We start from the raw sequence: 49,194 nt of genomic DNA, 5'->3' as shown, positions 1-49,194 counted from the left end.
GGGGCATCGCGATCCATCCCGGTTCATGTCAGCCGACGCCATTCTGACGACATCAAGCACCAACTGCCCGAGTTGATCTTGCTGAGATCACCTCATTGACCATCTGGTCCGGCTCGCGGAAAGTGTGAAAACGACGGTCCTTCTTCACGGTCACCCGGCGACCCGGCAGGAGATCCTAAACGCACCGACCGAACCCAGCCCCGCCGAGGACCTGAAGGACGTCAATAACCTGGTCAGACGACTACAGGAGTAGCTATTGCGCGAGCTCCGGATCACTGAGCACACTGAGACGATTGTCATGAAGTGGAAGGCCGGAGCTACGCCAGAGGACCGGCAGCGCGTCGAAAAGCTCCTCGCAGCAATCGCAGATCTTTCTGCAATGAAAGGAAAATTCCATTGGGAAAAAGATTCCACTGACCCGACCATCACCGTCTTCAAGCCTCGTGAGGGACTTTTGGTATTGGTCCGAATGTGGACTGATGATCCGGCCAACAATCCGGATCAATTTGATGTCGTCACGATCGTGGATGCCGGTGATCTCAGCGGCACCTGAGATCTACCCCCGAGCCCTCAGCAGCCGCACAAGCCGCCCGCGAGAAACTCGGCGCCGACGCTCCCTGCGACAAAGTAATGATCCTCGCCCGCGACGGCCTGCCCTGAGACGCACGCTCTATCCGTGACCTGCTCGCCCGCGTCGTCGCCCGCCTCAAGATGCCGCTAACGCCGCGTGGAACTCGCGGACTTTCGGCTGGGTCGGCCAGTGGCGATCCAGCAGGTCCCGCAACGGCCCCAGCTCAGCGACGACATGCTTGGACCCAGATCGACGAGCCTCGCTGAGGCTGGCGATCCCGGCGATCGCAGCGGCGTCCGGGGTTCGGCCAGCGGCGTGCGCAACACCAAGACGAGCCAGATGCGCCGCCCGATCCCGGTGATGGGTGACGGGCAAGCCGGTCAGTTGCGCCTGCAAAATAGTGACGGCCAAACCGGGCTGTCCGGCAGCCACGTAGCAGGTGGCGCGCTGAAGCTCGCCGAACTTCGAGCCGTAGAACCTCAAGTAGGCGGGGCCGTCTGGGCTCGGCGCAGTCGCCAAGAGCTCATCGGCGGTGTCCAAGGAGGTAGCGTCGATCGTCCCTGTTCCGGCGTGGCCTCGCGCCTGGTAGAGGTGGGCGACGGCCTGCAGAACCGGCGGCGTCTGCCACGCGGTGCGCTGAGCGGCTTGGGCGAACTCGATGGCGCGGGGGAAGTCAGCATGATCGAGGGCGAGCGACGCGGTGCGCAGCATCATGTACGTCGCCATGGAGGTATCACCCGCCTCCAACGCCCATGAGGTGGCTTTATCGGCCCAGTGGCGGCAGCCGTTGATGTCTGCGATCTCTCGATGAAGCCACGACAGGTGCTCGGCGATCTCGGCTTGCAGGCCGCGCAAGTCACGCCGCAGTTGCATGCCTGCCTCGTCGCGGCTGGCGGCGATATCACGCAGCGTGTCAGTGAGGGAGTCGATGTGCGCGGAGGGGGTAAGGAGATGATGGCCGGCCTGGTGGGCGGTCAGGACCCGCCGGAAGGAGTCGGCGGGGAGGCCTGTTTCGGCGACCGCTGGGGTGAGGTCCGGCAGTAGCGCCGTCAAGCCGCCTGCGGCAAGCAGCGCGTTGAAGCTGCGACGCGACATGGTCACGATGATGATCCCTTCGCCGATGGGAGTTCGCAGAGCGACGACCGCATCGTTGTCGCAATGTCCGGGGTAGCTTGCCTCGTGCGGGTTCCGTAAGGCCGCGAGGACATCGGTGATCACCTCGTAGGGGACGGTGACCGCCGATGGGATGGAAAGGCGATCCGGCCCGTACAGCAGGTCATCGACCAAGCACCCGTACAGGGCCGATAGTCGGCCAAGGTCCTCCAGGGAAGGGGCGCGGGCGGAGGCCGATCCGGCCGTCCCGGGACCGCGCCACCGCTCCCAATAAGAGATCTGCTTGTAGGTTTTCGGGGCGGCTCCTGGCCAGCGCTGGTTGTACCGGTCGGCGACCTGCGCCTGGCTGAGACCCAGCGCGTACCGGTAGGCGACACGAGGGTTCAGGTGCCACTGCTCCATGAGCGTGATCGCGATCTGGGACGTTGCGGAACTGTCGCGGCGCATCCGCGCGGACAGATCCTTGATCCGTCTGCGCGCCTCGGCGTCCATCCCGCGCACCTCCTAGCCGTGAGCACAGCTCATCCGACTGTAGCCGCCTTAGTAAGGCTTGCCCTCCCCTCGCGCAGGGGAGAGCCGCACCCTGGAGTTCTCCCCGCGATCAGGGGTCGCCCGGCTGTGCCGCCTACCTGTTTATTCAAGACGGCCACACCGATCACGGGAAGGGGTCAGCATCGCGGTGGCGGCATCCGCCGTCCCTTACCGAACCGCGCGGGTCGGCGCTCGACGCGCAGCTTCGAAGAGGGAAGGAGCCTTTCTGTGATGAATCCGCAGGCCAGCACACTCGTTTTCGCGTCCGACGCCGGTGAGGATCCCGGCGCAGACGCCCCAGTGGGGGACCAGCCGGGGCAGGCGCCGCAGGCTGGCGGCGTTGCTTCGGAGCGGGCGGTGGATCTGCTGCTGCACCCGTGGCGGCTACGCGTCACCGGTGACGCGGACCTGGTGGCGGGGGTGGCCGCGGTGATGGTGCCGCCGTGCACGGTGAGCGACGCCGGCCCGGCCGCGGACTGGACGATCCGCGTCGAGTACGACGACCACGACCAGGTGCCCGGCGACGTTGACGCGCTGCTCGCCGACCGGCCCGCCCTGGTGTCGCCGCACGGCGGCCCCCGCCTGGCGGTGGCCGGTACGGGAGGCGGCCTGCTGCGGCTGCTGGGCGTGTACCGGCCTGGGAGCGCCGCGGCTCTGCTGGAAGTCGACCGGGCGCGGCGCCTCACCCGCGTCGCCGTCCCCAGCACGGGGCCGGGCCTGCGCTGGCCCGACTGGCTGGCCCGGTTGTTCTTCTCCTCGCGGATGCTGGACGGCGGGTGGCGGATGCTGCACGCCTCCGCGGTGACCGTGAACGGGGCGGTGGTGTTGTTCGTGGCCGGTTCGCGGGGCGGGAAGTCCACGCTCGCGCACCGCGCCTGCGACGAGCTGGGCGCCCGGTTCATGGCTGATGACCTGGTGATGGTCAGGGAGGGTGGGGTTGTCGCCGGGTGGCCGACCCGGGTCGGTGTGCCCGCGGAGCTGGCCGTCCCCGCCGGCGGGCAGGAGCAGCGGCGTGTGGTGGCCGGGATGTTGCGGCGGCGCACGCTGTTCACACCCGGCGAGCACCGCGCGGTCGTCGACTGGGCGCCGCCGGCCCGGCTGGGCGCGGTGGTGCACGTGGTCGCCGACCCCGAGCCCGCGCAGGACCGGCCGATGCACGCCATCGGGTTGGAGCCGTCCGAAGCGGAGGCAGTACTGGCAGGGGCGGCCGGAATCGCGGGGCAGCGGCTGTACTCCACCGACCTGCTCGGGGTGGTCGGCGGCCCGCAGCCAGGCGGGAACGGCTGGCCCGCGCCTGGCTGGGGTGCGGTGCTGGCCGGGGTACCCGCCGCCCGCCTGATGGTGCCTCACCTGCGGGAGTTGCCGCACGCCCCGGTGTGGGAGTCGCTGGCCGAGCTGCTGAAGGTGACAGCGTAATGGGCTCCGGAACCGTTGCCCGCCGCCTGGTGGTGGTGCCCAGCAGTGGCCGCACCCTGGCCGTTGTCGCCGGCGAGGACGTCATCGCGGCGTGGCCGCACATCGCGCCGCATGTGCCCGGCGCCTCCGCTGAGCTGCTGCCTCCCGGCGACGAGCTGGCGGCCCGAGGGGTGGCTGTGCCGGACGCCCCGCCCGACGCCCGCCGGGTGATCAACGCGCATTTGCATGTGGTGCACCTGGCCGCTGGAACCGTGTGCGTGCACGCGGTGGCGATGTACCGGCCCGGCGGGAAGGCGGTGCTGCTGCTCGGCGATCACGGCGCGGGGAAGACGTTGGCTGGTTTGGCGCTCGCGGCGCGCGGCTGGCAGTGGCTGGCCAGAGACGTCACCCTGGTCGACGTCGCCGCCGACGGCGGCCCCTTCGTGCGGGGAGGCACCACCGCCATCCTCGGCCGGCGCGGCGCGGTGCGCCGCTGGTTTCCCGAACTGGACCTGCCCAAGGCGGGGCCGGCCATCGTCGACCTGCGTCGGCGTAACCCGGTGACGGCTGGGCGGGTGCGGGTGCCGGTGGCGGCGGCGATGCTCGTCTCCCTCGACACGGCCCCTCCCGCAGCAGGCGGTGTTGTCGAAAGCGTGGACCGGCATACGGGGGCCACGGCGTGGCTGCGCGGCAGCGGGCACCTGCTGGATCGGCTCCTGGATGACGGGGAGCAGCCGCTGCGGCTGCTGGAGGACGAGCACGTCCAGCGACAGCGGCTCCGGTACGTGCACGCCCTGACCGGGGCAGTCGGCTTCTACGCGGTGCGCGGCACCCCGTACGACATCGCCACCCACGCCGAACGCCTGTCCGGGGATCGGTGAGCGGTGTGAAGGAGACGAAGCAGGCGGTGCCTGTGTCTGCGGTGGCGGTGGACTTCGGCGGCACCCTCGCCCGGCCGGGGCCCAGCCCGGATGCCGCGACCGTGGCCCGCATCCTGTCGGAGCTGGGCGGCCCGGTGATTCCCGGAGGGTTCGCCGCCGCCCTTGAAGGGGTGGTGTGCCGGACGCGCGCCGTCGACAGGCCACGCCACGAGCAGACGCCGTTCGCGGAACTGCTGCGCCTGGCCGCAGCGGAAAGCGGGGCCGTGCTGGGCGACCCGCAGGCCCTGGCGCGGGCGGTGTTCACCGCCGTCCCCGACGCCGAGGTCGACCCGGTGGCCGCACACGCGCTGCGGAACCTGCACGAGGCGGGCCTGGTGTGCGTGCTGGCGTGCGACACCCAGCGGCCCGAAAGTGTGCGCCGCGCCACGCTGCGGCGGGCCCGCCTCGGCGACTGCTTCGACGCACTGGTGCTGTCGAGCACGCTCGGGGTTCGTAAACCGCATCCGCGGTTCTACGCCGCCGTGATCGAAGCGGCGGGCTGCCCGCCGGAGCAGATCGTGTTCGTCGGCGACACCCCGAGCAAAGACGCCGTTGGCCCGCTCGCCCACGGGATGCGCGCGGCCCTGATCAACCCGGCCGGCCGGCCGCCCGGCCTGGATCCGCGCATCGGTGTGATCGCCCACCTGAGTGAGTTACCCGCCTACCTGGGGAGCCTGCATGCCCACTGATCGCCCCCGCCCCGCCCGGATCCGGTACGCGGGCACGCGGATCCGCCTCGCCGAAGGCCGTGCTCATCTGCTTCCCGCCGCCGCCGTCGCGGACGGGATGACGCCGGCCCGGTTCAGCGTGCTCAGCCCCGGCACCGAACGCCGCCACCTGCGCGCCACCTACGGGCCCGCCGGTTCCCGCGACGCCGGCTACATGACGTTCAGCGGCGACATGGTGGCCGGGTGGAAGCTGGCGGCGGCACCGCACGGCGCCGCATTCGACGCCTCCGCTGAAGGCGTGCTCGCCGCGCCGCCCGGCACCCGGGCGCAAGCCGCCGCGGTAGCCCGCTTCCAGCAGCTGGCGGTGCTCGGCCTGGACCGGCTGCCCGGCCGGGCCGATTTGGGCGAGGTCGTGCTGGTCGGCTCCGGGCCGGTCGCGCTGGGCTGCGCCCTGGAGCTGTATCGGCGCGGCGCCACCCGGGTACGGGTGCTGACCTCCCGGCCGGACCCGTTGATCGGCCGCGTGCCCGGGGTGGAGTGCGTCGCCGCCGTCGCCCAAGGCAGCGCCGGCGTGGTCGTGGACGCGGCCGGCACACCGCGCCGCGCCGCCGACCTGCTCGCCAAAGGCGGCGTCCTGGGCCTGCTGGGCACCCCGGACCCGGTATCGCAGCTGCCGGCGCTTGACCTGCACCGGGCCGGGTGGACGGTCGTCGGCATGCACGAACTCGTCGCAGGCCCCGCCTGCTACCAGGACGCCTACACCACGGCGGCGGCCTGGCTCACCTGGCACCTGGACCCCAGCCTGGTCGACGGCTGGTGCCGGACCGTGCCCGGCGAGGCAGCGCCCGCCGTGTACGGCGCCCTTGATGGCCCCGGCCGCCCCGCCGAACCCGTTGTGATCTTCTCGTGGGAGGTGTCGTGAACACCACCCCGGTCGGGCTGTACAGCATTTCGGTGCGCGGCCTGAACGTCCCCGACCTGCTGGCCTGGGCCGCCTCCCACACCATCCCGTTCGTGCATCTGCGCGGCGGCCCCCGCGGCGTCGACCTGGCCTTCCAGCCGGCGTCGACGGTGTGGCGGTGGCGGAAGGCCGCGGCGGAGACGGTGCCGATCACCGGGGTCACCGCCGACATCGACGTGGCCGACCTGCTCACCGGCGACGCCCGCACCCGCAGGCGGGCGGCCCGCGACGTGGCGGAGGTCGCCGAAACGGCGGCGATGCTCGGCGCCGGATGGGTGCGGTTGCTGGCCCGCACCCCGCTGACCGCATCCGACCTGCACCAGGGGGCCGGTTTGCCCGTTCTGGCCGACAGTCCGATACCGGTTCTGATCGAACCCCACCACCCCGGCTGGGTTGCCCCGGACACGCTGCGGCCCTTCCTTGATCTGGTGGGCGCCTGCCCGCAGCCGGGGTTGCTGGCCGACACCGCGCAGCTCGCCGCCGCCCTTCCCCCCGGCTCGGAGGGCGCCTCCTGGTTGGGGCCGGTCCTTGACCACGCCCGTGTGCTGCACCTGTCGGATCCGGGAACCGGGTTGGATGCGGCCGGGCATGCTGTCGTCGCTGCTGCGGCCGCCGATCGGATCCGGGCCGGGCAACGGCTGGAGATCGCCGTGGAATGGACCGGCGCCGACCGCAGCCCCGACGAATGCCTGACCCGCTACCAGGAGGCGACCGCCTGGTGGGGCCGACTCGCCACCGCGTACCGGCAATGAACCCGCCGCCGCTGGCAGGAGGGTGGGTGGTGGTCACCGACTACCCGGCGTGGCCGAGCCCGTACTTCGCCGAACTGCACCGCCACGCCCCGCCCGGCCTGCCGCTCGGCTTCACCTCCAGCCTCGACGCCCTGCCCGAACAGCCCACCCAGCCAGGGGTGATCAACGTGCATCGGCTCAAACGCCTGTACCGGGGGGAGGGCGGCCAGCGCACCCTGCCTGCGGCCAGAGCGCTGCGCGGCGGCGGGTGGCGCATCGTGTGGACGGTGCACAACCTGCTGCCCATCGACGGCGGCCCGCCCCGGGACGCCGACTGGTATGCCGCGCTCGGCGTGCTCGGCCTCGCCGACGCGGTGCTCACCCACACCTGCTCCGATGCGCTGTACCTGGCCCGGTTGACCAAAGCGCCCGTTGTTGTCGCCGGGTGGGGTGGGCTGAGCGTTCCCCACCGGGTTGCCCCGGCGCCGGAGCCGGTGCGCGCCCTGGTGCGGCGGCTGCGCGCCGCCCCCTGCTCGGTGCTGGCTGTGGGAAACCTCACTCCGTACAAGGGGCTGCCCGCCGTCGTGGAGGCGTTCACCGCGCACACCCGGCGGGCGCAGCTGCTCATCGCCGGGCCGTGCCGCGACGACGCGGTGGCCGCCGACCTCGCCGCGGCCGCGCAACGCAGCGGCGGCCGCGTCCACGTGCACACCGAACGGGTACCGCCCGAGCATGTGTACCGCCTGTACCGGGCGGCTGACGCCGCACTGTGCCCCTAACGGGTCGACGGGCAGTGGGGGGTTTTCACCGGGGTGCTGTATCCCGGCTCGGTGAGTACCGCGCTGGAGTTCGGCACCCCCGTCATCGCCCCGGACCTGCCCCCCATCGCGGAGATGACGGTCGGCTTCCCGGCGTGGCTCTACCCGCCGGGTGAAGGGCCCGGTCCGGCGTTGGCCGCCGCCGAAGCCGCCGCCCGCCTCCCCGTCCGACCTCGCCGCCGGTTCGAGCGGGCGGGCAGCGCGAGATGGCGGGCCGTCACCGCGACCTACCGGCAGGTCTTCGAACGGTTGACCGGCGCGAACAGTGCGCCGGGCGGGCCGGGGCGGGGTAGCGTGACGGCTTTTCCGGGCCGGCCCCCGGCGTTTCGCGCCTGCCTGACTCCACGCCTCCAGAACCACAAGCAGAGAGGGTTTTCATGCCTGACTTCGCCGCCGCTTCTTCGCCGCCTGAGCAGGTCGGCCGCCTCGCCGCCGCCCTGGTCGCCTCCTACGGGTTGACGGTGCACGCCTTGGCGCGGCTGCCCATCGGGCAGGGCACCGTGAACTACCGCGCCGACTGCGCCGACCGGCAGGTGTTCGTGAAGAACTACCCACCCGGCACCGACCTGTCCGCGGAACGGGAAGCGATCGCCCTGTCGACCCAAGCGTTGAAAGCGGGCATTCCCGGCGCGCGGGTGCTGGTCAACCAGGCAGGTGACGTCATCGACACCAGCGGCCCGCTGCCTGTGTCGGTGTGGGAGTGGATGCCCGGCCAGGTCGTCACCCGCCTGTCGCCCGCCCAGCTCGCCGCCGCCGGCGCCGCCCTGGGCCGCATCCACGCCCTGTTCGCCAACCACCCCGCTCACGCGGCCGCCGCGCCTACGGTGGAGCGGTGGTTCGGCATCGACGTCGATGGCCTCACCGCGACGATCGACCAGCTGCTCGGCATCATCGCCGACCGGAGTCGTACCGGCGCTGCTGACGCGTTCGACGCCGACGCGCAGCGCACGCTCTTGGAGCGCCGCAGCATGCTCGCTCATGTTCCGGGGCTGCTCGCCGACCTGCCCGCGGACCTGACCGTGCAGGTCGTGCACGGCGACTACTCCCCGGTCAACCTCCTGTTCACCGGGGAGAGACTGTCGGCGGTGCTGGACTTTCGGCCACCGGACCCGTTCCTGCTCGCCTACGACCTGGGCCGCATGGCGTTCTACCCCAACACCGTCACCGGCGGAGGCTGGTTGGACGCCGCCGCGACCTTCATCGGCGCCTACCGGAAAGCCCACCCCGAAGTGGCCAGCGTGGACGTGCGCGCCTGCGGCCGGGTCGCGCTGCTGCAGCTGCTGAAAAGCCTGTACGGGGTCAAACAGCATTACCTCAAGCCCGGCCTGGTCCAGGCCGACCTGGACGCCTTCTGGCTGACCCGCCACCAGGCGGCGACCATCCTGTTGTCCGAGCTGCCCGCCACCGACACGCTGCTGACGGAACTGGCCGACTGACCTGCCGCGCGTCGCGTTGACGACGTGCGTTTGAAAAATTTTCCCCCGACACCCCAAGGGAGATCCCGTGACCATGGACACCGTTCACGCGTCCGCTACCAGCGCGACCTGGGACGTCCTCCGTGGGCCTATCCCGCCCGACGCCCTGCCCGCCGGAGCGGCCGAGGTCGCCGAACGTCATAGCCTGCGCGTCCACCAGTCCGGCCCGGACAGCCTGCTCCTGGCCGACACCGACGACGCCCCCCGCGTCGCCGTGCGCTGGCACCCCTGCACCCTGGACCGGCCCGACACGCTCAGCCACGTCCTGCCCGACCAGCAGCCCGTCGAGATCCTCCTCGACGTCCACCCGGGCGGGCAGGAAGCCGCCGAAGACCTGCGGGCGTGGCTGCGGGGCCGGCTGCGCTGCTACGACCCGGCCGAGCTGGGCCAGCTCGCCGCGAGCATGCCGCTGCTCGTCCGCTTCGCCACCCGCGACGCGCACCTCGACGGCTGGGCGGTGATCTTCCGTGATCATTACGTGGAGAACACTCTGGCCTTCCTGCTGGCACTGCAGCGGTCCGGCATGCCCGCCGAATGGATCTACGCGTTGGCCAAGGGCGACCGCACCCATAACCGTGACCGTGTCCACGCCACGCTTCTGGCCCGCGGGTGCGGCAGCGGCCTGCTCGACAACACCGCGATCAACGCCCCGGCCGGCCACGCCGCCGACCTCGCCCACGCCCTTACCGGGGTGGACGCGTTCATCGACGCCGCCCACGCCGCCGGCCGGAAGGTGCTGGTCATCGACGACGGCGGCCTGCTCGCCCAGGGCTACGGCTGCGCCGGTGCGCCCCGCCGGGTGGACGCCGCCCTGGGGCTGACCGTGTCCGGGCTCAAACGCATCGCCGCGGCCGGGCCGATCAGCATCCCGGTTTTCAACCTGGCGCGTTCAGTGTTGAAAACGAACCTCGGCTACCCGGAGATCGCCGACTCCTGCCTGCGCAGGCTGCGTGGGCTGCTGCCCGCCGTGAAGGTCATCGGCCGCACGGTGCTCGTGCTCGGCTACGGTACCCTGGGGTCGCGGCTGGCTGCCGCGCTGCGTGCCCAGGGCTGTCAGGTTCACGTCGTCGACCCCGCCCCGCTCGCGTTGATCGCCGCCGCCGAGGCTGGCCACCCCACCTACCGCTCCGCCGCCGACGCGTTGCGCACGGTGCGGCCGTTCCTGCTGGTCGGCACCACCGGGGAGGACGCGCTCACCGCCGAGGCGATCAGGCTGCTGCCCGAAGGGGTGGTGTTGGCGCCGTGCGCCACCCGTGACTTCGCGCTGCTGGCCACCGACCCGGAACTCACCGAAACAGCGGTGGAGATTCCCGGCGTCGGCCGCCGCTACCGGCTGCGCGGCGGCGCCCAGGTGACGGTACTCGGCGACGGCCGCTCCCTGAACCTGTTCGAAGCCGACGCCATCCCCAATCAGGGCTACGACGCCTACCGGGCCGGGACGCTTCTCGCCGCGAAAGCCCTTTGCTCCCAGGCCGGCACGCTGTCGCCCGGCGTGCACACCGGCGTCGTCGACGACATCATCACCGCATCCGGCCTGTACGACGCCTACTACGACACCTACCTGGCCGCGGGCGCACCTGACCGGCCCGCCGGGCCGGTACGGCTGCCGGAGATGACGGTGTGCGTGGTCGGCTACGGCGCGGCCGGCCGCCTGCACGCCCAGCTCCTCGCTGACGGCGGCGCCCAGCTGGTCGTGGTGGACCCCAAGCATCAGGACCTGCCGAAGGGGTGCCGCACGTTCAGCCACGGCGTCGACGAGCTCCCGCCGCAGGTCGCCGCCGGCGTCGGCATGTGGTCGGTGTGCTGCCCCACCGCCGACCATGTGTCGGTGCTGCGATCGATCCTCGCCCACGACCCGCAGGCGCGGATCCTGCTGGAAAAACCCGCCTGCCAAGGCCATGAGATCGGCGAGCTCACCCGGCTGGTCGGCGAGCATCCGGCCGCCCGCGTCATGGTCACCGACCAGTACCGGCACGCCCGCGCCCTTGACGTCGCCGCCGGCCTCATCGAGGAGCACGAACCTGGCACCCCGATTCATCGCCTCACGGTGACCTTCACCAAGGATCGGAGCGCTGACATCGCCGGCGGCCGATTCGTTGACCGCTCCTACGGGGTGCTCGGCTACGAGTGGCTGCACATGCTGGCCGTGCTGCGCCGCTTCCTGCCCGCCGACGTGTTCGCCACCTACCTGGCGTCGCCCCCGCGGCAGGCGACGCTGCGCGCCATCTACGACCCCAGGCTGTTCGTGTCGACCCTCACCGAGCACACCACCCTCCACACCGGCGACGCTCGGCTGCATGTGGAGCTGCACTCCAGCATCACCAACCCCGCCGTCGTCCTGGGCGGGATGTCCGAGCGCGCTGAGAGCGGGTGGCGGTGCGGTATCCGCCCCGCCGACGACCGGCACCGGTACCTCATCGTCGACGTCGGCCGCACCCGCATCACCGTGCACCTCGACCCGGTCACCACGGCCGGAGGCTGGCAGCTGGACCGCAACCGTCACCGCATCGTCGTCGAACGCGGCGGTGATGCGCTCTGCGACCAGGTCATTGAAGACTCTCCGCTGCAGACGGCTATCCGTGCCGCCGCCGTCGCCCTGACCGGCTCTCAGCTGCTGCCGTCGCTAGACCTGGGTCCGCTGCGGAGGATCACCGCGCTTGCCGAGCACCTGCGCGCCCAACAGCCCGAACAGCAGCAGGCGCCGTTCGTCGGCGGTTCCGTCCCAGCGCGGGCCGCGGCCCTGACGGTGCGCGACGACCGGGTGGCAGCCGGCTAAAGAGATCAGTCGCCGCTGTGTCCGCTCATTCTCGATTCTCACAACCCGCGTGCCTTGCTTCATGCGAGGGGGGCGGCGGCAGCTGCTGCTCGGAAAACCGCCGGGTTCTTCCGGTCTTTTAAGGAACACGGAAGAGGAATACCTCTTTAACGGTAAAGATATCCACTAGGCGGAATCTTGATGGGTACGTTGTATCGCTTCTTCGACCAGGACGGGACGCTCCTCTACATCGGGATCACCGAATCGCCGCTCGTACGCCTGGACGGGCACGCGGCCACCCAGCCTTGGTGGGGTGAGGTCCGGTCGGCCACCTACGAGCATTTTCAGAGCCGGGCGGAAGCGCGTGAGGCGGAGCTCAACGCCATCCGGTCCGAGCGTCCCGCGTTCAACGTTGAGGGCAACGGCGACCCGCGGCTTTCTGAGCGGCTGACCGTGTGGGACGCGCGGATGCAGCGCCGGGCGATAGCCGCCGGACATGCGTTCCACGGAGGGCCGGATCACCGTCAGCCGCCGTACGACGTGCCATGCCCGATGCCGATGTGCGGGGCGCTGGATTTCGAACCGTGCCACACGGCGGGGGCCGGGTGAAGGAGGAGGCGCACTCGGCGCGGGATCGGGAGTCGTGGAAGGCGCGTCACTGCCGGACGTGTGGCAGGCCGCCCAGGGTGGGAGGTTCCGCGGGACTTTGAGGTGCGGCGGCCGGGTGGTTCCGATGGGAACGGGACGGGAACAGCAGGCCTTAATGCGGTCACCGATGACCACTGGCAATCAATGGAACGCACCCCTTCTGACCAGGGCAACCACATGCAGCTGAATGCAGTCAATGACAACAAACAAGTCGATTAGTGGTTTATGAAACCGCCGAGCACACCAGCGCCCTCACCCGCTCCAAAAAGTCTCGGACCGTGTGGTCCGAAGGACGGCTCGCGTCGTGACGGCGGGCGTCACACACGAGCCTCCCGGGGCATGCGCATACGGCGACGAGCACGTGTGACGCGACGTCCCTGACCGTGATGGCGGCGCATGATCCCTCCTGGTGAAGCTCGACCGGCCTGATCCGAGGATGCGGGATCTCCGGAATCGACCGCAACGCGTTTTCTCCGGGGCCCGGTGAAAACCGGGTGGATTCGCGGCAGGGGAACGGTCTCACCCTGAATATCGGCATGGACCGCCCGGACCGGGAGCGGACCGGGAGTGGTCGCCTGCCGGGTGCCGTGGGCCCGCCGGATCAGGATGCCGCGCGTCACGGGCCGAACGCGTCCGTTCGGCGACCTGCTCCACGCCCAGCCTCGGTCATTGCCAAAGTCGTCAACTGTGTTTACTATATAGACAACCACGTTGACGATATTCCTCGGCGTGCGACCACCCGGCGCGTCTTCCGCGTGCCCGGAGAATCCAGAGAGAAGGCCCCCATGTCCCACGACGTCTTCGTCACCCACACCGCCGAGAGCGCTCCCGCCGCCGCCCGCGCCACGGTCGAGGCGGTGGAGCGGAAATTCGGCTTCATCCCCGCGCCGGTCGGCCGGATGGCCACCTCCCCGCATCTGCTCAAGGGGTTCCTGACGGCCAGCGCCGGTTTCGAGCAGACCTCCCTCGCCCCGGTCGAGCGTGAGATCGTCATCCTGACGGTCGCCACCCGCAACGGCTGCCACGTCTGCGTGGCGATGCACACCGCCACGCTGGTCAAGCTGGATGCGCCGGCCGAGGTCATCGAGGGGCTGCGGGCGCGGAAGCCCCTTCCGGACGCCCGCTCGGAGGCGCTGCGGGCGTTCACCCTCGCGGTGATGGACCACCACGGCGCGGTCGGCGACGAGGAGATGCGGGCGTTCCTCGACGCCGGCTACACGCCGCAGAACGCCCTTGAGGTCGTCCTCGGTGTCGGTGTCTACACGATCTCCACGTTCGCCAACCGGCTGATCGACGCCCCTCTCGACCCGGCGTTCCAGGCCTACGCCTGGGACGGCGACGGCGAGTAGGCGCCCGCCAGGGCCGCGTGGGTGGGGCCGTCCGGCACCCCGGCCGGCCTGCCGGAGGCGAACTCCCGGCGCAGTACCGGGATGACCTCCTCGCCGAGGATGTCGAGCTGCTCCAGCACCGTCTTGAGCGGGAGCCCGGCGTGGTCCATCAGGAACAACTGGCGCTGGTAGTCGCCGAAGGACTCCCTGAAGGTCAGGGTCTTGTCGATGACCTCCTGCGGGCTGCCCACGGTCAACGGGGTCTGGTCGGTGAAATCCTCCAGCGAGGGGCCGTGGCCGTACACGGGCGCGTTGTCGAAGTAGGGGCGGAACTCGCGCACCGCGTCCTGGGAGTTCCTCCGCATGAACACCTGGCCGCCCAGGCCGACGATCGCCTGCTCGGGGGTGCCGTGGCCGTAGTGGGCGAAGCGGTCCCGGTACAGCTCGATCAGGCGGATGAAGTGCTCCCTGGGCCAGAAGATGTTGTTGGCGAAGAACCCGTCGCCGTAGTAGGCCGCCTGCTCGGCGATCTCCGGGCTGCGGATCGAGCCGTGCCAGACGAACGGCGGGACGCCGTCCAGCGGGCGGGGTGTCGAGGTGAACGACTGCAGGGGAGTGCGGAAGCGGCCCTGCCAGTCGACCACGTCCTCGCGCCACAGCTGGTGCAGCAGCGCGTAGTTCTCGACGGCCAGCGGGATGCCCTGGCGGATGTCCTGCCCGAACCACGGATACACCGGCCCGGTGTTACCGCGGCCCAGCATCAGGTCGACGCGCCCGTCGGCCAGGTGCTGCAGCATCGCGAAGTCCTCAGCGATCTTGACCGGGTCGTTCGTGGTGATCAGGGTCGTGGCGGTGGAGAGGATGATCCGCTCGGTCCGCGCGGCGACGTAGCCGAGCATGGTCGTCGGTGAGGAGGGGACGAAGGGCGGGTTGTGGTGCTCGCCGGTGGCGAAGACGTCCAGGCCGACCTCCTCGGCCTTGAGCGCGATGGCCACCATCGCCTTGATCCGCTCGTGCTCGCTCGGCGTCCGGCCCGTGGTGGGGTCCGCGGTGACGTCGCCTACGGTGAAGATCCCGAACTGCATCGTGCTCACCGTCCTCCGTTTCGTTTGAAATTTCAACCACTCTTAACGTCTCAGCGGACGGGTTATTCCTGCCTGCGCCGGCCTCGGTGACCAGGCGGCCGGACAGCGGGAACGACCGCGGACGGACCGCCGGGAAGCCTCCGCCCGGTGCGGAGATCTTCGTGGCAAGTGCGCGCTTCTCCAAAATGATCACCATCCGGGCTTTCCGTACCGCCCAACCCGGGAACGAACAGCGGATCAGCGGGAAGGCGCCCGGTGGAGCACCGCTCCACCTCGTCATCCGGTCGTGAGTGCCCGCCCGTACGGGGAGCGGTTCCATGACAGGTATCCAAGGACATGACGCATGCACATCGATCTCACCGGTAAGACGGCACTGGTCACCGGATCCACGCAGGGGATCGGGGCGGCCATCGCCGCCGGTCTCGCACGGGCGGGCGCGACAGTGGCCGTCAACGGCCGCACCCCCGAGAAGGTGGAGAGCGCCTGCGCCGCGCTGCGCGCGGAGACTCCCGGCGCGCGGATCGTCCCGGTCGCCGCCGACCTCGCCACCGAGGAGGGGGCGGACCGCGTCGTCGACATGCTGCCGGAGGTCGACATCCTGACCAACAACCTCGGAGTCTTCGGGGTCCAGGACGCTCTGGAGATCACCGACGACGAGTGGCGTCGTTACTTCGAGGTGAACGTCCTGGCGGCGGTCCGTCTCACCCGCGCCTATCTGCCGGGGATGGTGGCGCGCTCCTGGGGCCGCGTCCAGTACATCGCCAGCGACTCCGCGATCGTCGTCCCCGCGGAGATGATCCATTACGGCATGTCCAAGACCGCGCTCCTGGCCGTCTCGCGCGGCTTCGCCAAGAGGGCCGCGGGCAGCGGTGTCACCGTCAACTCCGTCATCGTCGGCCCCACCCACACCCGAGGCGTGGAGGACTTCGTCTACGAACTCGTCGACAGGGGCCTGCCCTGGGACGAGGCCCAGCGCGTCTTCATGCGGGAGCACCGCCCGCAGTCCCTGCTGCGGCGGCTGATCGAGCCGGAGGAGGTCGCCAACATGGTCGTCTACCTCGGCTCGCCGCAGGCCTCCGCCACCACCGGCGGCGCGCTCCGCGTCGACGGGGGCTACGTCGACGCCATCCTCCCCTGACCGATGGCACGCGGTGGTCAAGACTTCGTCGGCGAATACCGGGATAACCGGACAGGGCACCCGGGTAGGGGTCGCGCCGTGGACCGTGAAGAGACCGCCTCCGGGCCGGACGCGTCCGGCCTGCCGGCGTACTGAGCACGGCGAGCGATGTCCCCGCTCTTCCGGCGGGCCGCCGACCGGCTGATCGACGCCGCTCCGGGCTGGCTGGTCGAGACGGTCCGCCCGGCACCCGCGGCGCTTCGATGGTGGCCGATGCTGCGCATGGCCGTGGCGGTGACCGTCCCGCTCCTCGCAGGGGTCGCCGCCGGGCACGTCACGGCCGGCCTGCTGTCCGCCATGGGCGCCATGAACGCCGGGATGGCCAACCGGGACGGCCCGTACCGGGCCAGGATCATCCGGATGGGCGCGACCGGGGCCGCCGGGGCGCTGGGGTATCTCATCGGCGCCGCGGTCCGCGACCACGGCTGGTGGGTGGTGCCGGTCATGGTGGCCGTCTCCGTACTGTCCGCACTGATCAGCACGGGCGGGGGCGCGGGCTCGACGGCCGGGCTGCAACTGCTGGTGATGACCGTGATCGCCAGTGGCATAGCACTGCCGGGACCGCCCGGCCTGAACGCGCTGACGTTCCTGCTGGGCGTGCTGTGGGTGATCGCGCTGGGGGTCGCCGACTGGCCCCTCCACCCGCGTGCGCCGGAGGAGACCTCGGTGGCCAAGGTCTACCGGGCCCTCGGCCTGCTGTTCACCGATCGCGCCGCCGACTCCCTGATCACGTTCGACACCGCGCTCAGGAACGCCTACGACACCGTCCTCGGCGCCCGCTCCCCGGTGGGGGAGCTGGATCCCGGGCGTACCCGGCTGGTCGCCCTGCTGAACCAGGCCTCGCTGATCCGCAACGCGCTGCTCTCGCTGTGCCACGAGGAGCGCGAGCCGCCACAGGAGCCGGCGTCCGCCGTCGAGGGCGTCGCCGCGTCGCTCACCGGCGGGCCCGCGCCGGCGGCGGTGCGTCACGAGGGCGACTCACCCGCCGTACGCGCCCTCTTCTCCGCCGTCCAGGGGGCGGTCGACCTGGCATCCGGCGGTGACGTCGCGGCCGACCAGCTGCCGTACGAACCGGTGGGCTACCGCTCCCGGCTCCGGGCCGTCCTGGAGAAGATGTGGTACGGCCACCTCGTCCGGGTCTACACGGTCCGGCTCGCGCTCTGCATGGGCGTCGCCGCCGCGGTCAGCCGGCTCGGCTGGTTCGATCGGTCCTACTGGATGACACTGACCGTCGCGCTGGTGCTCAAGCCCGACTTCGGGTCGGTGTTCGCGCGCGCCGTGCAGCGCGCGCTCGGGACCGTCGCGGGCACGCTGATCGGCACCCTGATCCTTCTCCTGGTGCCGTACGGCCCACTGCTGCTGATCCCCATCGCGGTGTTCGCGGCGCTCCTGCCCTACGGCATGCAGCGCAACTGGGGCCTGATGTCGACCTTCCAGGCGCCGCTGGTCCTGTTACTGGTGGATCTACTGACCCGCGGGGGGCCGGAGCTGGGCGGGATCCGGATCGTGGACACGCTGGTCGGATGCGTGATCGTCCTGCTGCTGGGATACCTGCCGTGGGCCGGGAGCTGGGAGGCGCCGGTCGGGCCCCGGTTCGCCGACGCGGTGTCGGCCACCGCGAACTACCTCAGGTACGCCTTCGAGCCCGAGCACCCCGGCAGGGCGCTGCTCCTTCGCAGGGTGTACGACGCCCTGGCCGACCTGCGGACGGTCTTCCAGCGGGCGATGACCGAGCCATCTGTGATCAGCAGGCGCGTCACCACCTGGATGCCCGCGATGACCGCGCTGGAACGGGTGGCCGACGCGACCGCCGCCACCGTCGCGCGCACCGGGCGCGGCGCGCCGCCCCCGTCTCGGGCGGCGGTGGCGGCCCTGGCGGAGTCCCTGGAGCACATCGCCGGTGACGTCCGCGCGGGGCGGATACCCGGCGAACCCGGGACATGCGCCGACGAGACCCTGGAGCGGATCGACTCCGCCGTACGCGGCCTGCGCGACACGATGGCGGGAGACCACCGGGGCTGACCCCGGCCCCGGGCCGCGCGAGGGCTCACAGGAACAGGCTCAGTGCCAGGACCAGCAGCAGGCCGGTCACCGAGATGACCGTCTCCATCAGCGACCAGGTCTTGATGTTCTGCCCCACGGTGAGCCCGAAGTACTCCTTGACCAGCCAGAATCCCGCGTCGTTGACGTGGGAGAAGAACAGCGAGCCCGCACCGATGGCGAGCACCAGCAGCGAGGTCTCCCCGACGCTGAGGTTGGCGACCAGCGGTGCCAGGATTCCGGAGGCGGTGACCGTCGCGACGGTCGCCGACCCGGTGGCCAGCCGGATGAGCACGGCGACCAGCCAGGCCAGCAGCAGCACCGACAGTCCGCTGTTCTGCACCCAGGTGGCGACGAGGTCACCGATCCCGCTCTCGATCAGCGTCTGCTTGAAACCGCCGCCGGCGGCCACGATCAGCAGGATGCCCGCGATCGGCGGCAGCGACTGCTCCAGGGACTTCGCGATCGCCCTCCGGTCCATGCCGGCGCCGAGGCCGAGGGTGAACATCGCCACGACGACGGCGATCAGCAGCGCCACCAGCGGCGTGCCGAGGAAGTCGAGCACGCCGCGGACCGCGGTCCCCTCGGCGGTGAGGATGTCGGCGAGGGCCTTGCCCATCATCAGCGCGACCGGCAGCAGCACGGTGGCCAGGGTGACGCCGAACGACGGCCGGCGAGTGCCCTCCGTCTCGGACCGGGACTCGTAGAGTTCGGGCGCCGGGACGTCCACCCACCGGGCGGCGTACCCGGAGAACAGCGGTCCGGCGATGGCGACCGTCGGAACGGCGATGAGCACGCCCAGACCCAGCGTGATGCCAAGGTCGGCCTTGAGGGCGTCGACGGCGACCAGCGGTCCCGGGTGCGGAGGGACGAGCCCGTGCATCACCGACAGGCCCGCGAGCGCGGGTATGCCGATGCGGATCAGGGAGACGCCGGAGCGGCGCGAGACCAGGAAGATGACCGGCATCAGCAGCACGAGGCCGATCTCGAAGAACATCGGCAGACCGATCAGCGCGCCCACGGCGGCCATCGCCCAGGGCAGGGATCGGGGACTGGACCTGCCGACGATCGTGTCCACGATCTCGTCGGCCCCACCGGAGTCGGCGAGCAGCTTGCCGAACATCGCGCCGAGCGCGATGAGCGTGCCGACCCCGGCCGCGGTACTGCCGAACCCGTCGGTGAAGGCGGCGATGGTGTCGGTCATCGACAGGCCCGCGACGGCCCCGACGACCAGCGAGCCGAGGGCCAGGCTCAGGAAGGGATGCAGCTTGAAGTACGTGATCAGCAGGACGATCAGCGCGATGCCGATGAGCGCGGCCGGGACGAGCCGGCCGGGGGAGGTCGCGGCGGGCTCGGCGAGGGTGATCAGAACGGTGGTCACCTCGCCCTCCCGGCCTCTCCGCCCCCTCGGGGCCCACCGGGATCGGCGGGACCGGTGGGGCCGGTGGGGCCGGTGGGGTGCGGGTCCGGTCGGGTCCGGGGGCCGGCCGCCGCGGCGAGGTAGGCGTCCACGAGCTCGCCGACGGGCCTGGCGAAGTCGAGAACGATCCCGTGCTCGTCGGGCCCGAGAGGCTCCAGGGTCCTGAACTGCGAGTCGACCAGCGAGGCGGGCATGAAGTGCCCCGGACGGCCGGCGACCCTCCGGCGTACGGCGTCGATCTCGCCGTGCAGATGGACAAAGCTCACCGTCGGCGCGGATTCCCGCAGGATGTCGCGGTAGCTCCGCTTGAGCGCCGAGCAGCTCGCCACCCCGCCGCCGGCGGCGTGCTCGGCGAGCCAGGTGCCGATCGCGCGCAGCCACGGCAGCCGGTCGTCGTCGTCGAGGGGGATGCCCGCCGACATCTTGGCGATGTTGGCCTCGCTGTGGAAGTCGTCGGCGTCGGCGAACGGCACCCGTAACCGCTGGCTGAGGGCGGCGCCCACGGTGGTCTTGCCGGAACCGGTCACGCCCATGACGACGAGTAGCGCGGTTCCAGGAGCCGGTACGGCGTAATCCTCAGCGGGGTTCATGTAGGAGGGCCTCCCATGTCGTTCCGTGCGACAGCCTGACGGGGTTGGTGACGGTCGGCGGGTGGTGTTCGAGATCGGGTGCGGGCACTGACCAAGGACCATGCGATGGCGGGTCGTCTCGGGGGCGACGACCTGACAAGTATGGGACTACACCGGAGCGTCCTGGATAAACTCGATTCTCCGCTCGTTTCAGGCGGCCTCCTCACCGGTCAGGTGTCGAGGACCGAGCCGGCTCCACCCCGGTCACGGTGCCGATCGCGGTGTCCGGGGTGACGCCGACCTGGCAGGCGCCGGCCCCAGCCCTGGCCCTGTGGTTCGGTGGTTCGTAAAGCGCGGCAAGCAGGTTTTTCATCAAGCCCGGTGACGTTCTCCGGAATGGTGTGGTGCGGGCCGGGCACATCCCCTCCCATGGCAGACACCGCCATCGTCGACATCGACGGCACCCTGGTCGACACCAACTACCAGCACGCGCTCGCGTGGTTCCGGGCGTTCGGGCGTTACGACGTGTGGCTGCCGCTGTGGCGCATCCACCGGCACATCGGCATGGGCGGAGATCAGATCGTCTCCGCCCTCGCCGGTGACGACGTCGAGCGGCGGCACGGTGACGCGCTGCGTGACGCGTGGGTGGAGGAGTTCGACGTGTTCCTCGACGAGATCAGGCCCTGCGAGGGGGCCACCGAACTCCTGGACGCGCTCGGCGGGCGCGGGTTCACCATCGTGCTGGCCTCGTCGGGCAGGCCGCAGCACGTCGAGCACTTCATCGACCTCGTCGACGGCCGTTCGCGCTGCCGGGCCTGGACCACCTCGGAGGACGTCGAGGCGACCAAGCCGGCCCCCGACCTGATGAAGGCGGCGCTGGCCAAGGTCGAGGGCGCGTCCGGGGTTGCGGTGGGTGACTCCACCTGGGACTTTCTCGCTGCGGGCAAGGCCGGTATGCCCGGCGTCGCGGTCCGTACCGGCGGCTTCTCCCCTGAGGAACTGCGCGCGGCCGGGGCGGCCCACGTCTTCGACTCGCTCCCCGAACTGATCGAAAACCTCGGGCGCACCCCGCTGCGCGCGCCTCCCTGAGGCCGGTGCCCCGGTCACGCCCGCGCGTGCGACGCACGGGCGCCCGAGTTCAGCTCCAGGGAAGCGCGCCACGTTCGGACCAGTAGTTCTCCGGGGTCTCCGCCAGTCCGGCGAGCCGCTCCTCGAGCTCGGGGTCCCAGCCGGTCTCGACCGCGCCGAGGTTGTCGCGCAGTTGCCCGGCCGAGACCGCGCCGCTCAACACCACCCCGGCCCACGGCCGTGCCAGTACGGCGGCCAGCGCGAGCGCGTCCGGTGTGGTGTCCCGCTCGCGTGCGGCGGCCAGGAGCGCGGCGGGTGCCGCCCGGGCGGCCAGCCGGCCGTTCGCCACGCCCTCCTTGACGATCACGCCCAGCCCCGCCTCGTGCGCCCGCGCGAGTGCCTCACTGGCCGAGCGCTCCAGCAGGTTCCACGTGGACTGCACCGTGTCGAACAGCCCGGCTCCGATCGCCCGATCGATCGTGTCCGCCTGGCGCGGTCCGCTCGTCGACAGACCGACCGCCACTCCCTCGGCCCGCAGCGCGCGCAGCCGGTCGAGCACGTCCTCGTCGTCGAGCACGCCGCTCTCCACGGTCGCCGAGTGGATCTGGTAGAGCGACAGGTGCTCGCCGAGCAGCGCGCGTGTCTGCTCCAGCTGGACGCGCAGCCGGTCGGCGGTGAGTTCCTTCACCTCGTGCCGCTCGGCGTCCAGACGCCACTCGCCGACGTAGGCGTATCCCCACTTCGAACCGATCGTGACCGTTCCCGGGGCGATCTCGCGCTCGCGCAGCCAGCCCGCGAGGAACTCCTCCGCCCGCCCGTACGAGCGCGCCGTGTCGAGGTAACGCACTCCCGCCGCCCAGGCGGCGTCGAGTACGGCCCAGGTGCGTGACCGCATCGCGGCGATGTCGCGGTCGTCGCCGAGATCCTCGGCGCGGCCGAGCGTGATGTAGGCGGGGCGGCCGAGCGCGGCCAGGCCGAGACCGACGGGTGTCACGGCCAGGCCGGTCTGGCCCAGAGGGCGTCGGACCAGCGAGTTCATGGCCGCCAATATATCGGCCGCCGGATCCGGAGGTCGTCGCATGAGGTGTTGCCGGACCGCTGGCTATATACCGAAATATCCTTATATGTAATTCCGGATAGCCGCCGAGTGTCATTTGTTACCGGACTTGTGGCCAATATCTGTAATGTAGGGTCTTTTTGTCTATATTTGTTTAATTCAAGTAATTCCTGGACTTATGGCGGCCTGGGATTGAAGGTGGAAAGCAGCCTGCTTCGCAGGGATATGGAGATGCTCCGGCCGGAACGACCTTGGAGGGCGTATGGGGAAGTGGCGGATCGCGATCGTCGCGATGCTGGTGCTGTTCGTCCTGGGAGCGGCCGCGCCGCCCCAGGCGCAGGCGGGGAAGTCGTACGAGGTGTGGCTGGTCGACCAGTCCAACACCGACGGGCTCTCCTACGGCGGCACGGTCAACGTGTACTCCGGCGCCGAGGTCACCCGCCGGCTGTCGGACGCGCGGCCCGTCCACGTCATAGACCTGAGCGGTGCGACCTCGTCCCTCTGCCTGGCGAGCACCGGCAGCGTCCCGGTACGTCCCCACATGCTGGTTTTCAACAAGGCCGACACCCACGCCGCGCTCGCCTTCGTCGCCAGCGGCCACGTGGTCGTCTTCAACGCCGCCACCCGGCAGCCGCTCGCCTGCTTCCTCACCGAGGCCGGAGCGGGAGGGGCCCGGCAGGCCCATGCCCTCTGGCCCACCGAGGACGACGAGTACCTCATCGTCTCCAACCAGAACGGCAAGAAGCTGGAGCGCATCGGCACCGACTACGCGTCCGGCACCTTCGTCCAGCAACCGGCCGCGACGATCGACCTGGCCGGATGCACCACCCCGAACGGGATGCCGTGCCAGGCACTCCGGCTCCGCCCGGACAACGCGCCGATCTGCCCGTTCATCGCCTCGGACAACGGCCCGGTCTTCGTCAGTCTCCGGGGCGGCGGGATGCTCGTGGTCGACTGGCGCACGACGCCGATGTCGATCGTCGGGGAGTACGACGCGAGCAGGATCCCCGCGAACGGCTGCGGGTTCATCGAGGCCAAGGGGAAGGTCTTCGGGAACGGAGGTGGTGGCACACACGACAACCTCGACCAGTTCAGCGTCTTCCGGCTGCCGAGGAGCGGTTACTCACCGGCCAACCCGCCGAACACCCCGGCGGTCCAGTCGCTCTTCGACGACGACTCGCCCGACCGCGACGCGCACGGCGTCCTCGCCTCCGACGAGGAGCGCTACGTCTGGGCCGGCGACCGCGCCGCCAACGTCGCCGAGGTCTTCGACGGGGCGACCGGCGCCCGGGTCGGCACCGTCGACCTCGTCTCCCGGTTCAGCGCGGACCCGACGGTCGACCTCTTCGCCGTCTCGCCCGACCGCGACTGGGCCTTCGCCTCGACGCGAGGACCGATCCCGCTCTCCGGCGACCCGCACTCCTCCCACGGGACCGACCCGGGAATGCTGATCGTCAAGCTGACCGGAAACGGTGGGAAGGGTGTGGTCAAGGGACTGATCCCGATCTCCAACGTGGACGCCGGCGGCCTCCAGCGCGCCGACGCCCACGGCATCCGCGTGCGGCGTACGGGCTGAAACGGACGTTCGAAAGGGTGGACAGCATGATTGAACCGTTTAGGTAGGGTGTTTCGCGATTCATATTTCCCTGCCGTCGTCTGTCAAGGCGTCATCGGCTCGGCACGATCTCAGGAGCCCGTCGTGCTCGACGACGCCTCGCCCTCCGCCCCGCAGGCCGTCACGGCGGCCCTCGCCGCGTCCCACCGCCTTCAGCCGCTGCTGCACGATCTCGTCAGCACCGTGCTGGCACCGACCGTCGCGCTGAGCGGCGACGACGGGCAGATCCGTCCGGCCGGTGTCCAGGGACTGTTTCACGCCGACTCCCGGGCCCTGTCACAGGCCACCTTGACGATCGGCGGCCGGGAGCCCGAGGCCGTCGGCCACGCGCCACGGGGGCCGGGCGGCAGCAGGTTCGTCGCGCTGGCCCGATGGCTGGGCGACCCCGTCCTCGATCCCACGGTAAGGATCGAGCGCGTCCGGCAGGTCAAGCCGGGAGGCATGGCGGAGCGCGTCGAGATCGTCTCCAGCGCCACCGTGCCCGTCGCCGCCACCGTGACCCTGGAACTGGGCTGCGACTTCGCCCCCATCGAGGTGGTGAAGTCCGGCGGTGACACCGTCGAGGCCGAGGCGGAGCGCACCGCCCCCGGAGAGATCTCGTGGAGTTCGGACGGCGTCCGGGTCACCGTGACGGGCGAGGGCGCGCGGGCCGAATCCGCCGGGCACGCGCGTACGGCCTTCCTGAGCTGGCCGGTCGAGCTGGCGCCCCGCGGCCGGGTCACGCTGTCCTGGAAGGTCGAGGTGCACGACCCGGGGGCCGTGGTGACCGCGCCCGCCCGCGCCGCCGAATGGGCTCCGGGAGCGGGCGAGCCCAGGATCGCCGCCGCCGACCACCGGCTGAGCAGGCTGTTCGAGCGCTCCCTTGACGACCTGCGCTCGCTCAGGCTGGCCGAGACCGCCGCCCCCGGCGACGCCTTCCTCGGCGCCGGAGTGCCCTGGTTTCTCACCCTCTTCGGACGTGACAGCATCTGGGCCGCCCGGATGCTGCTGCCACTCGGCACGGAGCTGGCCATGGGCACCCTCCGCGTGCTGGCCCGCAGGCAGGGAACCCGGATCGACGCCGGCTCGGGCGAGGCCCCCGGGAAGGTCATGCACGAGCTGCGCCGGCACGAGTTCGCGGTCGAGGGCAGCGGCCTGCGCCTGCCCGCCGCCTACTACGGCACCATCGACGCCACGCCGCTCTGGATCGGCCTGCTGCACGACGCCTGGCGCTGGGGCGCGCCCACCGAGGAGGTCGCCGCGCTGCTGCCCTGCCTGCGGGCGGCTCTCGGCTGGCTCGGTGAGCACGCCGACCCCGACGGGGACGGTTTCGTGGAATATCTAGACACCGGCGGCCGGGGCTTGGCCAACCAGGGCTGGAAGGACTCCGGCGACGCGCTGCGCTTCCATGACGGACGCCAGGCCCGGCCGCCGATCGCCCTGGTCGAGGTGCAGGGCTACGCCCACCAGGCGGCACGGCAGGGCGCCGACCTGCTGGAGGCGTTCGGCCGCCCGGGAGCCGCGCGCTGGCGCGAGTACGCCGCGGGGCTGGCCGAGCGTTTCCGCGTCCGCTTCTGGACGGACGGGCCGCTGGGCAGGTTCCCGGCACTGGCCCTGGACCGGGACAAGCGCCCCGTCGACGCGCTGACCAGTAACATCGGCCACCTGCTCGGCACCGGCCTGCTCACCGGGACGGAGGAGGCGGCCGTCGCCGACCTGCTGGTCTCACCGGAGATGGCCGGTGGCTTCGGGCTCCGTACGATGTCCGCGGAGGCCGGTGCTTTCAACCCGCTCTCCTACCACTGCGGGTCGATCTGGGCGCACGACACGGCGATCGTGGTCGCCGGGCTGGCCCGCGCCGGGTTCGCCGGGCACGCGGCGACCCTCGCCGAGGGGCTGCTCGCGGCCGGAGAGACGTTCGGCTACCGGCTGCCGGAGCTGTTCGGCGGTGACGACCGGGCGGCGCTCGGGCGCCCGGTGGCCTATCCGGCGGCCTGCCGCCCGCAGGCGTGGTCGGCCGCCGCCGCGGTGACCCTCGTGCACGCGGCGCTCGGCCTCTATCCCGACGTGCCCGCCGGCCGGGTACTGTTGCGGCCGCTCGCGGGCGCTCCGCTGGGACCGGTCTCGGTACGAGGGCTACGGATCGCCGGAGCCGAGGTGGGCGCGGCCGTCGACCGGGAGGGGGAGGTCGTCGTGACCGGCCTGCCCGCGGGGATCTCCACCGAGCGGGCGGACCGGGACGTGAGCTGAGCCCGGCCGTCACCCCGGCGGGACGCCCCCCGGGGTGACGGGTTCCGTCAGCGGCGACGGAGGACCGGGTCGGTCAGGGCGGGCGGCACGTAGCCGACGTCGTCGGGGCTGATGTTCGTCCCCGGCGGGACCAGTTCGTCGATCGCGTCGAGGATCTCCGGTGACAGCCGCACCTCGTCCGCGCCGAGCTGGCTGGTGAGCTGCTCGAGCGTACGCGGGCCGATGACCGCCGAGGTGACGGCCCGGTGGGAGAGCACGAAGCCCAGGGCCAGGTGGATCATCGAGATGCCCGCCTCGTCGGCCAGGACCGCCAGCTTCTCGGTGACGTCGAGCTTGCGGGCGCGGATCTCCTCGACCTTGAAGTCGAAGTGGTCGCCGTTGCTGAAGGCCCGGGAGCCGGCGGGCAGCGGCGCGTCCCGGCGGTACTTGCCGGTCAGCCAGCCGCCGTTCAGCGGGCTCCAGACCATGACTCCCAGGTTGTGACGCTCGGCCACCGGCAGGACCGCGGCCTCGGCGTGCCGGGCGAGGATCGAGTACGAGGGCTGCTCGGTCGAGAACCGCTCGCGTTGCCGGTGGTCGGCGACCCACTGGGCCTCGACGATCTCCTCGGCGGGGAAGGAGGAGGTGCCGATCGCCCGCACCTTGCCCTGGCGCACGAGATCGGACAGGGCGCCGAGGGTCTCGTCGATGTCGGTCTGCGGATCGGGCCGGTGGACCTGGTAGAGGTCGATCCAGTCGGTGTCCAGGCGGCGCAGGCTGTCCTCGACGGCCTGCATGATCCAGCGACGGGAGTTGCCGCGCCGGTTGGGCGAGTCGCCCATCTGGTTGTGGAACTTCGTCGCCAGCACGATCTCGTCCCTGCGGCCCTTGATGGCCTTGCCCAGGATCGTCTCGCTCTCGCCGAACGCGTACACGTCGGCGGTGTCGATGAAGTTGATGCCCGCGTCGAGCGCGGTGTCGACGATGCGCCCGCACTCGTCGTAGTCGGTGTTTCCCCAGGCCCCGAGCATCATCGTGCCGAGACAGAGCGGGCTTACCTGAATGCCGGTGCGGCCAAGCGTGCGATGGTTCACGGCCCGATCCTGCCAGCCCGGTCCCGGCCGCTTCATGCCGGGTGTCGCCTTTGGTGTGGTTTCGGAAGAAGGGGGCGGCGGAGGCGCGCGGGTCACCGTGCGCGGCCTCCACCTGGGCGAGGTGTTCGCGGGGACGACCGGCGGACGCACGGGTCCTGACCGGCTCCGCTGTCCGATATCGGACACCCGTTCCGTGGGTCTCTGTGTATTTGTACGTGGTCGGACACACTGGCTCTACCGAGCATGTCGGGATCAGTCGTACACGTGCGATGGGCACCCGAGGGTGGGAGCGTCGATGGGCGAGGTGCGAGGGCGTGTCCCGCTGGGCAACAGGCCGGTCTTCGACACCGCGGATCTCGACGAGGCCCGCGAACGGGTGGCCCGCGTGTTCTGCCCCCACCGGCTGGAACTCGCCGGGGACGTCTCGCGGCTGGCCGCGCGGCTCAACTCGGTACAGCTGGGCGCCGTACGGGTTAACTACCTGGACTACGGGGCGGACGTCCGCATCGAGCCCGGGGAACTGGGCTCCTTCTTCCTGGTGCAGATCCCGCTGGCCGGGAGCAGCCTGATCCGGTGCGGCGGGCAGGAGATCGTGTCGACACCCCGCCTGGCCTCCCTGCCGTCGCCGTCGGAGCACCTCGACATGCGCTGGGCGGCGGGCTGTCCCCAACTGATCGTCAAGTTCGACCGGTCGGCGGTCGAGGGCACCCTGGAGCGAATGCTCGGGGAGCCGCTCGACAGGCCGATCGTCTTCGGTCTGGGCATGGACATGACCACGGGCTGGGCGCGGGCCTGGAAGGCGATGGCCGACCTGATCGTGGGCGAGGCCGAGCACGACGACGGGCTCGCCGCGCAGCCGCTGGCGGTCGCCCATCTGGAGAACGCCATGCTCTCCTCCCTGATCACCGGGCAGCCGTCCAACTACCTGGCGCGGCTGAGCGCGCCCCAGCCTCCCGCGCTGCCCAAGGTGGTGCGCCGGGCCATGGAATACGTCGACGGCCACGCCCATCTGCCGTTGACCACCGACGAGATCGCGGGCGCGGTGGCGGTCAGCGGCCGCTCGCTCCAGGAGGGTTTCCGGCGTCATCTCGGCCTGACCCCGATGACCTATCTCAGAGACGTGCGCCTGGGCCGGGTCCACGACGACCTGGTGGCCGGCGATCCCGCCAGGTGCACGGTGACGGGCGTGGCGGCCCGGTGGGGTTTTCCGCATCAGGGGAGGTTCGCGGCGCTCTACCGCGCGCGCTACGGTCAGGCGCCGTCGCGGACGCTGCGCGACGGCTGACGGTCCGGGCCCGACCGGCGCCGGGTGCCCCACCCCGCCGCCGCTGTCCCGCCGCTGTCCCGCCGCCGTCCGGCGAGGCCCGGGGAGGACCCCGCGCCAGGCGGATGGAACCCGCGCTGAGCGGATGGCCCGGCCGGCCGCCCCGGCCGTACCTTTTCATCAGGCGCCGCTCAATCCTCCCCCTTCCTTGAAAAGGAGACATCGTCATGCGCAGAATCCTGGTCGTCGGTGCCGGTCAGGCGGGCCTGCACCTCGCCCTCGGCCTGCTGCGGAACGGCTACGACGTCACCGTCGTCTCCAACCGGACCCCCGACGACATTCGCGGTGGCCGGGTCATGTCGAGCCAGGCCATGTTCGGCACCGCCCTCGGCCACGAGCGTGACCTCGGCCTGGACCTGTGGGCGGACGACTGCCCGCCGATCGACGGGATCCAGTTCGCGGTGGCCGGTCCCGACGGCGAACCGGCCATCCACTGGGCCGCCCGGCTCGACACGCCCGCCCGCTCGGTCGACCAGCGGTTGAAGATGCCCGGGTGGATGGCCGAGGTGGAACGGCTCGGCGGAAAGATCGTCATACACGACGCCACCGTGGACGACCTGGAGGACTACGCCGTCCGGTACGACCTGGTCCTGGTCGCCGCGGGCAAGGGGGCGATCTCCGCGCTCTTCGAGCGGGACGAGTCGCGCTCGCCGTACCGCGCCCCGCAGCGGGCCCTGGCCCTCACCTACGTCAACGGTCTCGTACCGCGACCGGGGCATTCCGCGGTGTGCTTCAACGTGATTCCCGGGATCGGCGAGTACTTCGTGTTCCCCGCGCTAACCGTCACCGGCCCCTGCGAGATCATGGTGTTCGAGGGCGTCCCCGGCGGGCCGATGGACTGCTGGGCGGACGTTCGCACCCCCGCCGAGCACCTGGCCAGGAGCCGGTGGGTGCTGGAGACCTTCCTGCCGTGGGAGGCGGACCGCTGCGGCGATGTCGAGCTCACCGACGAGGGGGGCGTCCTGTCGGGCGGTTTCACCCCGACCGTGCGCAGGCCGGTCGCGACGTTGCCGTCGGGCGCCCCGGTGATGGGCGTGGCGGATGTGGTCGTGCTCAACGACCCGATCACCGGGCAGGGGTCCAACAACGCCGCCAAGTGCGCGGCCTCCTATCTGTCCGACATCCTGGAGCGTGGTGAGCGGCCGTTCGACGCGGCGTGGATGGAGCGGGCCTTCGAGCGCTACTGGCAGGGGGCCCGGCACGTCACCGCGTGGACGAACGCGCTTCTCGCGCCGCCGCCGCCGCACGTGCTGGAGGTTCTGGGCGCCGCGGGCGGGCTGCCCGAGGTGGCCTCCCGCTTCGTGAACGGCTTCGACGACCCGTCGGACTACGCGGACTGGTTCATGGACCCGGCCGGGGCGGCCGAGTATCTGGCGCGGTTCGGGAAGTGAGAAGGGGCCATGAGATCTCTGCGCGACGCCCTCGGGCAGTTCGCCACCGGGGTGGCGGTGGTCACCGCCGTCACCCGGCGGGGTGACCGACTGGGCGTGACCGTCAACTCCTTCACGTCCGTCTCGCTCGACCCGCCGCTGGTCCTGTGGTGTCTGTCCCGGCGGGCTCCCAGCGCGCCGGCGTTCGCCGAGGCGGGACGGTTCGCGGTCAACGTCCTGGCCGCCGGACAGGAGCACCTGTCCCGGCGGTTCGCCACGCCGCTGCCGGACAAGTTCGCCGGGGTGGAGATCCACCCGGCGACCGGTGAGGTCCCGCTGCTCGCCGGAACCCTGGCCCACTTCGCCTGCCGTACGGTGAGCACCTACGACGGGGGTGACCACCTCATCTTCGTCGGAGAGGTCGAGCACTTCCGGCGGACGGAGGGTGAGCCGCTGCTCTTCCACTCGGGGGGCTATCGCGCGTTCTCCTCACCGCCGCTCTGCCCTTCGGGGCTGAATGAGGATTCATCGTTCGAATCGGTGCCTCGCGGCCCTTGGCCGGTAAGCCGTTAGGCTGTGCCCATGACACCCAGTGCTGAGCGTGGGGCGGTGTTGCGCGCGGACGCCGCGCGCAACCGCGCACGGGTGTTGCAGGTCGCCCGCGAGCAGTTGGCCATGGGCGACGACTCGCTCATGCTGAACACCATCGCCCGGCTCGCGGGAGTGGGCGTCGGGACCGTGTACCGGCATTTCCCCAACCGGCACGCGTTGCTGGAGGCGCTGCTGGCGGAACGCTTCCAGCGGCTCGTCGACGAGGCGCAGGCCGCGGCGGCCGAGGAGGACGCCCTTTCGGGTCTGCATCGCCTTCTGCGTTTCATTCTCGGACGCATACTGGACGACGCCGGGTTCGCGGCGGTGCTCGAATCCGCCAGCGACGCCGATGCGCAGACCTCGGCGATGAAGGTCGAGCTGGACCGTGCCGTCGCGGAGCTGCTCGATCGTGCCCGCCGCGCGGGCGCCGTCCGGCGGGGCATCGAGGCGGACGATGTCCGCCACCTGCTCTGCGGCATCGAGCACGCGGTCCGCTCCGGTGGCGACGACGCCGAGCGTGCCGAGATCTACCTCGACGTCCTCCTTGAGGGCCTGCGCCCCCCGCGCTGACGACGGTCTGGAACCCGCGGCTTGGGAGTTCGCCGCCGCATGCCCATCTCGATTAACCGGATAGCTATCCGTTTGTGTTACGGTGTGAGCCTTGAAACGGATAGCTATCCGGTAGCGTTCGACCAGTGGAGGGTGGGACCATGGGCAAACGAGCCGTGGTGACGGCGGGGACCGGGGGAATCGGCCTGGAGACCGCGATGGGGCTGGCGGCGACAGGTCACGCGGTGACCGTGATCGGCCGGAACGCCGAGCGGGGTGCTCGTGCGGTCGAGAGAATCGACGCGGTGGCGACAGGGCGGGGAGCGAGGTTCGTCGCCGCCGACCTCGCGTCGCTCGACTCCGTCCGAGGGCTGGCCGCCCGGCTCGCGGGAGAGGGCCCGCTGAACGTCCTGGTCAACAATGTCGGGGCGATGTTCGCGGATCGGCGGCAGACGGTGGACGGGATCGAGGCGTCGTTCGCCGTCAACCACCTTTCCCCGTACCTGCTGACCGAACTGTTGCTGGAGTCGCTCCGGGCCGGAGGGCCGAGCCGGATCGTGAATGTCACCTCGGGCGCGGTCCGGGTGGCCAAGCGCTCCTTCGACGCCGTCGAGCCCCCGGGCGGCTACTACGGCTTTCACTGGTACGGCCGAGCCAAGCTCGCCAACCTCGCCTACACGCTGGAGCTGGCGGAGCGGCTGCGAGGCACGGGCATCTCGGTTTTCGCGGCCGATCCCGGCGGCGCGGCCACCACGATGACCGACGGCACCATGCGGTCGCCGAAGATCGTCTCGCCAGGGCTGCGGCTGCTCTGGCCGCTGGTCCGGCTTGTCTTCGAACGTGCCACGTCCGGCTCCGCGTCACTGGCCGCACGCTCGTCGGTCCTCGCGGCGGCCGACGCCTCACTGGACGGGCGGACCGGCCTGGTCATCGGGCCCAAGGCTCGTCCCGTCGCGCCCTTCCGCCCCGTCACCGACTCCCGAACGGCGGAGGCCGTCCTCCGGCTCAGCCGGCGACTGGCCCCGCTCACCTCGGCCTGATCTTCACGCGAGAGCGTCGACGACGGATGAGAACCGGTTCCGTCCCGCTTTTTCCGGACTCGCGGGCAGGACACGGCTCATGCGCAGCTGAGCGGTCTCGATGTTCTGGGTCATCGGTCGCCCCCCTTCCTGAGGCTGAAGTGGGCGTCGAGGCCGTCGAGCCGTCGTTCCCAGAGCCGTTGGTAGAACCTGATCCAGGACACGGCGTCCTCCAGTCGTTCGGTGCCCAGTCGACATTGCCGTGATCGCCCGACCTTCTCCGTGGTGACCAGCCCGGCGTTCTCCAGGACGTGCACGTGTTTCTTCATGCCGGTGAGCGACATGCCGAACGGTTCGGCCAACTCGCCGATCGAGGCGGGACCCTGACCGAGCCGGATGAGGATCTGCCGTCGCGTGGCGTCCGCCAGGGCCGCGAACGCGCGGTCAAGGACCTCTTGCTGAACCATGTGGTTCGCTATAGGTCGCTGAACCGGAAGGTTCAATAAGCGGCCGGGTGGCGTACGTGGACGGATCAAATACGAGATCCCGGGCGGCTGCCGCGGTATCGGAGGACCGGGCGTTGCCGTGCCCTTCGTGGGGAGAACGGCTCCCGGGTGGCGCCGAAAACAGCGGGTATATGGTGGAAAACGGACAGAGAGTCATTGTCTCCGGCCCGGATTCGGCCGTCACAGCCCCCTCGTAGCCTCTTCGCGGACGACGACCGGCTGCTCCACCGGGCATCACGCGGAAGGGCGCCACGAGGAAACACGGAGGACGTCATGCCGAGCAACAGAGCCGTCTCCTACCAGGGGGCGGGCAAGGTGGAAGTCCGGAACATCGACTATCCCGAGTTCGAGCTCAAGGACGGCCCGGGGGTCAACCCCGCCAACGTGGGCCGCAAGGTGCCGCACGGGGCGATCGTCAAGGCCGTCGCGACGAACATCTGCGGCAGCGACCAGCACATGGTCCGTGGCCGTACCACCGCGCCCATCGGCCTCGTGCTCGGCCACGAGATCACCGGAGAGGTCGTCGAGGTGGGTCCGGACGCGGAGTTCACGAAGGTGGGCGACCTCGTCTCGGTGCCCTTCAACATCTCCTGCGGCCGCTGCCGCAACTGCAAGGAGGGCAAGACCGGGATCTGCGAGAACGTCAACCCCGACCGCCCGGGCTCGGCGTACGGCTATGTCGACATGGGCGGCTGGGTCGGAGGGCAGGCCCAGTACGTCCTGGTGCCCTATGCCGACTGGAACCTGCTCAAGTTCCCGGACAGGGACCGGGCGATGGAGAAGATCCTCGACCTGGCCATGCTCGCCGACATCTTCCCGACCGGCTTCCACGGCTGTGTCACCGCCGGGGTGAAGCCGGGGTCGACCGTCTACATCGCGGGCGCGGGTCCGGTCGGGCTCGCCGCGGCGGTCTCGGCGTTCCTCCTCGGGGCCGCCGCGGTGATCGTCGGCGACCTGAACAAGGATCGCCTGGAACAGGCCCGCAGCTTCGGCTGCGAGACCGTCGACGTGTCACGGGGCGAGCCCAAGGACCAGATCGAGCAGATCCTCGGAGTGCCGGAGGTCGACTGCGGCGTCGACGCGGTCGGCTTCGAGGCGCGCGGCCACGGCGCGGACGCGGGTCAGGAACGCCCGGCCACCGTGCTCAACTCGCTCATGGACGTCACCCGGGCGGGCGGCGCGCTCGGCATCCCCGGCCTGTACGTGACCGGTGACCCGGGTGCCTCCGACGAGGCGGCGAAGCAGGGGTCGCTCTCCATCGGGCTCGGCCTCGGCTGGGCCAAGTCACTCTCCTTCACCACGGGCCAGTGCCCCGTCATGCGCTACAACTACTACCTGATGCAGGCGATCCTGCACGACAGGGTGCAGATCGCGAAGGCGGTCAACGCGGTGCCGATCCCGCTGGAGCGGGCACCCCAGGGGTACGAGGACTTCGACCAGGGCGCCGCCTCCAAGTTCGTGCTCGATCCCAACGGCGTGCTCGGCACGACGGGCTAGCGGTTCGCCGCCGCCGGATCCCGCGTGCGGGCGGGGGAGGCGGCAGATCACCGCCCGGTGGTCACTCGGGGCGGGCCCCGTACTCAGAGGGCCTCGACGAACAGTTCGGCCTCGCGCTCGCCCATGCCGGTCTCGCCGCGTACCAGATAGACCGCCTGCTCGGCGCGGCCGGCGGCCTTGAGCTCGCGCACTCGGGTGGCCAGGTCGGGGCCCGCGACGCCGGTGTGTGGCAGAGCGGTGGGCTGGGCGGCCTTGAACCGGGTCATGGCGGGGTGGCTCCACAGGTCGTGTCCCATGGCCACGCCGTCGATGGCGACCTTGGCGTCCCGCAGGCTGAGCCCGGTGTGGCGGCGCAGCTCCTTGATCGCCTCGATCTTGCGTCCCGCGCGGACCAGGCCGGTGACGAGCTCATGCAGCCCCTGAGGGGTGGGCATGGGCGTCGGCATGGGCATCTGGTTGCCCTTCCTGGCGGCCATGACTATCCCGATGACGATCGTCAGGACCACCGCGAACAGGATGGCGACGACCAACAGCTCCGCGGGTCCGATGTTCGGCATGTGCGGCATCGTATGACGGATCCGCGCGAGCGGTACAGGTGCGAGGGGCGGAGGCGGGTCACTCGCGGGTGATTCCGCCTCCTCCTCGCTTCCCGTGAGCTTCCCGTGAGCTTCCTGTGAGCCTCGCCGGACCGTCAGAGGTCCAGGACCAGGCGGGGTGACGACGAGCGGCCGACGCAGATCATCATCGTCCGGCCGGCCTCCCGCTCCTCGGCGGTCAGCAGCGAGTCGCGGTGCTCGGGCGTTCCCGCGAGCACCCGGGTCTCGCAGGCCCCGCAGTATCCCTTCTCGCAGTCGTAGGAGAGACCGGGGGCGACCTCGCGGATCGCCTCGATGAGGCGCCGGTCGGGCTCGACCCGCACGGTCCGCCCCGTCCTGGCGAGGTGCACGTCGAAGGCGGTGTTGGCCGCCGGATCGAAGAGCACCTCCGGGGCGTCCCCGGCGGTGAAGCGCTCGACATGCAGCCGGTCGCCGATGCCCAGGCGCGCGCAGGCCCGCTCAACGGCCTCGATCATCCCGGACGGGCCGCAGCAGTAGATCGCGGTGGCGGGCCCCGCCGAGCCCAGGATCGCGTCCAGATCGGGAAGGCCGAACTCGTCCTGTGGCACCAGCTCCGCGCGCTCACCCGCGCACTCCACCAACTCGTCGCCGAAGGCCATGGACGCGCGGGATCTCCCGCCGTAGACGGCGCGCAGGGGGCTGCCCCGGCGGGCGGCGGCGCGGGCCATGGCCAGGATCGGGGTGATGCCGATGCCCCCGGCGATGAACAGGTAGTCCTCGGCGGCCACCAGCGGGAAGTGGTTGCGCGGTCCCCGTACGCCGACGGTGACACCCTCACGGGCGATCTCGTGCACCTCGGCCGAGCCGCCGCGGCCGTTCTCCTCGCGCAGTACCGCCACCCGGTAGCTGTCCAGCCGTTCGGGGTCGCCGCACAGGGAGTACTGCCGGACGCGGCCCGACGGCAGGCGGAACTCCAGGTGCGCGCCGGGCTCCCAGGCGGGCAGTTCGCCGCCGCCCGCCCTGGCCAGGGTCAGCGCCAGCACACCGTCGGCGACTGGCTCGGCCCGGGTGACGACCGCCTCGAAGGAGGCGGCCTTGGTGAAAGAGGAGGTGAAGGCCGGCTGGGTGCCGGGCGCGGAACCGGCACCCAGCCGGGGTCCCGGGGGGAAGATCGCGGGGATCGCGTCCCAGCCGGACTGGTTCCCCCGCGTGGGGTAGGCGACGAGCCCGTCTTCGAGCACCTGGAATTCGGGCAGCCTGGTCAGCACCTGGGTGATCATCTCGCGGAACATGGCGCGGGCCAGGTGAGCGCCGGCGCAGCGGTGCGTGCCTATGCCGAAGCTGAGGTGCCTGGTGGCGTCCCGGTCCAGGCGCACCTCGGCGGGGTCGGGGAAGACGGCCGGGTCGTGGTTGGCGGCGACCCACGGGATCAGCACGCGCTCGCCGGCCCGCACCGGGCACCCGCCGATCTCGGTGTCGGCGAGTACGGTGCGCGCCATGGACTGAGAGGGGGCGAACGCCCGGAGGAACTCCTCGGTGGCCGTGTCGAGCAGGTCGGGCGACTCGATCAGGCGGCGCCGCTGCTCGGGGTGGCGGCTCAGATGCACGAGGACGCTGCCGGTCAGCGAGGTGGTGGTGTCGACACCGCCCGCGATGAGCAGCCCGATCACCGAGACCAGTTCGTCCTCGTCGTATGGGAGCCCGTCGGGACGGCGCTGCGAGGCCAGGACGCTGGTGGCGTCCGAGGTGGGTTCGGCCCGGCGTAGCCGGACGATCTCGCGGATCCGCCGTTCCATGTAGGCGAGGCCCTCGGCGCCCCTGCGGGCCCTGTCGCTGTCGGCGGGCGCGGCGAAGATGTCGTGGATCGGCCCGGCCAGCCGGGCCCAATCCTCTTCGGGGAAACCCAGCCAGTCCAGGGTGACCGCGGCGGGCAGCGGGTTGGTCAGATCACGGACGAAGTCGGCCGAGCCGTGCTCGATGAACGCGTCGACGACGCGCGTGGCGTGCCTGGCGATCATCGGCCGTAGCCGGTCGACGGCCTCCGGGGTGAGCAGGGGGTTGATCAGGTCGCGGTACTCGGTGGCCTGTGGAGGGTCCAACTCGATCGGGTACTGCTCCAGGCCCGGCCCGCTGGGGATGACGATCGCGACCCGATCCTCGCCCGAGGAGGCCCTGGAGGAGGAGAAGGTGTCGTCGTCGCGGGCGATCCTGGTCACGTCCGCGTAGCGGGTCGTGTAGACGAAGCCGCCGTGGGCCGCGGTCCGGCCGACCGGGCACCGCTCGCGAAAGGAGTCGTAGTAGGCGACCGGGTCCGCGGTGCACGCCGCGGAGTGGTGGTCGAAGTCAATCTGCTGGGTCATGGCGCACAGGCCCCATATCCATACGAACGATGCGCGGTGTTGCCCAGCCGCGCCACTGGGTGTCTGGGTGCCGGAAGTCTACTCATGCGCGGATCACGAGACAATGTCTCGCATATCGCAGCGATGTCACGCGGTCTCCGGCGAGGACCGGGAGCTCAGAAGGTCAGGACGGCCTTCGCGGTCCTACCGGCGCGCAGGTCGGCGATCGCCTCGTTGATCCGCTCGAAGGGGTAGGACGTCATCATCCTGTCCACCGGGAACCGTCCCGCGGCGTACAGATCCAGCAGCCTGGGCAGGAACACCTGGGGGAGGCTGCTGCCCCCGATGATCCCGGTGACGGTGCGCCCGTTGAGGATGCTGCGCCAGTCGAAGCTCATCTCCTGGCTGGGGCCGACGCCGATCACGCCGCACCGGCCGAGCGGGCCGAGCGCCTCGACGGCGGTGCGCAGCACGTCCTGGCGGCCGGTGGTGTCGATGACGAAGTCGAAGCCGTGCGGTGCGATCTCGCGCAGCGCCTCGGCGGAGTCCGAGACGGAGGAGTCGACCGTGTGCGTCGCGCCGTAGGAGCGGGCGGCCTCCAGCTTGGCGGCGTTGACGTCGACCGCCGCGACGACCGAGCAGCCGCTGATCGCCGCCGCGATGATCGCCGCGACCCCCACCGCGCCGGCCCCGAAGACGGCGATCGAGGAGCCGGGGGACGGGCGCAGCACGTTGAACACCCCGCCCGCGCCGGTCTGCAGGCCGCAGCCGAACGGGCCGACATGGGTCAGGTCGATGTTCCTGTCGATGGGGACGACGGCGCGCTCGGTCGCCACGACGTGCGTGGCGAAGGACGACTGCCCGAGGAAGTGGCCGTTGACCGGCGCGCCGTCCAGGGAGAGTGCCGAGGAGCCGTCGGGCCGCCTGCCGCCGAAGTTGAGGGCGTCGAAGCTCCGGCAGTAGGCGGGGGAGCCGGTCAGGCAGAGGGGACAGGTCCCGCAGGAGGTGAAGCTCATCGCCACGTGGTCACCGGGGGCCACCGAGGTCACCCGCGAGCCGACCCGCTCCACGACCCCGGCACCCTCGTGGCCGAGCACCGCGGGGGTGGGGAAGAAGGTGGCGAACTCCAGGTCGGTACCGCAGATGCCTGTGCTGCTCACCCGGACCAGCACCTCGTCGGGGCGGGGTTCTTCGAGTTCTGTCTCCCGGAGGGCGAAGGACCCTCCGGAGGTTTCCAGAACGGCGGCGGTGATACGCACGGATCCTCCACAGCTATTTTCATAAAACGAGATGGCATCTTGACATGCAGAACAAGGGGGGTCAAGGATTCCGACATGGCCGAACTTCTGATCCCTTCCGCCCAGCAACTGATCGACGGAGAGTGGGCAGCCGCTCGTGACGCCGGTGAGCTCCGCGTCGCCGACCCCGCCACCGGCCAGACCATCCAGACGGTGGCCTGCGCGGGCCGAGCGGACGTGGACGACGCCGTGCGGGCCGCCAGGCGGGCCTTTCCCGGCTGGGCCGCGACCTCGGCCTCCGAGCGCGGCAGGCTGCTGCGCCGCTGGTCGGAGTTGATCGGTGAGCATGTCGAGGACCTCGCCCGCTTCGAGGCCCGGGACGTGGGCAAGCCACTGTCGGGTGGCCGGATGAACATCTTCATCACCCAGGGCATCATCGAGTACTTCGCGGGCGCCGCCGACAAGCTGACCGGCGTGACCCTTCCCACCCGCACCCCCGACTACCTTGGCTACACCCTGCAGGAGCCGTACGGCGTCTGCGCGGTCATCATCCCTTGGAACGTTCCCGCCGTGCTCACCGCGGCCAACGTGGCCCCCGCGCTGGCCGCGGGCAACACGGTGGTGCTCAAGCCCTCGGAGGTGGCGCCGCTGGCGCCGTTCGCGCTGGCGGAGCTGGCGCGGCGGGCCGGTTTCCCGCCGGGCGTGCTCAACGTGCTCGCCGGAGTCGGCGCCGACGCCGGTGCCGCGCTCACCTCACACCCCGGTGTGAACCACATCAGTTTCGTCGGCTCCACGACCACCGGCCGCGCGATCATGCGGGCCGCGGCGGACAACCTGGTGCCGGTCAAGCTGGAGTTGGGCGGCAAGTCGCCCAACGTGCTCTTCGCCGACGCCGATCTCGACGTCGCGATCCCGGCGATCGTGGGCTCCATCACCGAGAACGCCGGGCAGAACTGTTACGCGGGATCGAGGCTGCTCGTCGAGGCGTCCATCAGGGACGAGGTCGTGGAGCGGGTGGCGGAGTCGATGCGCGCCGTGCGGGTCGGCCCGTGGGACGCCGACCTCGACATGGGGCCGCTGGTCAACGAGGCGCAGTACCACCGGGTGCTCGGCTTCCTGGAGGGCGCTCCGGCCGAGGGTGCCCGCCTGGTCACCGGGGGCGGTCCAGCGCAGCGGGCGGACGGCGGCTGGTTCGTCCAGCCGTCGCTCTTCGACGGCGTGGACCCGCGCTCCCGGCTGTCCAGGGAGGAGGTGTTCGGCCCGGTGCTCGCCGTGCAGGAGTTCTCCGGCGCCCGGCAGGCGGTGGAGATGATGAACGACACCGACTTCGGCCTGCTGGCGTGCATCTGGACCAGCGACGTCTCCCGGGCGCTGCGTCTGGCCCAGGAGGTGCGCTCGGGGCAGGTCTCGGTCAACCAGTTCGCCGACGCCGGGGTCATCGGCTTCCCCTTCAACATGCAGAAGGACAGTGGCTTCAGCCGCGGCGGCGGGTACGCCGCCATGCGGGAGTACACGCAGGAGAAGGCTGTCGCGGTACGCCTGCTCGACCGGTCCTCGGTGGAATGAACGTGGCAGTGACGGAGCGGCTGTTAAATGGCAGCGTTCCAACCTGCGCATATTCACGCCACGCGACCCGCATGTAACAAGCATGTGACGCGCGGGGCAGTTGGCTTCAGAGGCATTGACACGCCTATCGGAGCGGCGGCAGAGTACGACGCATTGCGGGCGATGAATCACAATGCGAGACGCCATCGTGAATAACGATCGCTTGGAGGGTTAGAGTTGCGAGCACTGGTCCAGACGGCCTTCGGAGGCCCGGAGGCGGTGAGCGTGCAACGGGTCGCCGACCCCGAGCCCGGCCCGCACGACGTGGTCGTCCAGGTCGGCGCCTGCGCCCTCAACCGGCTCGACCTGCTCCAGCGGCGCGGCCCCGGAGTGCTCCCCGGCTTCAGCCTGCCGCACATCGCCGGCATGGACATCGCCGGCCGCGTGGCGGCGACCGGATCGGCGGTCACCGGCCTGACGGCCGGAGACCGGGTCGTGGTCGATCCTACGGTGGGCTGCGGATCGTGCCCGCACTGCCTGGCCGGTGAGCGCGGCCACTGCGCCCGGCTGCGGGTCATCGGCGGGAACATGCCGGGCGGCTACGCCGAGTTCGTGGCGGTCCCCGCCGACCTGGCGCACCCGGTGCCGGACCACGTCGACCTCGACGAGGCCGCGGCGCTGCCCACCCCGTGGAGCACCGCCTGGAACGCCACCTACGCCGTCGGGAAGGTGACCGCCGGCGACTGCGTGGTGATCCAGGGCGCGGCCGGCTCCGTCAGCATCGCCGCCGTCCAGCTGGCCAAGCGGGCCGGCGCCCGGGTGGTGGCCGTGGCCGGCAGCGACGAGAAGCTCGCCGTCGCGGCCGGGCTCGGTGCCGACCTGCTGCTGCGCAACGACGCCCCGATAGCCGACGCGGTCCGCGACTACACGGGCGGCAGGGGCGCCGACGTCGTCCTCGACCACGTGGGCGCCGCCACCTGGCGGCACTCCCTGAGCTGCCTGCGGATCGGCGGCAGGCTGGTGACCTTCGGCAACACCAGCGGTGACCAGGTCTCCCTCTCCCTCGCCGAGATCTACCACCGGGGGCTCCGCCTGCTGGGCGCCGGCGCCTACGCCCCGGCCGACTTCACCGCCATGCTCGACGCCTACTTCGCGGGAGGCATGCGCACCCTCCGCGCCGCCGAGTGCGGCCTGGAGGACCTGCACGAGAGCTTCGGGCTGGAGCGCTCGCGCGATCTGGTCGGCAGGGTGCTGGTGCGGCCATGACGGGGGAGCGGCCGGAGCAGGCAGGGCATGACGCCGCCCTGCTGATCGTCGGCGGGGACGTGGTGACGATGTCGCCGCGCCGTGAGGTGGTCACCGGCGCCACCGTCGCCGTCACCGGCGGGCGCATCGCCGCGATCGGTCCCGCCGCCACCCTGCGGAAGGACTTCCCCGGCGCCGCCGAACTCGACGCGGGCGGCTGCGTCGTCGTCCCGGGCCTGATCAACGCCCACCAGCACACCACCGCCGACCCGCTGGTGCGCAGCATGATCCCGGACGACATCGACTCCCAGGAGGCGATCTTCGACTGGATCGTCCCGCTGCACGGCAAGGTCACCGGTGACGACGACGAGCTGTCCGCCACCCTGACCGCCGCCGAGTCGCTCCTGCGCGGGGTCACCACCATCCTGGAGCCGGGTACCGTGGCCCACCCGCTACGGGTGGCGGCGGGGCTCCGGGCGGCCGGTATCCGCGGCCGGGTCGGCCGGTGGGGCTGGGACACGCCCGGCGCCCTCCATGCGCTGCCCGCGGCCGAGACCCTGGCCCTGCAGGAGGAGACGGTACGCGCGCTGCCGCCGGGCGGGACCGTCACCGGCTGGGTCACCCTGGTGGGGCACGACCTGGTGAGCGACGAGTTGTTCACCGGGGCCGCCGAGCTGGCCGAGCGGCTGGAGGTCGGCCTCACCTGGCACATCTCGCCGGGCGAGGCGGACGTGCACGCCTACGCGCGGCGCGCGGGCAGGCGGCCGGTGCTCCACTTCGAGCAGCTGGGCGTGCTGGGCCCGAGGCTGGTGCTCGGCCACGCCGTCTGGCTCGACGACGCGGAGCTGGACGCCCTCGTCGAGACGCGGACCGCGGTGGCGTCCTGCCCCGGGGCGTACCTGCGCCTCGGTCAGGGCTACACTCGCGCCGGTCGGCACGCCGAGCTCGTACGCCGAGGCGGCAGGGTCGCCCTGGGGTGTGACTCCCACAACGCGGGCGACGTGCCCGACCTGCTGCGGGCCGCGTGGCTGCTGGCCGCGCTGGAGCGCGACCGCGACGTGCAGCCCGTCCTCCGCGCCGACCAGGTGTTCGCGCTGGCCACGATCGACGGCGCCGCAGCGGTGGGCCTGGGCGACCTCGTCGGCTCGATCGAGGTCGGCAAGGCCGCGGACCTCGTGGTCCTGGACACCGGGGACCCTGTCTGGGCACCGCGCGGTGATCTCGCGACCCACCTCGTCTGGGGCGCCCCGAGCCACACGGTCCGGGATGTCCTCGTCGACGGTCAGGTGGTCGTGCGCGACCGCCGGATCACCACCGTCGATCTCGAAGCCCTGTCGGAGGAGGCGCGGGCACGGTCCGCCGCGCTGCTCCGCAGGACCGGCATCGACGTTCCCCACCGCTGGCAGGCCCTGTCGGCGGAAGAGTACATCCAAGGAGTACGCGGATGAGGATCATCGATCTCGCAGACAGGACGCCGGCGCAGAAGCAGGGACTGCTCTCCCAGCTCGTCGTGCCGCGCCCGATCGCGATGATCACCACGCTGGACGCCAAGGGCGGTGTGAACGTCGCCCCGTTCAGCTACTACATGCCGGTCTCCGGGGAACCTCCGCTGGTCGCGGTCACGGTGGGCTCGGTCAGGGAGGCGACGGACGAGCCCAAGGACAGCTGGGTGAACCTGAACGCCTCGGGCGAGTTCGTGATCAACGTGACCACGACCGCCCTGGCCGACCATATCGAGACGGTGGCCAGGGAGTATCCGGCCGGCGTGGACGAGGCCGGTCTCGTCGGCTGGCGGACCGTGCCGTCGCAGGTCGTCCGGCCCCCGTCGCTGGCCGACAGCCCGGCGCACCTGGAGTGCCGGGTACGCGAGGTCATCGACCGGGGGGATTCGTCCTCCTGCTTCTCGGGCGTGCACATCGTGCTGGCCGAGGTGGTCTGCATAACGGCGGACGAGTCGATCATGGCGTCTCCCACCAGGATCGATCCGACCAAGGTGCACGCGGTCGGCAGGATGGGCTTTCCCTGGTTCGTCGCGGCGTCGCCGGAGTCCATTTTCAGCCAGGACCGTATCGCCTACGCCGACCTGCCGGGTGGCGAGGAGGTGCTCGCCTGACCTGCCACGCGGGCAGGGGAGGGGCTCCGCTAAAGCCCGCAACCCCCGCCGGCGACCAAGATTCATCCCCCACTCGCGCACCGTGGGCGGTGCGAGAGCATTCAGATCGAGAGGATCGTCATGGCCGCATACTATCGAAGGGGCCGGGCCACGGCCGCACTGACCGCCTGCCTGAGCGCGCTGGCGCTCGCCGGGTGCGCGAGTAACGACGCCACCGCGCCCCAGGCTTCGGCCCCCGCCCCGGCCGACGCGAGCGCGAAGACCGAAGGCGGCGTGCTGCCGGGCCAGCCGGACATCAACGGCGACGGCAAGGTCGTCATCGGGGTGCTGAGCCCGGGTGACATCAACGACAAGGGCTACTACCAGAGCTTCGTCGACACGGCGGAGGCGTTCGCCAAGGAGAAGGGCTGGACGATCATCAAGCGCGGCAGCGTCAACACCAGTGACGCGCTCAACGCCGCGCGGGCGCTCTGCCAGCAGAAGGTCGACATGGTGGCTCTCGGCGCCTCGGAGCTCAAGGACGCGGTGCCGGCATCCGAGGAGCCGGTGTGCGCCAACACCGCCTGGTACGTGCCCTCCTCCGTGAACATCCAGCAGACCCCTAAGATCATGCTCTCCACCGACGTGCCGGACCAGAGCATGCTGGCCGCGGGGTACGCCACGGCCCTGCTCATGCAGGAGCGAGGAGACACCAAGGCCGGGTTCGTGACCGGCCCCGAGATCGACTTCACCACCACGGCGGTCAAGGGGTTCCGGGCGGGTATCCGCTCCCTGCTCCCCGACGCCACCCTGGTGACCACCTACACCGGTGACCTCAACGACTCTGCCAAGGCCAAGGAGGCCACCCAGGCCCAGCTCAGCCAGGGCGTCAAGGTGATCTACCCGTACCTCGGCGGCGCGGCCGACGCGTCGGCGGAACTGGCCAACGCCAACGGTGCCCTCACCCTCACCCCCGGCACCGACCGATGCGATTCCACCAAGCCCAAGTACGACATCTCGGTGCTCTACAGCCCCGGTGACTACTTCAAGGCCGCACTGGAGGAGCTCGCGGCCGGCAAGCTCAAGATGGGCGTGGAAAAGGTCTGGACACTCGGCGTCGACCCGTTCCCCACGGTGAAGCTGTGCAATGGAACGCCCGAGCAGAAGGAGAAGCTCGCGAAGTTCATCGCCGACGTCGGCAGCAAGAAGATCGACGCCGCGGCGGAAGTGAAGAGGCTCGGTTCCTGACATGACAGAGGACGAACGGGCGAGGGAGCTCGCCCCGCCACCGGCGCCCGCGCTACGGCTGCGGGGAATCAGTAAGAGCTACGGTCCGGTCGTCGCCTGCGACGCCGTGGATCTCGCCGTGCACCAGGGTGAGATCCACGGTCTACTCGGTGAGAACGGGGCGGGTAAGTCGACGCTCATGAAGATCCTGCTCGGTCTCGTCCAGCGGGACGCCGGGAGCGTCCTGCACCACGACGAGCCGATCGACATCGACAGCCCGCAGAAGGCCGTGGCGCTCGGCATCGGCATGGTGCACCAGCACTTCAGCCTGATCGAACCGCTGACGGTCTGGGAGAACGTCATCCTGGGCGATGCCGGGAGGATCGACAAGGCCACCGCCTGCGACCAGGTACGGGACGTCTCCCAGCGCTACGGCCTGCCGATCGACCCGCTGGCCAGGGTCGAGCGGCTCTCCGCGGGCGAGCGGCAGCGGGTCGAGCTGATCAAATGCCTGCGCCGGGATCCGTCGGTGCTCATCCTCGACGAGCCGACGTCCGTGCTGACCCAGGCGGAGTCGGCCGAGCTGTTCGGCGTGCTGCGCCACGTGGTCCGCTCGGAGAATCGCGCGGTCATCCTGATCAGCCACAAGCTGGCGGAGATCACCGCGGCCACCGACCGGGTGACCGTACTGCGCAAGGGGAAGGTCGTCTTCCAGAGCGCGACCGCGGAGACAGGGCCGCCGGAGCTGGCCCGCCAGATGGTGGGCAGGGAGGTCTCCCTGGGCAGCGAGGCCGCGGCGCTCGGCCTGCTGCCGGTCGAACCCCCGCGGACGGGTGAATCCGGGACGGGGAAGGCGGAGGCCTCGGAGGCCTCGGTGGCCGCGCTGCGGCTGCGCGGCCTGACCGTCACCGTCGACGGGGTGCGCGTGCTGTCCGACCTCGACCTGGACGTCGCCCCCGGCGAGATCGTCGGCCTGTACGGGGTCGAGGGCAACGGCCAGTCGAACCTGGGCGACGTGCTGTCCGGGCTCGTCGTACCGGACTCCGGGTCTGTCGAGATCGCCGGCAGGCAGGTGGACCTGAACCGCCCGGGGGCGCTGCACGCGGCCGGGCTGGGCATCGTGCCGGAGGACCGGCACGCATCCGGGGTGGTGCTGGACATGAGCGTCGCCGAGAACCTGGTCATGAAGTCGCTGAACGCCGTGAGCGGCCGCGCGTTCGTCAGCCGCAGGAGGACGCAGGAGCTGGCCCGCCGCCTGGCGGCCGAGTTCAACATCGTCACCCCGTCGATGGACACCCCGGTGCGCAGCCTGTCGGGAGGTAACCAGCAGCGGGTCGTGCTCGCCCGCGAGCTCTCGGCGGGACCGCTCGTGCTGGTCGCCGCGCAGCCCACGCACGGGCTGGACGTGGGCGCCATCGAGGACATGTACCGGCGATTGCGCGACGTCGCGTCAGGAGGAGTGGCCGTGCTGCTGATATCCACCGAACTGGAGGAGGTCATGGCGCTCTCCTCCAGGATCGCGGTGATCTCCTCCGGGAGGATCACCGGCGTGCTCTCCACCGGGGAGGCCACCGCCGAGCGGCTCGGGATGCTGGTGGGCGGGGTGGCCGCGTGAACGAAGTCCGCGAGGACCTCCGCCAGGACTCCCCCCAGAAGCCGGCTCGAAAGCCCCATCCGGTCCCCAGCACGGACGACACCTCCGGGCGTCGCCTGCTGGCCTTCCTCACCCCGAGTGCGGGCGGCTGGCAGAACGGCCTGGCGACCGCCGTGGGCGTGCTCGTGGCACTCTCCCTGTCGTCACTGCTGATCGCCGTCACCGGGGGATCCCCCCTGGCGTCGGTGCAGGCCCTCTTCCAAGGCAGCATGGCCGACTGGACGGCCTGGAGCTCCACGCTGCTGTACGTGGCACCGCTGCTGCTGGTCGCCGTGGGCGCCTGCGTCAGCGCCCGGTCGGGCACGTTCAACATCGGCCAGGAGGGCCAGGTGCTGATCGGCGCCCTCTTCGGGGCCTGGGTCGGCCTGCGCCTGGCGGTCCCGGGGCCGGTGCTGCTGGTGATCGTCCTGCTCGCCGCCGCACTGGGGGGCGGTGCCTGGGCGGCCCTCAGCGCGCTGATGTACCGGATCCGCGGCGTCAACATCGTGGTCAGCACGCTACTGATGATCTTCATCGCTCAGCAGCTCGTCGCGTTCGCGGTGAACACGCCGTGGTTGTTGCAGGAGTCGCGGATCGGGGACGGCGTCGTCTCGCCCCAGTCCAACCCGCTGCCGGCCGGCGCGCTGCTCGGCTCGATCGGGGAGTATCCGAACCTCCAGGTCAACGGGGGGCTGCTGCTCGCCCTGGTCGGCACCGCGGTGGTCGCCGTGGCGCTCGCCCGCAGCCGGTGGGGGTTCCGGCTCACCATGCTCGGACTCAACCCGCTCGCCGCCAAGCACGCGGGGGTGCGCGTCAACGCGCTGGGCGGTATGGCGCTGGCCATCTCCGGTGCCTTCGCCGGTCTGGCCGGGGCAGTGCTGCTGACCAGCCCTGTGGGAGTCAACCGGCTTCAGCCGGGCATGTCGATGAACATCGGCTGGGACGGCATGCTGGTCGCCCTGGTCGCGCGTAACCGGCCACTGCTGGCCGTACCCGTCGCCCTGCTCTTCGGCGTGCTGCGCTCCGGCGGCGGGTTCCTCGCCGCGACCGGTGTGCCCCCGTTCCTCGTGGACGTGGTCAAGGCCCTGCTGGTGCTGGCCTTCGTCGCCCCGCCCGTCGTCGTCGCCATGATCCGACGGCGCAGGGCAGGCGTCCGTATCGCGCGCGCCGAGTCCCGGCCCGCGCCCGTCGCAGAGGGGGTCGCCCCGTGATCGGCGCAGACGACGTCTCCACCATCCTGTCCAGCGGGATCAGGCTCGCCGTCCCGCTGGCGTTCGCGGCGTGCGGGGAGTACCTCGCCGAGCGGGCCGGCGCCATGAACATCTCCGTCGAGGCGATGATGCTGGGCGCCGCGTTCGGCTCGGTCGCCACGGCCAGCGCCACCGGCAGTGCCACCACCGGGCTGGTCGCGGGTGTGCTGATCGGACTCGTGATCGGGTTCGTGCACGGCAACCTCTCGCACCGGCTGGAGATCAACACCTTTGTGGTCGGCCTGGTGCTCAACGCCCTCGTGCTCGGGCTGACCAGTTACCTGATCACGATCAGTTCGTTCGAGTCGCACCAGGTGTCGCAGGTCAGCATTCCCTGGCTGCGCGACATCCCGCTGATCGGCCACCCGCTGTTCGTCGAGCGCTGGCCGGTCTACCTGCTGCTCGTCCTCGTCCCGCTGACCTGGTGGCTGGTGGAGCGCAGCAGGTGGGGCCTGGAGTTGCGGGCGGTCGGCGAGCAGCCCCAGGCCGCCGACGTCACCGGTATCCGGGTCAACCTGCGCCGCCGCCAAGCGCTGCTGTGGTGCGGCGCGCTGGCCGGTCTGGGGGGCGCGTACCTGGCGGTCGGCGAGGTCGGCTCGTTCAACCAGAACATGACCGCCGGGCGCGGCTACATCGTCATCGCGGCGGTGATCTTCGGTGCCTGGCGGCTGCGGCGGACCCTGATCGGCTGCGCGCTCTTCGGCCTGGCCGACGCCATGCGCCTGGCACTTCCCGCGCTGGGCCTGACGATGAACTCGCAGCTGCTCGTGGTGGCGCCGTACCTGCTCGCGCTGCTGGCGATGCTGCTGTTCGCGAACCAGAACCGTGAACCCAGGGCGCTCGGCCAACCCTTCGAACGGGGGTCCACCTGACGACAGGGCTCAGGCCGGGCCCCGATGACCATCCGCAGTGAAACGCACGATATTTGGAGGAATCAATGAGTGATCTGACCCAGGCGAGATGGACGCACGTCGCGCTGCCCACCGGCGATCTCGACAAGGCGATCGAGTTCTACACCTCGCTGACGCCGCTGGTGGTCGTCGAGCGTTTTCGCGACGCCGACGGTGAGAGCGCCTGGCTCTCCAACGACAAGCAGGTGGAGACCCCGATGGTCCTGGTGCTCGTCTCGTTCAACAAGGACAAGGGCGGGCAGCTGGGGCTGCTGACGCCGTTCGCGCACATCGGCATCGAGGTGCCCGAGCGTACCGACGTGGACGGCATCGCCGAGCGGGCGCGCGAGCTGGGCTGCCTGCACTGGGAGCCGCGCGACATGCCCGACCCGGTCGGCTACATCTGCGCGCTGAAGGACCCGGACGGCAACGTCATCGAGATCTCCCACAACCAGCAGGTCTTCAACACGGTGCGCAAGCTGTGGGCGGACCCCTCCTGAGCGGACAGCTCACCCGGGCCGCGGTCGCACGGTACGTCGAGGCGCTCAACGCGCACGACGCCGACGCGATCGCGGCCTGCGTGAGCGAGGACTTCGTCAACGAGCACACCTCGGCCCTGGGGCGGAGCGTGACCGGCAGGCACGGCTACCGCGCCAACCTCACCGGCTTCCTGGCCGACTTCGTGGACCTGCGCTACGAGGTCGAGGACCTCCTCGTCGAGGGGGACCGGGCGTCGCTCGCCTACCGGATGTCGTTCCGGCTGGCCTCGGCGGGCGGCAGGCCGGTGACGGTGCGCGGGGTGTTCAGGTTCCGGGTCGACACCGACGGCCTGATCGCGCACCGCACCGACTACTGGGACAGCGGCGAGGTACGACGACAACTCGACGCCTGACCTTAAACGCCCTTTAAGTCGATCAAGCCTACAAACATTCCTAAATCGCCTGTGACGGTTTGGTGGGCGGCAGGGGGTCGTTGGAGCCGGAACGGGCGCTCAACGGCCCTCTGAGGGCTTTCTGGGCCTCGGCGCAGGCCCCGAACGCGAGACGGCCGGTGGGTGTAATCCCCCCGGCCGTCT

42 protein-coding genes are annotated in these 49,194 nt (G+C 71.0%); 32 read left to right on the top strand and 10 right to left on the bottom strand.

Annotated features, from left to right (window positions below; genetic code table 11):
- Positions 1-256: 256 nt before the first annotated feature.
- Complete coding sequence (locus AB0J58_RS32405) at positions 257-553, top strand: hypothetical protein (RefSeq protein WP_364223041.1); 297 nt, start codon at positions 257-259, stop codon at positions 551-553.
- 153 nt (positions 554-706) lie between these two features.
- Here the strand turns inward: AB0J58_RS32405 and AB0J58_RS32400 are convergent, their stop codons facing one another.
- Entirely contained in the window at positions 707-2,176 is a 1,470-nt protein-coding gene (locus AB0J58_RS32400; protein ID WP_364223038.1) for a hypothetical protein, read from the bottom strand.
- 396 nt (positions 2,177-2,572) lie between these two features.
- Between AB0J58_RS32400 and AB0J58_RS32395 the strand changes: the two genes are divergently transcribed.
- The 10 genes from AB0J58_RS32395 to AB0J58_RS32350 all read left to right on the top strand — a co-directional run bounded on the left by AB0J58_RS32395 (position 2,573) and on the right by AB0J58_RS32350 (position 13,935).
- The gene (locus tag AB0J58_RS32395) at positions 2,573-3,631 is read left to right on the top strand and encodes a hypothetical protein (RefSeq protein ID WP_364223035.1); all 1,059 of its coding nucleotides are present in this window, start codon (positions 2,573-2,575) and stop codon (positions 3,629-3,631) included.
- Complete coding sequence (locus AB0J58_RS32390; protein WP_364223032.1) at positions 3,631-4,491, top strand: hypothetical protein; 861 nt, start codon at positions 3,631-3,633, stop codon at positions 4,489-4,491. The genes AB0J58_RS32395 and AB0J58_RS32390 overlap by 1 nt, the downstream gene beginning before the upstream one ends.
- Positions 4,492-4,517: 26 nt before the next feature.
- Positions 4,518-5,219 (top strand): HAD family hydrolase, encoded by a 702-nt coding sequence (locus AB0J58_RS32385; RefSeq protein WP_364223029.1) that lies wholly within the window; start codon positions 4,518-4,520, stop codon positions 5,217-5,219.
- The gene (locus AB0J58_RS32380) at positions 5,209-6,120 is read left to right on the top strand and encodes a hypothetical protein (protein WP_364223026.1); all 912 of its coding nucleotides are present in this window, start codon (positions 5,209-5,211) and stop codon (positions 6,118-6,120) included. The genes AB0J58_RS32385 and AB0J58_RS32380 overlap by 11 nt, the downstream gene beginning before the upstream one ends.
- On the top strand, positions 6,117-6,911 hold the full coding sequence (locus tag AB0J58_RS32375) for a hypothetical protein (protein ID WP_364223023.1): 795 nt from the start codon (positions 6,117-6,119) through the stop codon (positions 6,909-6,911). Before AB0J58_RS32380 ends, AB0J58_RS32375 begins: the two co-directional genes overlap by 4 nt.
- 26 nt (positions 6,912-6,937) lie before the next feature.
- A complete protein-coding gene (locus AB0J58_RS32370) occupies positions 6,938-7,669 on the top strand; it encodes a hypothetical protein (RefSeq protein WP_364223020.1) in 732 nt (243 codons plus the stop codon).
- A 416-nt stretch (positions 7,670-8,085) separates the two neighbouring features.
- Positions 8,086-9,144, top strand: a complete 1,059-nt coding sequence (locus AB0J58_RS32365) for a phosphotransferase (RefSeq protein ID WP_364223018.1) — start codon at positions 8,086-8,088, stop codon at positions 9,142-9,144.
- A gap of 73 nt (positions 9,145-9,217) precedes the next feature.
- Positions 9,218-11,959: a hypothetical protein gene (locus AB0J58_RS32360; protein ID WP_364223046.1), complete on the top strand. Its 2,742-nt coding sequence runs from the start codon at positions 9,218-9,220 to the stop codon at positions 11,957-11,959.
- Positions 11,960-12,139: 180 nt separating this feature from the next.
- Complete coding sequence (locus AB0J58_RS32355; protein WP_364223015.1) at positions 12,140-12,547, top strand: GIY-YIG nuclease family protein; 408 nt, start codon at positions 12,140-12,142, stop codon at positions 12,545-12,547.
- 824 nt (positions 12,548-13,371) lie between these two features.
- Positions 13,372-13,935: a carboxymuconolactone decarboxylase family protein gene (locus AB0J58_RS32350; protein WP_364223012.1), complete on the top strand. Its 564-nt coding sequence runs from the start codon at positions 13,372-13,374 to the stop codon at positions 13,933-13,935.
- Here AB0J58_RS32350 and AB0J58_RS32345 read toward each other — a convergent pair.
- Complete coding sequence (locus AB0J58_RS32345; protein WP_364223043.1) at positions 13,908-14,999, bottom strand: LLM class flavin-dependent oxidoreductase; 1,092 nt, start codon at positions 14,997-14,999, stop codon at positions 13,908-13,910. The genes AB0J58_RS32350 and AB0J58_RS32345 overlap by 28 nt on opposite strands.
- Before the next feature lie 343 nt (positions 15,000-15,342).
- Here AB0J58_RS32345 and AB0J58_RS32340 point away from each other — a divergent pair, with 343 nt between their 5' ends.
- Entirely contained in the window at positions 15,343-16,137 is a 795-nt protein-coding gene (locus AB0J58_RS32340) for an SDR family oxidoreductase (protein WP_364223009.1), read from the top strand.
- A 147-nt stretch (positions 16,138-16,284) separates the two neighbouring features.
- Positions 16,285-18,198: an FUSC family protein gene (locus AB0J58_RS32335; protein WP_364223006.1), complete on the top strand. Its 1,914-nt coding sequence runs from the start codon at positions 16,285-16,287 to the stop codon at positions 18,196-18,198.
- A gap of 25 nt (positions 18,199-18,223) precedes the next feature.
- Here AB0J58_RS32335 and AB0J58_RS32330 read toward each other — a convergent pair whose 3' ends face one another.
- Together AB0J58_RS32330 and AB0J58_RS32325 are read right to left on the bottom strand one after the other, a co-directional pair.
- Complete coding sequence (locus AB0J58_RS32330; protein WP_364223003.1) at positions 18,224-19,597, bottom strand: gluconate:H+ symporter; 1,374 nt, start codon at positions 19,595-19,597, stop codon at positions 18,224-18,226.
- Complete coding sequence (locus AB0J58_RS32325) at positions 19,594-20,226, bottom strand: gluconokinase (RefSeq protein ID WP_364223000.1); 633 nt, start codon at positions 20,224-20,226, stop codon at positions 19,594-19,596. Before AB0J58_RS32325 ends, AB0J58_RS32330 begins: the two co-directional genes overlap by 4 nt.
- A 408-nt stretch (positions 20,227-20,634) precedes the next feature.
- On the opposite strand from AB0J58_RS32325, the gene AB0J58_RS32320 reads away from it, so the two are divergent.
- Entirely contained in the window at positions 20,635-21,294 is a 660-nt protein-coding gene (locus tag AB0J58_RS32320; protein ID WP_364222997.1) for an HAD family hydrolase, read from the top strand.
- A gap of 49 nt (positions 21,295-21,343) precedes the next feature.
- On the opposite strand, the gene AB0J58_RS32315 is transcribed toward AB0J58_RS32320, so the two are convergent.
- Positions 21,344-22,312, bottom strand: a complete 969-nt coding sequence (locus AB0J58_RS32315; RefSeq protein WP_364222994.1) for an aldo/keto reductase — start codon at positions 22,310-22,312, stop codon at positions 21,344-21,346.
- A 280-nt stretch (positions 22,313-22,592) separates the two neighbouring features.
- On the opposite strand from AB0J58_RS32315, the gene AB0J58_RS32310 reads away from it, so the two are divergent.
- Positions 22,593-23,906 carry a hypothetical protein gene (locus AB0J58_RS32310; protein ID WP_364222991.1) on the top strand — a complete coding sequence of 438 codons (1,314 nt, stop codon included), beginning with the start codon at positions 22,593-22,595 and terminating at the stop codon, positions 23,904-23,906.
- Positions 23,907-24,029: 123 nt separating this feature from the next.
- Complete coding sequence (locus AB0J58_RS32305) at positions 24,030-26,174, top strand: glycogen debranching N-terminal domain-containing protein (protein ID WP_364222988.1); 2,145 nt, start codon at positions 24,030-24,032, stop codon at positions 26,172-26,174.
- Positions 26,175-26,221: 47 nt separating this feature from the next.
- Here the strand turns inward: AB0J58_RS32305 and AB0J58_RS32300 are convergent, their stop codons facing one another.
- On the bottom strand, positions 26,222-27,247 hold the full coding sequence (locus tag AB0J58_RS32300; protein WP_364154506.1) for an aldo/keto reductase: 1,026 nt from the start codon (positions 27,245-27,247) through the stop codon (positions 26,222-26,224).
- Positions 27,248-27,542: 295 nt separating this feature from the next.
- On the opposite strand from AB0J58_RS32300, the gene AB0J58_RS32295 reads away from it, so the two are divergent.
- The 5 genes from AB0J58_RS32295 (at position 27,543) to AB0J58_RS32275 (ending at position 32,121) form a co-directional block, all read left to right on the top strand.
- Entirely contained in the window at positions 27,543-28,532 is a 990-nt protein-coding gene (locus tag AB0J58_RS32295; protein ID WP_364222985.1) for an AraC family transcriptional regulator, read from the top strand.
- Between the two features lie 206 nt (positions 28,533-28,738).
- On the top strand, positions 28,739-29,962 hold the full coding sequence (locus AB0J58_RS32290) for a styrene monooxygenase/indole monooxygenase family protein (protein ID WP_364222982.1): 1,224 nt from the start codon (positions 28,739-28,741) through the stop codon (positions 29,960-29,962).
- Between the two features lie 9 nt (positions 29,963-29,971).
- Positions 29,972-30,514: a flavin reductase family protein gene (locus AB0J58_RS32285; protein WP_364222979.1), complete on the top strand. Its 543-nt coding sequence runs from the start codon at positions 29,972-29,974 to the stop codon at positions 30,512-30,514.
- 9 nt (positions 30,515-30,523) lie between these two features.
- The gene (locus tag AB0J58_RS32280; RefSeq protein ID WP_364222976.1) at positions 30,524-31,102 is read left to right on the top strand and encodes a helix-turn-helix domain-containing protein; all 579 of its coding nucleotides are present in this window, start codon (positions 30,524-30,526) and stop codon (positions 31,100-31,102) included.
- Between the two features lie 140 nt (positions 31,103-31,242).
- Positions 31,243-32,121: an SDR family NAD(P)-dependent oxidoreductase gene (locus AB0J58_RS32275; RefSeq protein WP_364222973.1), complete on the top strand. Its 879-nt coding sequence runs from the start codon at positions 31,243-31,245 to the stop codon at positions 32,119-32,121.
- A 110-nt stretch (positions 32,122-32,231) separates the two neighbouring features.
- Here AB0J58_RS32275 and AB0J58_RS32270 read toward each other — a convergent pair whose 3' ends face one another.
- A complete protein-coding gene (locus AB0J58_RS32270) occupies positions 32,232-32,567 on the bottom strand; it encodes a metalloregulator ArsR/SmtB family transcription factor (RefSeq protein WP_364222970.1) in 336 nt (111 codons plus the stop codon).
- Between the two features lie 312 nt (positions 32,568-32,879).
- Here AB0J58_RS32270 and fdhA point away from each other — a divergent pair, with 312 nt between their 5' ends.
- Positions 32,880-34,103, top strand: a complete 1,224-nt coding sequence (fdhA, locus tag AB0J58_RS32265; RefSeq protein WP_364222967.1) for a formaldehyde dehydrogenase, glutathione-independent — start codon at positions 32,880-32,882, stop codon at positions 34,101-34,103.
- An 83-nt stretch (positions 34,104-34,186) separates the two neighbouring features.
- On the opposite strand, the gene AB0J58_RS32260 is transcribed toward fdhA, so the two are convergent.
- From AB0J58_RS32260 to AB0J58_RS32250, 3 genes are all read right to left on the bottom strand, one after another.
- Complete coding sequence (locus AB0J58_RS32260) at positions 34,187-34,660, bottom strand: hypothetical protein (RefSeq protein WP_364222964.1); 474 nt, start codon at positions 34,658-34,660, stop codon at positions 34,187-34,189.
- Between the two features lie 134 nt (positions 34,661-34,794).
- Positions 34,795-37,020: a cytochrome P450 gene (locus tag AB0J58_RS32255; RefSeq protein ID WP_364222961.1), complete on the bottom strand. Its 2,226-nt coding sequence runs from the start codon at positions 37,018-37,020 to the stop codon at positions 34,795-34,797.
- A 155-nt stretch (positions 37,021-37,175) separates the two neighbouring features.
- A complete protein-coding gene (locus AB0J58_RS32250) occupies positions 37,176-38,258 on the bottom strand; it encodes an NAD(P)-dependent alcohol dehydrogenase (protein WP_364222959.1) in 1,083 nt (360 codons plus the stop codon).
- A 75-nt stretch (positions 38,259-38,333) separates the two neighbouring features.
- Here AB0J58_RS32250 and AB0J58_RS32245 point away from each other — a divergent pair, with 75 nt between their 5' ends.
- From AB0J58_RS32245 to AB0J58_RS32200, 10 genes are all read left to right on the top strand, one after another.
- Positions 38,334-39,803, top strand: coding sequence for an aldehyde dehydrogenase family protein (locus AB0J58_RS32245; protein ID WP_364222956.1), 1,470 nt, complete (start codon positions 38,334-38,336; stop codon positions 39,801-39,803).
- Positions 39,804-40,019: 216 nt separating this feature from the next.
- On the top strand, positions 40,020-41,048 hold the full coding sequence (locus AB0J58_RS32240) for a zinc-binding dehydrogenase (protein ID WP_364222953.1): 1,029 nt from the start codon (positions 40,020-40,022) through the stop codon (positions 41,046-41,048).
- Positions 41,045-42,475 (top strand): amidohydrolase family protein, encoded by a 1,431-nt coding sequence (locus tag AB0J58_RS32235; RefSeq protein ID WP_364222951.1) that lies wholly within the window; start codon positions 41,045-41,047, stop codon positions 42,473-42,475. Before AB0J58_RS32240 ends, AB0J58_RS32235 begins: the two co-directional genes overlap by 4 nt.
- Positions 42,472-43,140 carry a flavin reductase family protein gene (locus AB0J58_RS32230; RefSeq protein ID WP_364222948.1) on the top strand — a complete coding sequence of 223 codons (669 nt, stop codon included), beginning with the start codon at positions 42,472-42,474 and terminating at the stop codon, positions 43,138-43,140. The genes AB0J58_RS32235 and AB0J58_RS32230 overlap by 4 nt, the downstream gene beginning before the upstream one ends.
- A gap of 120 nt (positions 43,141-43,260) precedes the next feature.
- A complete protein-coding gene (locus AB0J58_RS32225) occupies positions 43,261-44,367 on the top strand; it encodes a BMP family ABC transporter substrate-binding protein (protein ID WP_364222946.1) in 1,107 nt (368 codons plus the stop codon).
- Between the two features lies 1 nt (position 44,368).
- Positions 44,369-45,961 (top strand): ABC transporter ATP-binding protein, encoded by a 1,593-nt coding sequence (locus AB0J58_RS32220; protein WP_364222943.1) that lies wholly within the window; start codon positions 44,369-44,371, stop codon positions 45,959-45,961.
- Positions 45,958-47,190 (top strand): ABC transporter permease, encoded by a 1,233-nt coding sequence (locus AB0J58_RS32215; RefSeq protein ID WP_364222940.1) that lies wholly within the window; start codon positions 45,958-45,960, stop codon positions 47,188-47,190. The genes AB0J58_RS32220 and AB0J58_RS32215 overlap by 4 nt, the downstream gene beginning before the upstream one ends.
- Entirely contained in the window at positions 47,187-48,101 is a 915-nt protein-coding gene (locus AB0J58_RS32210; RefSeq protein WP_364222937.1) for an ABC transporter permease, read from the top strand. The genes AB0J58_RS32215 and AB0J58_RS32210 overlap by 4 nt, the downstream gene beginning before the upstream one ends.
- Positions 48,102-48,166: 65 nt before the next feature.
- Complete coding sequence (locus tag AB0J58_RS32205; RefSeq protein ID WP_364154530.1) at positions 48,167-48,619, top strand: VOC family protein; 453 nt, start codon at positions 48,167-48,169, stop codon at positions 48,617-48,619.
- Positions 48,601-49,011, top strand: coding sequence for a nuclear transport factor 2 family protein (locus AB0J58_RS32200; protein ID WP_364222934.1), 411 nt, complete (start codon positions 48,601-48,603; stop codon positions 49,009-49,011). Before AB0J58_RS32205 ends, AB0J58_RS32200 begins: the two co-directional genes overlap by 19 nt.
- The last annotated feature ends 183 nt before the right edge of the window (positions 49,012-49,194 follow it).

Origin of the sequence: Streptosporangium sp. NPDC049644, from assembly GCF_040675205.1 — a bacterium.
GTDB lineage: Bacteria > Actinomycetota > Actinomycetes > Streptosporangiales > Streptosporangiaceae > Streptosporangium > Streptosporangium fukuiense.
This window is presented reverse-complemented; position numbering and strand designations above follow the sequence as displayed.

Coding starts and splice junctions, on each gene's coding strand:
- AB0J58_RS32400 (WP_364223038.1), bottom strand. CDS start 2,176: ATGGACGCCGAGGCGCGCAGACGGATCAAGGATCTGTCCGCGCGGATG.
- AB0J58_RS32390 (WP_364223032.1), top strand. CDS start 3,631: ATGGGCTCCGGAACCGTTGCCCGCCGCCTGGTGGTGGTGCCCAGCAGT.
- AB0J58_RS32380 (WP_364223026.1), top strand. CDS start 5,209: ATGCCCACTGATCGCCCCCGCCCCGCCCGGATCCGGTACGCGGGCACG.
- AB0J58_RS32365 (WP_364223018.1), top strand. CDS start 8,086: ATGCCTGACTTCGCCGCCGCTTCTTCGCCGCCTGAGCAGGTCGGCCGC.
- AB0J58_RS32360 (WP_364223046.1), top strand. CDS start 9,218: ATGGACACCGTTCACGCGTCCGCTACCAGCGCGACCTGGGACGTCCTC.
- AB0J58_RS32355 (WP_364223015.1), top strand. CDS start 12,140: ATGGGTACGTTGTATCGCTTCTTCGACCAGGACGGGACGCTCCTCTAC.
- AB0J58_RS32350 (WP_364223012.1), top strand. CDS start 13,372: ATGTCCCACGACGTCTTCGTCACCCACACCGCCGAGAGCGCTCCCGCC.
- AB0J58_RS32345 (WP_364223043.1), bottom strand. CDS start 14,999: ATGCAGTTCGGGATCTTCACCGTAGGCGACGTCACCGCGGACCCCACC.
- AB0J58_RS32340 (WP_364223009.1), top strand. CDS start 15,343: ATGCACATCGATCTCACCGGTAAGACGGCACTGGTCACCGGATCCACG.
- AB0J58_RS32335 (WP_364223006.1), top strand. CDS start 16,285: ATGTCCCCGCTCTTCCGGCGGGCCGCCGACCGGCTGATCGACGCCGCT.
- AB0J58_RS32325 (WP_364223000.1), bottom strand. CDS start 20,226: ATGAACCCCGCTGAGGATTACGCCGTACCGGCTCCTGGAACCGCGCTA.
- AB0J58_RS32320 (WP_364222997.1), top strand. CDS start 20,635: ATGGCAGACACCGCCATCGTCGACATCGACGGCACCCTGGTCGACACC.
- AB0J58_RS32315 (WP_364222994.1), bottom strand. CDS start 22,312: ATGAACTCGCTGGTCCGACGCCCTCTGGGCCAGACCGGCCTGGCCGTG.
- AB0J58_RS32310 (WP_364222991.1), top strand. CDS start 22,593: ATGGGGAAGTGGCGGATCGCGATCGTCGCGATGCTGGTGCTGTTCGTC.
- AB0J58_RS32295 (WP_364222985.1), top strand. CDS start 27,543: ATGGGCGAGGTGCGAGGGCGTGTCCCGCTGGGCAACAGGCCGGTCTTC.
- AB0J58_RS32290 (WP_364222982.1), top strand. CDS start 28,739: ATGCGCAGAATCCTGGTCGTCGGTGCCGGTCAGGCGGGCCTGCACCTC.
- AB0J58_RS32285 (WP_364222979.1), top strand. CDS start 29,972: ATGAGATCTCTGCGCGACGCCCTCGGGCAGTTCGCCACCGGGGTGGCG.
- AB0J58_RS32280 (WP_364222976.1), top strand. CDS start 30,524: ATGACACCCAGTGCTGAGCGTGGGGCGGTGTTGCGCGCGGACGCCGCG.
- AB0J58_RS32275 (WP_364222973.1), top strand. CDS start 31,243: ATGGGCAAACGAGCCGTGGTGACGGCGGGGACCGGGGGAATCGGCCTG.
- AB0J58_RS32270 (WP_364222970.1), bottom strand. CDS start 32,567: ATGGTTCAGCAAGAGGTCCTTGACCGCGCGTTCGCGGCCCTGGCGGAC.
- fdhA (WP_364222967.1), top strand. CDS start 32,880: ATGCCGAGCAACAGAGCCGTCTCCTACCAGGGGGCGGGCAAGGTGGAA.
- AB0J58_RS32260 (WP_364222964.1), bottom strand. CDS start 34,660: ATGCCGAACATCGGACCCGCGGAGCTGTTGGTCGTCGCCATCCTGTTC.
- AB0J58_RS32255 (WP_364222961.1), bottom strand. CDS start 37,020: ATGACCCAGCAGATTGACTTCGACCACCACTCCGCGGCGTGCACCGCG.
- AB0J58_RS32245 (WP_364222956.1), top strand. CDS start 38,334: ATGGCCGAACTTCTGATCCCTTCCGCCCAGCAACTGATCGACGGAGAG.
- AB0J58_RS32235 (WP_364222951.1), top strand. CDS start 41,045: ATGACGGGGGAGCGGCCGGAGCAGGCAGGGCATGACGCCGCCCTGCTG.
- AB0J58_RS32230 (WP_364222948.1), top strand. CDS start 42,472: ATGAGGATCATCGATCTCGCAGACAGGACGCCGGCGCAGAAGCAGGGA.
- AB0J58_RS32225 (WP_364222946.1), top strand. CDS start 43,261: ATGGCCGCATACTATCGAAGGGGCCGGGCCACGGCCGCACTGACCGCC.
- AB0J58_RS32220 (WP_364222943.1), top strand. CDS start 44,369: ATGACAGAGGACGAACGGGCGAGGGAGCTCGCCCCGCCACCGGCGCCC.
- AB0J58_RS32205 (WP_364154530.1), top strand. CDS start 48,167: ATGAGTGATCTGACCCAGGCGAGATGGACGCACGTCGCGCTGCCCACC.